Genomic DNA, 56,183 nt, shown 5'->3' on the forward strand with positions numbered 1-56,183 from the left:
GGCCGGGTCCGCGGCGACGGCCGGATCGGTGACGGCCCGCTGCAGATCCGCCGCGAGCGCCGGGTTCTTGAAGGCCGCGGCGATGGTGTCGGGGATCCGCGACCGCCGCCGCCCAGATCGAGGGCGCCGGCCACGAGGGCGGCAAGGAGGACAGCATCTGGGACGCGTTCTCCCGCGTCCCCGGAGCGGTCGCGAAGGGCGACACCCCCGAGGTCGCGGTGGACCACTACCACCGGATGCCCGCGGACGTGCGGCTGATGAAGGAGCTGGGGCTCGGCTCCTACCGCTTCTCGGTCAGCTGGGCGCGCGTCAAGCCGGGCGACCGCGCGGTGAACCCCGAGGGCCTCGACTTCTACTCCCGCCTGGTCGACGAGCTGCTCGGCGCCGGCGTGCTGCCGTGGCTCACCCTCTACCACTGGGACCTCCCGCAGGCCGTCGAGGAGACCGGCGGCTGGGCGAACCGCGACACCGCCGAGCGCTTCCGGGACTACGCCGAGGCCGTCTACGAGAGCCTCGGCGACCGGGTGCAGCACTGGACGACGTTCAACGAGCCGTTCTGCTCGACCCTGCTCTCCTACGGCGCGGGCGTGCACGCCCCCGGCGTGATCTCGCAGCAGAAGGCCCTCGCCGCCGTGCACCACACGCACCTAGCCCACGGGCTGGCCGTCTCGACGCTCCGGCAGCTCGGAGCGCAGAACCTGGGCATCACGCTCAACCTCTCGAACGCCGTCCCCGACGACCCCGAGGACGAGGCCGACCTCGACGCCGCACGCCGCTTCGACGCGCTCCAGAACCGGATCTTCCTCGACCCGCTGCTGCGCGGCGAGTACCCCGAGGACCTGCTCGAGGACGTCGAAGGGCTCGGGCTCGACGAGCTGATCGTCGACGGCGACCTCGACCTCATCTCGCTCCCGCTCGACTTCCTCGGCGTGAACCACTACCACGACGACAACGTCTCGGCGCATCCGCTGCCGGCCGGAGCCGACGACTTCGCCCAGGCGACCGACCGCGAGGTCGGCTCCCCCTGGGTCGGCTCCGAGTTCATCACCTTCCCGTCGCGCGGTCTGCCGCGCACCGCGATGGACTGGGAGGTGAACCCCGACGGGCTGCGCTACCTGCTGACCCGCCTGGGCCTGGAGTACGAGAACCTCCCTCCGCTCTACGTGACCGAGAACGGCGCCGCCTACGACGACGTCGTCGAGGACGGCCGCGTGCACGACGCGGACCGCACGCAGTACGTGCTCGACCACGTCGAGAAGGTCGCCGACGCGATCGACCAGGGCGCCGACGTCCGCGGCTACTTCGTCTGGTCCCTCCTCGACAACTACGAGTGGGCCTGGGGCTACGAGAAGCGCTTCGGCATCGTGCGCGTCGACTACGACACGCAGGAGCGGATCGTGAAGGACTCGGGCCTGGTCTACTCCCGACTGCTCGGCGGCAGCGCCGCGGCGATCCTGGACTGACCCGTGAGCGAGCCGACGGGCGTCCGCGGCGGGGGCCGCTCCCCCACCCTCGAGATGGTCGCGGCGCGGGCCGGAGTCTCGCGCGCGACGGTCTCGCGGGTGGTCAACGGCGCCCCGCAGGTGGCGGCCGAGATCGTGGCCGCCGTGGAGAAGGCGATCGGCGAGCTCGACTACGTGCCCAATCACGCGGCGCGGATGCTCGCCTCGCGGCGCACGCAGTCGATCGCGCTGATCGTGCCGGAGTCGACCGCGCGCGTCTTCGCGGACCCGTTCTTCGCCTCGATCGTGCAGGGCGCCGCGATGCGCCTGGCCGACACGGACTACACGCTCTCGATGCTGATCGCGTCCGAGACGGACGGCGAGAAGACGCGGCGGTACCTGCTCGGCGGCAATGTCGACGGCGCGCTCGTGGTCTCGCACCACTCCGGCGACCACTCCTACGCGGCGCTCTCGGGCACGCTGCCGATCGTCTTCGGCGGCCGGCCGCTCTCGCCGGACGAGCGCGGCTCCTACTTCGTCGACGTGGACAACACGGAGGGGGCGGCCGTCGCCACCGCGCACCTGATCGAGCGCGGCCGGCGCCGGATCGCCACCATCGCGGGCCCCGCCGACATGCCGCCGGGCGTCGACCGCCTGATCGGCTGGCGCGGCGCACTCACCGACGCCGGCCTTGCCGACGACCTCGTCGAGTGGGGAGACTTCTCGCCGGCCAGCGGCACCGAGGCGATGCGCCGCCTCCTCGCCCGCGACCCCGACCTGGACGGCGTCTTCGCCGCGAACGACCAGATGGCGGTCGGCGCCTACGCCGCCCTCCGCGAGGCCGGCCGCCGGATCCCCGAGGACGTGTCCGTCGTGGGCTTCGACGACGATCTCTTCGCGCGGAACGCCGTCCCCGCGCTGACCACGGTGCGCCAGCTCCCCGACGAGCTCGGCGCCCGCATGGTGGAGCTGCTGACCGCCCGCATCGAGGGGCTCCCCGTGGAGCACCGCACGCTGATGCCGACGTCGCTGGTCATCCGCGCCAGCAGCTGACGCCGGCCCGCGAGTACGCAGTAGTCGTCGCAGTCGACGCCGAGTGCGACGACTCCTGGACAGTCGGAGAACTCCGCGTGCTCGATCGGATGCGGACGGGCGAACGGATCCGGACGGTGAGGCGGACGCGGGCGGCGGGGCGGGGATGGACGAGCGGGTCGATCCGTCGACGGGGTGCGTCACGGTCGCCAGCCGTGGGCCACGAGAGCGGCACGGAGCTCGGCGATCGTGCGCGCCCTGCCCCGGGTCAGACCCTCCGCGCGGACGACCACGACGATCCAGCCCGCGAGGTGCAGGGCCAGGAGCCGTTCACGATCGCGTGAGAACTGCGCGTCGTCCGTCCGGTGCTGGCCGCCGTCGTACTCCGCCACCACCTTCCACCGTTCGAAGACCAGATCGCCGACCGCGAGCAGTCGGCCGCCGATCCTGATCTCGGCGTTCACGTCGGGCGCGGGCAGTCCCGCCTCCTCGACGAGAGCGCGGAGCCAGGTCTCCCTCCGCGAGGCGGCTCCGGTCGATGCCAGCCGCAGAGCCTCAGCCAGGCCGCGTCGGCCCCGGCCCCGATGGGAGGCCAGGCGGTCCTGCAGCTCGTGAAGCCGGACATGGGGACGCGGATCGTCCCGGCGCGGGTAGCGCGGCTCGAACAGGAGGTGGTCCGTCGCCGCGAGGAGATCGCGGGCGGACAGCAGTGGGGCGAGCGCGATCCACGTCGACACCGCTCCCGTCACCGGCAGGCCGTGCCGCTCGACCCTGTCCGTCTCCGTGAGGGTGTGGCCGATCACACCCCGGGTCCTGGGGGGCCGGTGCGGCGTCGTCGCCGCCACGTGGATCGGATCGCCCTCCCCAGGTCGCGCCGGCAGCGGCACTCCCCACCCTTCGGCCCCGGTCAGGTGGGAGAAGAGCTGCCAGGGCCGCAGCCGCGGCAGGTAGGCGGCGGCTCGTTCCAGGTGCGTCACGGGCGCCACCCGGGTGCGCACTCCGTGGAAGGGGCTGGCCAGGGCGGGAGTGCGCAGTCGGGCGTCCGTCACCCCTGCGCGGAGTGCCGCTCGCCGGGTGAAGGCTCCGAGGTCGGTGCTGGACATGCCGCGATTCTGGCGGTCCGTGATCCTCGTCCGACTCCCGCGATCCGCATTCTGTGGACGAACCCCTGATCCCGCACCTGGGGAGGCGCGCCTCCCACCACGACTGTCCAGGAGTTGTCGCAGTCGGCGTCGAGTGCGACAACTCCTGGACAGTCGGGGCGATCGATGTCGAGTGCGACACCTTCTGGACAGTGGGAGCGAGCGACCTCGACACGTCTGAGGCGTCGAGAGGGCCCGCGTCAGAGGAAGAGCTGCGCCGGTTCGAGGGCGGCGAAGGGGCGGCGCATGACGGCGACCGCGTCGGCGTGCTCGTCGACGAGGACGAAGCGGCGGCCGAGAGCATGCGCGACGGCACCGGTCGTGCCGGAGCCGGCGAAGAAGTCGAGGACGGCGTCGCCCTCGCGGCTGGACGCCTGCACGATGCGGCGGAGGATCCCCTCCGGCTTCTGCGTCGGGTACCCGGTCTTCTCGCGGCCGGTCGGCGAGACGATCGTGTGCCACCACACGTCGGTCGGCCGCTTGCCGCGCTCGGCCTTCTCGGGGGTCACCAGGCCCGGGGCCATGTACGGCTCGCGGTCCACGGCGGCGGAGTCGAAGTGGTAGCCGCGCGGGTTCTTCACGTAGACGAGGATCGTGTCGTGCTTGGTCGGCCAGCGGCGTGTGGCCTTCGCTCCGTAGTCGTAGGCCCAGATGATCTCGTTGAGGAAGCACTCGCGGCCGAAGAGCGCGTCGAGCAGCACCTTCGCGTAGTGCGCCTCGCGGTAGTCGAGGTGGAGGTAGAGGGTGCCGTCGTCGGCGAGGAGCCGCCACGCCTCGGCCAGACGCGGCTCGAGGAACGACCAGTAGTCGTCGAAGCGGTCGTCGTAGCGGAGCAGGTCGCCGCGGATCCGCTCGTAGCTGCGCCCCTTGAAGCCGGCGATCGTGCCGGTGGTGGAGCGCACCGAGGTGGTCGAGGTGCGCACCTGCGCCCGGCCCGTGTTGAACGGCGGGTCGAGGTAGACGACGGTGAAGGCCCCGTCGGCCAACTGCGGCAGGACCTCGAGGTTGTCGGCGTGGAACACCGCGCTCCGCGACTCCGGGACGCCGTCCGCGATCTGGATCGTCCTGGGCACCCGGCAATTGTGCCAGTGCGCGCGAGCCCGGCGACACGCTCCGCGCCTCGCGCCCGCGCTCGACGGGTGCCGGGAGGCTCCGGCGTAGAGTGGCGCGATGATCTCCGAGGTGCGCCACGACGAGGACTCGTCCCGCTACACGCTCTGGCTCGACGGCGAGACCGTCGGAGTCGCGGACTACGCCGTCCGCGGCCGCGACGTGGTCTTCCTCCACACCGAGATCGCGCCCGAGCACCGCCACGAGGGCCTCGGTGAGACCCTCGTCGAGGCGGCCCTCGACGACGCGCACGAGCGCTTCGGCGGGCGCATCGTCCCGGCCTGCCCGTTCGTCGCCGAGTTCATCGCCGAGCACCCGGACTACCAGGAGCTCCTCGCGAGCTGAGGGGCGCCCACCGGACCGGTCCGCCGCGTTCCGCTCCGGGTCCACGCGCCGGCGACCGCCGCCCCGGACCCGCCGGTCAGGGGACGCGCCGCAGCCACTCCGGAGTCGAGTACTTCGTCCGCACCAGCTCCTCCGCCGCCGCGTACTCCTCCTCGGCCAGCGTCCCCGCCTCGCCGCCGTGCAGCTGCACGAAGGTCGCCTTCATGCGCTCGATGATCTCGGCGCGGCTGAGCCCGGTCTGGCTGCGCAGCGGGTCGACGCGCTTCACGGCGGAGGCGATGCCCTTGTCCGAGAGCTTCTCGCGGCCGATCCGCAGCACCTGCCCCATCCTCTCGGCGTCGATGTCGTAGCTCATGGTCACGTGATGGAGGACGGCGCCGGAGCCCAGGCGCTTCTGCGCGGCGCCGCCGATCTTGCCCGAGGGCGACGTGATGTCGTTGAGCGGCTGGTAGACCGCGTCGATCCCGAGCGACTGCAGCGCGCTGACGGCCCACTCGTCGAGGAAGGCGTAGGAGTCGGCGAAGGTCAGCCCCTGGACGAGGTCGCCGGGGACGTAGAGCGAGTACGTGACGACGCTGCCCGCCTCCATGAACATCGCGCCGCCGCCCGAGATGCGGCGGACCACGTCGACGCCGTACTTCGCCGCGTTGTCGAGGTCGACCTCGTTGCGGAGCGACTGGAAGCTGCCGATGACGACGGCGGGCTGGTCCCACTCCCAGATCCGCAGCGTCGGCTCCCGGCGGCCCTCGCCGCCCGCGGCGGTCAGCACCTCGTCGAGCGCCAGGTGGGTCGCGGGAGGGACGGCCCGGTCGTGCACGATGCGCCAGTCGTAGTCGCGCCAGCTGGTCGCCTTCTGCAGCGAGCGGCGGATCGCGACCGCGACGGCCTCGGGCGTGAAGCCGAGCAGGACCGCGTCGGCCGGGAGCGCCTGCCGGATGGCGGCGGCGATGGACTTCGCGTCCGTCTCGGCCGGCAGGCCCACGACCGCGCGATCGATGTCGTCGAGGGCCGTGTCGGGCTCGAGGAAGAAGTCGCCCGCCAGGCGGAACCCGGCGAACCTCCCGTCGACCACGTCGAGGTCGACGACCACGAGCTTTCCGCCGGGGACCTTGTACTCGCCATGCATGACGCCAGCCTAGGCGCGAGCCGGGGCGGGGAAGCGCTCGCCCAGCCACTCCACGAGATCGGCCGTGACCTCGGCCCGGTTGAGCTCCTGGAACAGCTCGTGCCGCGCCTCCGGGTACACCCGCACCGAGACGTCCGTGTACCCGGCCCGCCGCCGGTAGGCCTGGGCGAGCGCGCGCACCGACCGCTCGCCGCCGAGGGTGTCGTCGGCGCCCACGACCAGCAGCAGGGGCAGCGGATGCTCGGGCCCGCGCTTCGGGCGGCCGACCAGCCGCAGGGTCTCGACCAGCCCGATCCGCTTCGCGAGCGGCGTGGTGAAGGTGAGGGGGTCGTCGTGGAACCGCTGCCAGACCTCCGGGTCGCGGGAGAGCCACTCGAGGCCGAGGCCGCCGGCGACGCGGTGCCGCTTCGCCAGGTCGCCCGCGTTCATGTGCCCGGGGAGGCGGTAGGCCGTGCCGCTCAGCACGAGCGCGGCATAGGCGGCGGAGTGGTGGTCGACGATCCGCTGCGCCATGAGCGACCCCCAGGAGTGGCCGAGCAGCACGATCGGCACTCCCGGGCTCTCCTCCGCGAGCAGCTCCGTCAGCCGGAGGATCGCCGCCTCGGTCGCGCGCAGGCCGCCCGGCCCCAGCAGTCCGAGCCGGGAGGAGTCGCCGCCGTGCTGCTCGAGGCCGGTCCGGCCGTGCCCGCGGTGGTCGTCCGCCGCGACCGCGTACCCGGCGGCGACCAGCGCCTCCGCCAGCTCGACGTAGCGCCCCGAGTGCTCGCCGACCCCGTGGGCCAGCTGCACGATCGCGCGGGGCGAGGGGTGCGGCCACCAGCGGTAGTGGATGACGACGCCGGAGGCGTCCTGGAAGGTCCTGTCGACAGCGGCGCCGGTCATGGTGACCAGTGTGGCGCTCCGGCCGCTGGGCGCGAGGGACGCGCGGAGAACTGAGAAGATACTCACGATCCATCGGCGGGCACCCTGCTCGTCACGGTGCCTCGCTACCTTTTCCCTTGACGAGCGACCCCCGCGACCGTCCCCCGACCCCCCTTCACGAGCGAGGCCAGCCCCTTCATGACCGTATCGCCCCTGATCTGGACCCTGACGATCGTCTTCATCGTCCTGCTCCTGCTCTTCGACTTCTTCTTCCACGTCCGGAAGGCCCACGAGCCCACGCTGAAGGAGTCGTCGATCTGGTCGGCGCTCTACGTCGGCATCGCCGTGCTCTTCGGGCTCGGCGTCCTCGTCTTCGGCGGAGCGACGCCCGGATCGGAGTACTTCGCGGGGTACATCACCGAGAAGGCCCTCTCGGTCGACAACCTGTTCGTCTTCCTCATCATCATGGCGAGCTTCAAGGTGCCCCGCGCCGACCAGCAGAAGGTGCTCCTCTTCGGCATCGTCTTCGCGCTGATCGCCCGCACCGGCTTCATCTTCCTCGGCGCCGCACTGATCAACTCGTTCGCCTGGGTCTTCTACATCTTCGGCCTGATCCTCCTGCTGACCGCGTTCAACCTGGTCAAGCCGGGCGACGACCACTCCAGCGACAACGTGATGGTGCGCCTGGCCAAGCGGATCTTCAAGACGAGCGACCAGTACGACGGCGACAAGTTCTACACGCACATCGACGGCAAGAAGGTCCTCACGCCGATGATCCTCGTCATGGCGGCGATCGGCGGAACGGACATCCTGTTCGCCCTCGACAGCGTGCCGGCGCTCTTCGGCCTCACCAGCGACGTGTACCTCGTCTTCACGGCGACCGCGTTCTCGCTTCTGGGCCTGCGCCAGCTGTACTTCCTCATCGACGGTCTGCTCGACCGCCTCGTCTACCTCAGCATCGGCCTCGCCGCGATCCTCGCCTTCATCGGCGTGAAGCTGATCCTGCACGCGCTCCACGAGAACAACCTGCCGTTCATCAACAACGGCGAGCACGTGGAGGTCTTCGAGATCGGCACCGGACTGTCGCTCTCGGTCATCATCGGCGTCCTCGTGATCACGGTGATCGCCTCCCTCGTCAGCCCCAAGGGCCGTCGCATGGCCGCCGAGGCCGCCGAGCGCCGCCGCGTGGCCGAGGCCGCGGGCGCGGACGTCGACGCGACGCACTGAGTCGTCTCGTGCGCCGCGGGGCGGCGCACCGCGGGCGGCTCTCCTAGGCGGTCGATTTCCCGAGAGCGGGTCCCGACCGCCTAGGACGATCCGCTGACACGCGGATCGCTCGTTCGACGGGCCGTCTCGTGCGCCGCAGGGCGGCGCACCGCAGTCGGCTCCCACGGGCGGTCGGGTTCCCGAGAGCGGGTCCCGACCGCCTAGGAGGATCCGCTGACACGCGGATCCCCCGTTCGGCTCGACCGAGCCCCGCACGCCGGTGCCCCGCAGGCAGCTCCCCTAGGCGCTCAGGTCCCCGAGAGCGGGTCCCGACCGCCGAGAACGTCCCGCCGGCTCGAGCGCGGACTCCGCTCGCGGAGGGTCAGCGGGCGCGGTAGCGGTGCTCCGGGCGGCCGGTGGTGCCGTAGCTGAGGGTCATCTCGACGAGGCCGCGGCCCGCGAGACCCGAGAGGTAGCGCTGGGCGGTGGCGCGCGAGATGCCGGCGCGCTCGGCCACCTCGCGGGCCGACAGCTCCGCGCCCGACTCGGCCAGGCGCGCCAGGACGAGCTGCTCGGTCGCCGAGCGCGAGGGCTGCGCGGCGGTCGCGTCGCCCGAGTGCAGGATGCGCAGCGCCCGCTCCACCGCCTCCTGATCGGCCGCGCGGTCCTCCCGCAGCACGTTCCGGAACCGCACGTACGCGTCGAGGCGCTCGCCGAGCAGGCGCGCCTCGAACGGCTTGATGAGGTACCCGAGCGCTCCCGCGTGCAGCGCGCGCCGCACCGTCGCCCCGTCGGAGGCGGCGCTGACGACGAACGCGTCGGTGTCGAGCTCGCGGAGCAGCGCGATCCCGCTCTGGTCCGGCAGGTGCACGTCGAGCAGCAGGAGATCGGGCGCGTGCTCGGCGACGGCCGCCCGCGCCGCGCGCGCCGTGTGCACCGGAGGAAGGGCCGTCAGCCCCTGCCGCGCCTCGACCAGGTCCGCGTGCAGCTGCGCGACCCGGAAGTCGTCGTCCACCACCAGCACCGTGCGCTCCCGCGCCGTGTCCGCGCTCATGACCTGTCCCCGTCCTGCTCCGGCGGCAGCACCGCTCCGCGGAGGCGCTCGCACAGCACGGCCCCCGACTCCGCTCCGCCGGCGTCCGCCAGCCAGACCTCGCCGCCGCGCCGGGCGGCCACCTCGCGGCAGAGCGGCAGGCCGAAGCCGCGGCCGTGCACGCGACCGTCGTCCTCGACGGGGTCGCCCGCGCCGGCCCGGTCGAACAGCGAGTCCGGATCGAGCACTCCGTCGCCCGAGTCGGCGACCGTCACGAAGAGAGCGTCGCCGTCGTCGAGCAGCTCGACCTCGACGAAGCGCACGTCGCGCCGCCCCTCGACCGCCGCGCGCACCGCGTTGTCCACCAGGTTCCCGACCACCGTGGCGACGTCCTCCGGCTCGACGACGGTGCCGCGTACCAGCGTCTCCTCGCCGAGCGTCAGCAGCACACCGCGCTCGGCCGCCTCGATCCCCTTCGCCCCGACGAGCGCCTGGAGGTACGGCTCCTGCAGCCGGTCGGCGTGCTGCACCGGGTACTTGAGCGGGCCGCGGGTCAGCACCTCGTCGAGGTAGTCGCGCGCCGACGCGGTCCGCCCCGCATCCAGCAGGCCCGCGACCACGTGCAGGCGGTTGGCGAACTCGTGCCGCTGCACCCGGAGCGCGTTGGTCATCGCGCCGACCGCGTCGAGGCGCCGGCTCAGCGCGGCGAGGTCGGTGCGGTCGCGCAGCACCACCACCACGCCCAGGTCGCGGTCGCCGCGGGTCACCCGGCGGATGTCGACGTAGACGATGCGGGAGCGGACGACGAAGCCCTCCTCGCCTCCGGGGCGGGGCGGCTCGACGGAGTGCAGCGCGGCGCCGATCGCGTCGGCCAGCGGAACGGGCAGGTCGAGCTCCGCGAGCGGCCGCCCGTGCAGCGCCCGCCCGGTCGGGTCGTCGGAGCCGAGGATCGCGGCGGCCCGCGCATTGCAGACGCCGACGCGCCCGTCGCGGTCGAGCGCGAGCACGCCCTCGTCGACCCCGTCGAGCACGGCGGCCTGGTCCTGCACGAGCGAGGTGAGCTCCTCCGGGGCGAGGCCGAGCGTCAGGCGCAGTAGGCGGCGGCGGATGAAGACGGAGGCGACGGCGGCGAGCACCAGGCCGGCGAGCGCCGCGGCGAGGACGCCGAGCAGCGCGGTCGGCAGGTCGGTGAAGACGCTGGAGCGCGCGAAGCCGATGCTGACCTCGCCGACGACCCGCTGCTCCCCCTCGGCGAAGACCGGGACCTTCGCCCGTGCCGACTCGCCGAGCGTGCCGGTGCCCCACGAGACGCTCTCGCGCCCGGCGAGCGCCTCGTCGGGGCTGGTCGAGACCCGCTCGCCGAGGCGGTCCTCGTCGGGGTGGGCGAGGCGGATGCCCTGATCGTCGGTGATCACGACGAAGAGCGCGCCGGTGCGCTGCTCGACGGCGGCGGCGACGTCCTCGAGCGGTCCGCCGCGCAGCTCCGAGGCGGCGGGCGCGCCGGGCACGGCGGAGGACGCGGCGACCGCGTCGCGCACGTCGGGATCCTCGGCGACGGTGCGGGCGATGGCGAGCGCCGTGCCCTCCGCCTCGCCGCGCAGCTGCTGGACGCTGAGCGCGGTGACGAGCCCCGCGCAGACCAGCACGGCGGCCGACACCGTGGCGAGCTGCAGGACCAGGACGTGGGTCGCGAAGCGCATCGGGGCCTCCTCGCCGTCGTCGTGCGCAGAATGCGCAGAAGCCACACTATGCGCAGATGTCGCCGTAATGAGCGATACCCCGGCGCCGGACGCGGAGCTGCCTAGGGTTTCCACCATCTCCCGGCCGGCTCTCCCGCCGAGCGCGGGCGGAGGCACTGGACGAAGGAGTCAGCTGTGTTGGTAGTACTCGGTTTCACCATGATCCTGGCCTTCATGGCCCTGATCATGACCAAGCGGCTGACGCCGATGGTCGCCCTGATCGTCGTGCCGACGATCTTCGGCCTCTTCGCGGGCGCCGGCCTCGGCATCGGCGACATGGTCCTCGAGGCGATCGGCAGCCTCGCGCCCACGGCCGCGCTGCTGATGTTCGCGATCATGTACTTCGGGATCATGATCGACGTCGGGCTCTTCGACCCGCTGATCCGCTTCATCGTCCGCGCGCTCGGCGACGACCCGGCGAAGGTCGTGCTCGGCACGGCGCTGCTCGCGGGTGCGGTCTCGCTCGACGGCGACGGCTCGACCACCTTCATCGTCACCACCGCCGCGATGCTCCCGATCTACCTGCGCCTGGGGATGAACCCGGTCGTGCTGACCTGCGTCGCGGGCCTGGCCAACGTCAAGCTCAACATCGTCTCCTGGGGCGGCCCGACGGTGCGCGCCGCCGCGGCCCTCCAGGTCTCGCCGAGCGAGATCTTCGTGCCGATGCTCCCCTCGCTCGCGGTGGGCCTGGCCGTCACGCTCGTCTTCGCCTGGTTCCTCGGGCTCGGCGAGCGCCGCCGCCTCGGCTCGCTCGCGCTGGCCGAGCCGATGCTCGAGCAGGAGCTCGTCGGCGCCGGCCGCGGCTCCTCCTCCCGCTCGGGCGGCGCCCGCACCGGCGGCCTCGCGGCCCTGACCGGGGGCATCCGCACCGTCGCCCGGGAGCGCTTCTCCTTCCTCCGCGGCCCTCAGGCCCTGCGCGGAGCCCAGGTGGCGGTCGCCGCCCGCGTGCAGGCCGACGACGCCGACACCGCGATGGCCGACACGATGCTCGACCCCGAGCGCGAGACGCTGCGCCCGAAGCTGATCTGGGTGAACCTGGTCCTGACCCTCGCGGTGATGACGCTGCTGGTCGCCGACATCCTGCCGCTGCCCTACGTGTTCATGGTCGGCTCCGCGGTCGCCCTCCTGATCAACTTCCCGAAGATGAAGGACCAGGCGGCCGAGATCGTCAAGCACGCGCCGAGCATCGTGGGCGTCGTGTCGATGGTGCTGGCGGCCGGCGTGCTGATCGGCGTCCTCAACGGCACCGGCATGGTCGACGCCATGGCGGAGTGGGTCGTCGCGGTGATCCCGCCGGCGCTCGGCCCGTTCCTCGCCGTGATCACCGGCGTGCTCAGCATCCCGATGACCTTCTTCATGTCGAACGACGCGTTCTACTACGGCATCCTCCCCGTGCTCTCCGAGAGCGCGGCGAACTACGGCATCTCGCCGGTCGAGATGGCGCGCGCCTCCATCACCGGGCAGCCGGTGCACCTCCAGAGCCCGCTGGTCCCGGCGATCCTCCTGCTCGTCTCCCTCGCCGCGGTGAACCTCGGCGACCACCACCGCAAGGTGCTGTGGCGAGCGGTCGTCGTCTCGCTGGTCATGCTCGCCGTCGGCGTACTGGTCGGCTCGATCCCCTTCGTCTGAGGTCGGCGGAGCGGAGCGCCGAGCGATCGGAACGAGGACGGGACCTTCTGCTGCGGCGGGGGTCCCGTCCTCGTTCCGCGGCTCGGTCCCGCAGCCCGCGCTAGCGCAGCAGCGGCGCCAGGTTCTCGGTCCAGACGTCGGAGCCGACCTTGAGGATGAGGGCGCCGACCACGACGAGGAACGCGACCCGGATGAAGCGGCTGCCACGAGCGACGGCCATCCGCGAGCCGAGGTACGCGCCCGCCACGTTGGCGGCGCCCATCAGGAGGCCCAGCAGCCAGATCACGTGCCCGCCCGGCACGAAGTAGAGCAGGGCGCCGAGGTTGGTCGCGACGTTGACGATCTTCGCCTTGGCGCTGGCGAGCAGGAAGTCGTAGCCCAGCGCGGTGATCAGGGCGATGATCAGGAAGGTGCCGGTGCCCGGTCCGATCAGGCCGTCGTAGAAGCCGATCAGGAGTCCCAGCACGGCCGCGGTGACGAGGTGGCGCCGGCCCGCGTGCTTGAGCACCGTGACGCTGCCCAGTGCCGGGCGGGCGATCGTCACGACGGCGACCACGATCAGCGCGACGACGATGATCGGCTTGAACACCGCGGCCGGGAGGAGGCCGGCGAGCGTCGCGCCTCCGTAGCTGCCCGCGAGGGCGACTGCCGCCATCGGCAGTGCGGTGCGCAGATCGGGCTTCGCGCGCCGGTAGTAGGTGATCGCGCTGGTGGTCGTGCCGAAGATCGAGGCCAGCTTGTTCGTGGCGAGCGCCTGCACGGGCGAGATCCCCGGCACGAGGAGCAGGGCGGGGAGCTGGAGGAGTCCGCCGCCGCCCACGACCGCGTCGATCCAGCCGGCCGCGAAGGCGGCGAGGATCATCAGCGCGAGGACGGGGAGTCCGAGATCCTCTGTGAAGGTCAGCATCGGTCGGAAGCGTACGCGAGCACCGCGACCCCCTCGACCTCGGTGGCCGGGCCGCCCTAGGGTCGGCGGCATGCGATTCGGACTCTTCATCCCCCAGGGCTGGCGCCACGACCTCGTCGGCGTCCCGGCCGCCGACCAGTGGCGCACCATGAGCGACCTCGCCCGGCACGCCGACGACGGCGCCTGGGAGTCGATCTGGGTCTACGACCACTTCCACACCGTCCCGCAGGTGACGGAGGAGGCGACGCACGAGGCGTGGTCGCTGATGAGCGCGTTCGGCGCCACCACGTCGCGCGTGCGGCTGGGCCAGATGTGCACCTGCATGGGCTACCGGAATCCTGCCTACCTCGCCAAGGTCGCGACGACCGTCGACATCGTCTCGGGCGGGCGGGTCGAGATGGGCATCGGCGGCGGCTGGTACGAGCACGAGTGGCGCGCGTACGGCTACGGCTTCCCGCCGATCGCCGAGCGGCTGGGCCGGCTCGACGAGGGAGTGCAGATCCTGCAGCAGGCCTGGACGACCGGGTCCGCGACCCTCGACGGCCGCTACTACCAGGTGGACGGCGCGCAGAACCGGCCGCTGCCCCTGCAGGAGGGCGGCATCCCGCTGTGGGTCGCCGGCGGCGGCGAGAAGGTCACGCTGCGGATCGCGGCCCAGTACGCGCAGTACACGAACTTCGCCGGGACCCCGGAGGCGTTCGACCACAAGAGCTCGGTCCTCCGCGGGCACTGCGAGCGCCTGGGCACCGACTTCTCGGCGATCACCCGGAGCTCGAACTACAACGTCGTGATCGGCGAGACGGAGGCGGAGGTCGAGGCGGCGCTGCAGCGTCTCGAGGAGCGCGTGGTCCCGTACCTCGGCGCGGAGGGAGCGGCGTCCTTCGTCGCCGAGTACCGCAGCCCCGACGCGCTCGCGGTCGGCACTCCCGCGCAGATCGTCGACCGCCTCGCCGGCATGCAGTCGCGCGGGATGGACTACGGCATCCTCTACTTCCCGGACGCCGCCTACGACCGGTCCGGCATCGAGCTGTTCGAGCGCGAGGTGCTACCGGCGCTCTCCTGAGCGCGGAGCGGCGGGGGCTCCTACGCCTCCCGCCCCCCGCCCGCAAGTCCTTGGGGCGCCCCGGCCCCGCGCCTACGGTCGGAGCATGGACGCACAGGACATCCGCTGGAACGACGAAGCCCGCGACAAGATCCTCGAGGACTCGGACAGGGTCCTCCGCGAGGCGGTGCTCGACCTCGCGACGAGCCAGAAGGGCGAGCCCTGGGAGGACGTGTTCGCGGAGCTGAACGCGCGCCTCAAGGACCGCTTCATCGACTTCGAGCCCGGCCCGGACCTCCGCAAGTACGCCGAGGCCGTCTCCGCCGGGGAGATCGAGACCGGCTCGTGAGCGAGCACGACCGCGACGCCGCGCTCGAGGACGAGATCACCTCGATCCACGCCCTCGGCGAGGGCCGCGTCGGCGAGACGGCCGACCCGGAGGACGAGGACCACGAGCTCTCGCCCGAGCAGGACGCCCGCATCGAGTCCGAGCTGAAGAGCCGGGGCAGCGAGAGCTGATCCCCCCGGTACGCGGAAGGCCCGCTCCCCCTCGAGGGAGCGGGCCTTCCGCGTGAGTCGCGACTACGCCGAGAGGGGCGCGTAGTCGGTGTAGCCCTCGGCTCCTCCGCCGTAGACCGTCTCCTGGACGACCTCGTTCTCGGGGTGCCCGCCCTGCCAGCGCTCGACCAGGTCGGGGTTGGCGATCGCCGGGCGGCCGACGGCCACGGCGTCGGCGTGGCCCTCGCTGATCAGCTCGGTCGCCTCCTCGCGGCTGGTCGGCGAGCCGAAGCCGCTGTTGGCGATGAAGACGCCGTCGAAGCGCGAGCGGAGGTCCTGGACCAGCTCGCCGGCGGGCTCGGCGTGCAGGACGCTGAGGTAGGCCAGGCCGAGCGGGGCGAGCCCGTCGACGACGGCCTCGTAGGTGGCGCGCACGTCGTCGCCGTCGGTCTCGACGACGTCCTGGATGTTGTGGGCCGGCGAGAGGCGGATGCCGACGCGGCCCGCTCCGACCTCGTCGACGATCGCGCGGGTGACCTCGAGCGGGAACGCGGCGCGCTCGGCCGGGGTCCCGCCGTACTGGTCGGTGCGCACGTTGGAGACGGGCGAGAGGAACTCGTGCAGCAGGTAGCCGTTGGCGCCGTGCACCTCGACTCCGTCGACGCCGGCGTCGGTCGCGCGGCGGGCGGCGGCGACGAACTCGTCGCGGACGGTCGCCAGCTCCTCGGTGGTCAGCGCGTGCGGCACCGGGAAGGGCTTCTTGCCGGAGGGGGTGTGCACCTCTCCGTCGATGGCGACGGCGCTCGGGGCGACGATGCGGTCGGTGCCGGTGATCTCGGTGTGCGAGACGCGGCCCGCGTTCATCAGCTGCATGACGATGCGCCCGCCCGCGGCGTGCACGGCGTCGGCGACGGCGCGCCAGCCCGCGGCCTGCGCGTCGGTCTCGATGCCGGGCTGCCCGGCGTAGCCCTTGGACTCGGCGCTGGGGAAGACGCCCTCGCTGATCAGCAGGCCCATGCTCGCGCGCTGGGCGTAGTACTCGGCGACGATCGCGCCGGGCACGCCCTGCTCGTCGGAGCGCAGTCGCGTCATCGGTGCCAGGACGATGCGGTTGGGGAGGTCGAGGTCGCCGGCGGTGAGGGGGGAGAACGGATCCACGGGATCGCCTTTCTACGGAGCTGTCTCAGGGGGCTGCCCTGAGGGGGGAGGCACGTGCACCTGCGGCGCACTCCGGGCAGCAACCGCGAGCGGAGCACGGTCATTCCTCCTCCCGGCGTTCTCCCATCCCCCGCGCCCCGGGCACGCGGTCGACGGCCTGCCGCCTCCCGACCCCTGCTCGGACACCGGGGCTGTCTACACTCGGGAGGCGACGACGAAGGAGTGTGCGCGATGCCGGCGAGACCCCACCACCCCGTGAGCTTCCGGCTGCTGCCGGCGCTCGCGGCCCTCCTGATCGCCGCGGTCCTCGCGCTGGTCCCCGCGACCGCGGCGACGGCCGAATCGCCCGTCTCCTTCTCCTCCTCCACCGTCCTCGACTCGGTCGGGGTGCTGAGCTCCGGAGAGACCGCCGAGATCGAGCAGGCCTCGCGGGCCCTCTACGACCAGCACCGCGTGCAGCTGTTCGTCGCCTTCGTCGACTCCTTCACCGATCCGTCCGACCGCGCCGCGTGGGCGGACGAGACCGCGACCCGCAACGGACTGGGCACCGACGACGTCCTCCTGGCCGTCGCGGTCGACGCCCGTCAGTACCAGGTGTCGGTCGCGCAGGGCTTCGCCCTCGACGACGCGCAGGTCTCCTCGCTCCAGTCCGACGACATCGAGCCGAGGCTCGCCGACGGCGACTGGGCCGGAGCCGCGGTGGCCGCCGCCGACGGGATCGGGCAGCGCCTCGACGCGCCCAGCGCCGGCGAGTCCCTCGGCTCGGGGCTGCTGATCGCGCTCGGCGTGCTCGCGGCCCTCGTCGTCATCGGCCTCGTGGTGCTGCTGCTCGTCCGCCGCGCGCGGAAGCGCCGCGCCCAGGAGGCGGTGGAGGCCTCGATCGACGAGCTCGCCACCCGTGCCGGGTCGGCCCTCGTCCACGCCGACGACGCCGTCCGCACCAGCGAGCAGGAGGTCGGCTTCGCGGAGGCGCAGTTCGGCGCCGACGCGACCGGCGCGTTCCGCGAGGCGCTCGTCACCGCGAAGCGCCTGCTCGGCGAGGCCTTCAGCCTGCAGCAGCGTCTCGACGACGCCGAGCCGGAGACCGATCAGGAGCGCCGCGACGGCTACCAGCGCATCCTCCAGCTCTGCGCCGACGCCGAGCAGACGCTCGACGAGCGCGCGAGTGCGTTCGAGGAGCTGCGCGACCTCGAGAAGAACGCGCCGCAGGTCGCCGCCGCGCTCACGGTCCGCGCCGCCGAGGTCGGCGACCGCCTCCCCTCGGCCCGCGCCCGCCTCGCCGAGCTCGCCTCCCGCTACGCGCCGACCGCGATCGACGACGTGGGCGACGACGCCGACCAGGCCGAGGACCGCCTCCGCTTCACCCGCGACCAGCTCGCCGGCGCCCAGCAGGCGATACAGGCCGGCGACTCCGGCCGCGCCGCCGTGCTGCTGCGCGCCGGGCAGCAGGCCGCCGAGCAGGCCTCCGGACTCGTCGACGCGGTGGCGACGAGGGGTGACGAGCTGCAGAAGGCGGAGGCGTCGCTCGCCGGCCGCATCGCCGAGATCCGCGCCGACGTGGCGCAGGGACGAGCGCTCGCCGCCTCCCAGGACGCGGAGTCCGCGGCCCAGGCGCAGAACGTCGCCGCGGCGGTCGCCTCGACCGAGGCCGCCCTCGACGACGTCGAGCGCGCCGCCTCCGTGCGGCCGAACGACCCGCTCGCCCTGCTCGAGGCGCTCACCGCCGCCGACGCCACGATCGATGCCGCCGTCGGCGGGTTCCGCGACGCGCAGGCCCAGCGCGAGCGCGAGCGGGCCGCCCTCGGCGCCGAGCTCACCTCCGCCCGCAGCCGCGTCTCGGCCGCCGAGGACTTCATCGCGGCCCGCCGCGGCGCGGTCGGCTCGGAGGCGCGCACCCGCGTCGCCGAGGCCGCCCGCTCGGCCGAGTACGCCGAGCGCATCGCCGCCACCGACCCCCGCGAGGCTCTCGCCTCCGCCCAGCGCGCTTCGCAGCTCGCCCAGCAGGCGCTCGAGCGGGCGCGGGCCGACGCCGGCTCCTACTCCGCCCCGAACGCCGTCGGCAGCCCCTACGGAGGCGACACGACCGGCGCGTTCCTCGGCGGGATCCTGGTCGAGTCGCTCCTGGGAGGCGGACGCCGCAGCGGCTACCGCTCGGGCGGCTTCGGCGGAGGCGGGTTCAGCGGCGGCTTCGGCGGCGGCGGCTCGTCCCGGCGCTCCGGCGGCGGCGGCTTCGGCGGCGGGCGCAGCAGCGGCGGAGGCGGACGCCGTGGAGGCGGCGGTCGCTTCTGAGCGCCCCCGGGCATCCGCGCACGACCGACGACCACCACCTCCCCCACGACTCCGGCACCACCTCCGACATCCGGCACCACCCACGACGCAAGGAGAGACACCCATGGCTCAGAGACAGTCGATCTTCGGCCGCATCGCGCAGCTCGCGAAGGCCAACATCAACGCGCTCCTCGACCAGGCCGAGGACCCGCAGAAGATGCTCGCCCAGATGGTCCGCGACTACACCGACAGCATCCGCGACGCCGAGGCGGCGATCGCCACCACGATCGGCAACCTGCGCCTGCTCGAGGACGACTACCGCGAGGACGTGCAGAACGCCCAGGAGTGGGGCGGCAAGGCCCTCGCCGCGAGCCGCAAGGCCGACGAGCTGCGCACCGGCGGGAGCGCCGGCGACGCCGACAAGTTCGACGCGCTGGCCAAGGTCGCTCTGCAGCGCCAGATCCAGTCCGAGAAGGAGGCGAAGGACGCCGAGCCGACCATCGCCTCGCAGACCGAGGTCGTCGACAAGCTCAAGTCGGGCCTGAACCAGATGCGCGAGAAGCTGCAGCAGCTCTCGAGCAAGCGCGACGAGCTGATCGCACGCTCGAAGACCGTCGAGGCGCAGAGCCAGGTCCAGGACGCCGTGAAGAGCATCGACCTGATGGACCCGACGAGCGAGGTGAGCCGTTTCGAGCAGAAGATCCGCCGCGAGGAGGCGCGCGTCCGTGGCGCGGAGGAGCTCGCCTCCTCGAGCCTGGACGCGCAGTTCGAGTCGCTCGAGGACCTCGGTGAGATGACCGAGGTGGAGGCGCGCCTCGCCGCGCTCAAGTCCGGCCGCCCGCAGGACTCGATCGGCTCCTGAGCCCGTGCGCCTCCGGCGGTCCTGCCGGAGGCGCACTCCCCCTTCCCGACACGCGCGGAGCGAAGGCTGGCAATCGCCATGGTGCGGTGCCGCCGCCGTCCCCGTAGTGTTCACACCAGGTTGCCCTTGACCCCGGTCGCCCTGATGCCGCGTCCGGCCCCTACCGACGCGGTGAACCATGAGCGGACCGCCCCCGTCGGGATCGCTCGCCGAGAGACCGTCGACGCCGACGGTCACCACGAAGAGCGAGGCGCCGATGAGCACCCCCACCACCACGTCCGTCACCGGAGGCGCCCCCCGCGTCGTCCGCACCCGCCCCCGCGCCGACGGCCGCGTCAACCCGACGACCGAGTACTCCGGTCTCCTCAGCACGGTCCGCGACGCGGGGCTCCTCCGCCGCCGCACCGGCTTCTACTACACGATGTTCGGCGCGCTGGTCCTCGCGCTCGGCGGCATCGTCACCGGCTTCGTCCTGCTGGGCGACTCCTGGTTCCAGCTCCTGCTCGCCGCCGCCCTCGGCATCGTGCTGACGCAGTTCGCCTTCCTCGCCCACGAGGCCTCGCACCGCCAGGTGTTCGAGTCCGGCAGGGCCAACGACGTCGCCGGGCGCACCCTCGCGAACCTCTTCGTCGGCATCAGCTACTCCTGGTGGATGACCAAGCACAGCCGCCACCACGCGAACCCGAACGTGCTGGGCAAGGACCCGGACATCGAGCGCGACGTCGTCTCCTTCACCGCCGAGGACGCGGCCCGCTCGCGCGGCCTCTACGCCTGGCTCACCCGCCGCCAGGGCTACGCGTTCTTCCCGCTCCTGCTGCTCGAGGGCCTCAACCTGCACCTGCACGGCTTCCGCACCGTGTTCGGCAAGGGCAAGGTCGACAAGCGCTGGGTCGAGATCACCATGCTCGTCACCCGCGTCGGCCTCTACCTCGCCGTCGTCTTCTGGGCCCTCCCCCTCGGCATGGCGTTCGCCTTCGTCGGCGTGCAGCTGGGCGTCTTCGGCCTCTACATGGGCGCCTCGTTCGCGCCGAACCACAAGGGCATGCCGCTGCTGCCGAAGGAGGCGCGCGTCGACTTCCTCCGCCGCCAGGTCCTCACCTCGCGCAGCATCCGCAGCACCTGGTTCACCGACCTCTACATGGGCGGCCTCAACTACCAGGTGGAGCACCACCTCTTCCCGAACATGCCCCGCCCGGCGCTGCGCCGTGCGCAGGTCATCGCCAAGGAGTACTGCACCACCCACCAGATCCCCTACACCGAGACCTCGTTGATGGAGTCGTACGCGATCGTCGTCCGCTACCTCAACAAGGTCGGCCTGTCGGCCGGCGGCGACCCGTTCGACTGCCCCGCCGCCTCCGCCTACGGACGCTGAGCACTCCCCCTTCGGAGGCCCCTCGCACCTTCCCGGTGCGGGGGGCCTCCGTCGTTCGCGGGAGCGCAAGGGGGTGCCCCCGCGGGCGGTGGAGTCGTAGCGTCGGGACATGAGCAGCTCCGACTACGACATCGAGCCCACCCCCACCGACACGACCGACGGCACCGACACGACCGACGGCGCGCGCACGCCCGACCCCGCCACCGAGACCGGCACCTCCGCGGGCCTCGACGAGGTCGGCGGCGCGGCCTCCCCCCTGGCCGACGGCGTCGGCGCCGACGGCGAGGAGCAGAACCCCCCGCTGCCCGACTGGGGCCCCACCGACGGCGTCCACGGCACCGACGCCGAGACCGACGCCTCGGGCACCGAGCAGCACTGACACGGCTCCGCGAGGGACCTCCCCGGCCGGTCGGCGAACGTTCCGACCGCGTTCCGAGGAGGTCCCTCCGTGTTCGCCGGAGGGTCGGCCGGCGCTCGGTCGGCGCGCCCTACACTGGCGAAATGCAGCCGACCGAACGCGCCCTCCGCGTGATCTCCTACAACCTCCGGGAGCACCGAGCGCACGCCGAGATCGCCCCCCTCGCCGCCCGCCACGACATCGACGTGCTGTGCCTGCAGGAGTGCGACACCACGAAGCTGCCGCAGGAGGTGGGCTCGCTCCGGCTCGCGTCCGTCACAGCCCGCAACCGCCTGGGCCTGGCCGTCTACTACTCGCAGGACCGCTTCGAACTCTCCGGCAGCGCCGCGTTCGAGCTCAGCAAGTCCATGCACGACCGCGTGCTGTCCCCCGCTCACGAGCGCCTGCTGGCCGTCCGCCTCGACGACCGCGACGGCGGATCGATCGCCGTCTCCTCCTTCCACGCCGCCCCGCTCTCGGCCGGCAACGCCCTGCGCCGCAAGCAGATCGACGAGGCGCTGAACCGGCTGCGCGAGTACGCGCCGGACACCCCCTCCCTGATGGTCGGCGACTACAACTACCCGTGGTTCTTCCGCGGACTCGACCGCCGGATGACCCGGAACGGCTACCTGGTCTCGCGGAGCGACTCCCCCACCTACGCGCGCTACCGCTACTTCAGCGGCCACTTCGACTTCGCGATCAGCGACTCCGTGCGGATCGAGCGGGTCTCCACGCTGCCCCAGGGCGTCTCGGACCATCTCCCGGTGATGGTCGACGCGCACTACGGCGTCCCCGCCGCGTGAGCGCGGGGCCCACTGGCCCGCACGGTCGGTAGGCTCAGGGGGTGACGACCCTGATCCTCGCCCGGCACGGAGAGACTGTCTGGCACTCCGAGAACCGCTTCGCGGGCTCCTCCGACATCGCGCTGACCCCCCGGGGCCAGGACCAGGCGGCGACTCTGGCCGCCTGGGCCGTCGACGCCGACCTCGAGGCGGTGTACTCCTCCACCCTGGTCCGGGCCGTGCGCACCGCCGTGCCCGCCGCGCGGGCGGCCCACCTCGAGCTGCAGCCCGACCCGGCGCTGGTCGAGGTCGACTTCGGCCGCGGTGAGGGGCTGACCACCGACGAGATGGAGAAGCGCTTCCCGGACGAGTACCACGCGTGGGTCGCGGCGCCGGCCATCCAGCCGATGCCCGGCGGCGAGTCCGGCCTCGACGCCGTCGCCCGCGCGAACACCTCACTCGCGCGCATCCACCGCGAGCACCCCGACGGCCGGGTGCTCGTCGTCGCGCACGGCACGCTCATCCGCCTCCTGCTGTGCGCCTACCTCGGCATCAACCCGGAGACGTACCGGCACACCTTCCCGGTGGTCGACAACGTCTCGCTGACCACGTTGCGCTGGGACGCGACCGGCGTCGGCCTGCTCGGCTACAACGTCCCGCCCGTCCAGACGCAGCGGCGCTCCAGCTGAGCGCAACGGCCGCTCCGGAGCGGCGCCCGGCGAGCGCGGGCTCGATCGGCCTGGTGCTCGGGTCTGTCGCGAGCGTGCAGCTGGGCGCGTCCTTCGCCGTGCTGCTCTTCCCCGCCGCGGGGCCGATCGGCACCGTCACGCTCCGGCTGGTGTTCTCAGCCGTCGTGCTGCTCCTGGTCTGCCGTCCGCGGCTGCGCGGCCACAGCCGGAGCGACTGGGCCACTGTCGCCGCCTACGGTCTCGCCCTCGGCGGGATGAACGCCTGCTACTACGAGGCCATCGCCCGGATCCCGCAGGGCGCCGCCGTCACCCTCGAGGTGCTCGGGCCGCTGACGCTCTCGGTGATCGCCGGGAGGAGCGTGCTGAGCCTGGTCTGGGCGGTGCTCGCGCTGGCCGGGGTGGTGACCCTGTCGCAGGGCGGTTTCTCGGCGCTGGACCCGGTCGGCGTCGGCTTCGCGCTGGGGGCCGCAGTGCTCTGGGCCGCGTACATCGTCTTCGCCGGCCGCACCGGCGGGCGGTTCCAGGGGATCGACGGGCTCGCGCTGGCGCTGGCGGCCGGCGCGATCGTGTCGCTGCCGTTCGGCCTCGCCTCCGCCGGACCCGCCCTGGTGGTGCCGCCGGTGCTGCTCCTCGGGCTCGCCGTGGCGGTGCTCTCCTCCGCGGTGCCCTACGCGCTGGAGCTGCTGGCGCTGCGGCGCCTGCGCTCCTCCACCTTCTCGATCCTGATGTCGCTCTCCCCCGGGGCGGCCGCGCTCTCGGGCTTCCTCGTGCTCGGCCAGCGCCTCAGCGCCGTCGAGGCCGTCGGGATCGCGCTCGTGGTCGCCGCGAGCATCGGGGCGGTGCGGACCGCGCGGACCTCCGCCTGAGCGGCGGTTCTTTTGTTAGGCTAACTATGTGCCATCGACCGAGACCCTGCAGACCGAGACCCCTCCGACCGACACCCCGCAGACCGATCTCCCGCTGACCTCCCTCGCGGGCGAGGTGCGGGCAGCGGTCGGCCGGCTCGGACGGCGGCTCCGGCAGGAGAAGGCCCAGCACGAGCTCAGCGATCCGCAGTTCAGCGTGCTCGCGCTCCTGCACCGCGAGGGCGCGAAGACCCTCGGCGAGCTGGCCGAGGCGGAGCGGGTCCGCCCGCCCTCGATGACCCGCACGGTCGGCTGCCTGGTCGACGAAGGACTCGCGGAGCGCCTGGCCGACCCCGCCGACGGCCGCGTCACCCGCATCCGCCCCACCGGGGCCGGCACCGCACTGGTGCTCGACGTGCGCCGCAGCCGCGACGCGTGGCTCGTGGCGCGCCTCGAGGAACTCCCTCCCGAGGACCTGCGCCTGCTCCACGACGCGGCGGCGGTCCTGCGCGCGGTGGCCGACCGATGAGCGCGATGTTCCGCTCCCTCGCCGTGCCGAACTACCGCATCTGGTTCGCGGGCGCGATGGTCTCGAACGTCGGCACCTGGATGCAGCGCACGGCCCAGGACTGGATCGTGATCAACGACCTGACCGACCACGACGCGACGGCGCTCGGCGTGACCATGGCGCTGCAGTTCGGACCGCAGCTCGTGATGGTCCCCTTCTCCGGCTTCATCGCCGACCGCTTCGACCGGCGGAAGCTCCTGATGGCCACCCAGGGCGCGATGGGCGCGCTCGGGCTCGGCCTGGGACTCATCGTCGTGACCGGGATCGTCCAGCTCTGGATGGTCTACCTCTTCGCCCTGCTCCTCGGCTTCGCCGCGGCGATCGACGCGCCCGTGCGCCAGACGTTCGTCTCGGCGCTGGTCGAGGAGCGCGACCTCACCAACGCCGTCTCGCTGAACTCGGCCTCCTTCAACTCGGCGCGGATGATCGGACCGGCCCTCGCGGGCGTGCTCATCGCCGCGGTCGGCTCCGGCTGGGTCTTCCTCCTCAACGCCGCGAGCTTCCTCGCCGTCCTGCTCTCGCTGCGCGCACTCCACCGCGACCAGCTCCGCAGCGCCCCGCGCGCCACGCGCGGCCCGGGTGCGCTGCTGGAGGGGTTCCGCTACGTGTCGAAGCGGCCGGACATCCTCGTGGTGCTCGCGATCGTGTTCCTGATCGGCACCTTCGGCCTGAACTTCCCGATCTTCGCCTCGACGATGGCGACGGTCGAGTTCGACATGGGGGCGAGCGAGTTCGGCCTCCTCTCCTCCGCGATCGCCGTCGGCTCGGTGCTGGGGGCGCTCCTCTCGGCTCGCCGCGACCGCCCGAGGCTCCGGCTCATCGTCGGCGCCTCCGCGGCGTTCGGCGTCGCGCTCGCGCTGGCCGGCGTCATGCCGACGGTCTGGGCGTTCGCGATCCTGCTCCCCTTCGTCGGCATCGCGGCGCAGACGCTGATGACCTCGGCCAACGGCTACGTGCAGCTCTCGACCGCCCCCGAGATGCGGGGCCGGGTCATGGCGCTGTACATGGCCATCTTCGTCGGCGGCACCCCGATCGGCGCACCGCTGATCGGCTGGGTCGCGAACGCCTACGGTCCGCGCCAGGCGATGCTGGTCGGCGCCGCCTCCGGGATCGCGGCGGCCGCCATCGGACTCGCCTTCCACCTCCGCCTGCGCCGCGCCGCCCGGCTCGCGGCCCCCGGACCGGAGGCTCTGCCCGCCACCGGCGGAGTCCCCCTGCTGCGCCCGCGCGCCTAGGCTCCGTCGGCCGGTCCGCACGCCGGGCGGATCCGCGGACCGCCCACTCGACGGGTCGCCCCCGACGCGGGGCGCGACCGCCGCCCGCCCTCAGGCCTCGCGGGTGATCTCGACGCGGACGAAGAGCTTCGACGAGCGGGGCCCGGCGAACACCCCGCCCAGCGGCGCGATGTCGTTGTAGTCGCGGCCGCGGCCGACGGTGACGTGGCGGCCGCCGATCCCGATCAGGTTCGTCGGGTCGTAGCCGCGCCCCGCTCCTCCGCAGAACCACTCGACCCAGGCGTGCGACTCCCCCACCACGGTCTCGCCGATCTCGGCGTGCGGCTTGGGGTGCAGGTAGCCCGAGACGTAGCGCGCCGGGATGCCCACCGAGCGCAGCGCCCCGAGGACGATGTGCGTGATGTCCTGGCAGACGCCCTCGCGCGCGGTCCACGACTCCGTCGCGGTGGAGTGCACGCCGGTGACGCCCTGCCGGTAGGTCATCGCCCGGCCGATCGTCTCGGCGATCGTGAGCGCGGCCTCGCACGGTCCGGCCGCCTCGTCCGCGAGCGAGCGCGCCATCGCCGAGAGGCCCTCCGGCGGCGCGGTGCGGGGGGTCCGCTTCGACTGCTCCACGTACTCGGTGCGCGTCTCGACCTGCTCGGACAGCTGATCCCACCCGGTCGGCTGGTCGGGGTGCTGCTCCGGCCGGCTCTCGACGAGCGAGGTCGCCGTCAGCGAGAGCTCGCGGTGGGCGTCGAGCACGTCGAACGACGAGACGCGGGTGCCCCAGTAGTCGGTGTAGGCGTGCACCGAGGTCACCGGCCGGATGTCGAGGTTCGAGAACAGCACCAGCTGCCCGTCCGAGGAGGCGGGGAGCATCCGCGCCTCGTTGTAGGACGCGACCACGTCCCCCGCGTAGGTGAAGCCCGTGGTGTGCCTGATGCGCAGCCTGCTCACAGCGCCTCCCCGATCCAGCTCGGCATGACGTTGGTGGGGAAGTACCGCTGGCGGATCGCCTCGGAAGCGGCCGAGGTCGCCTCCTGCACGCTGTCCATGTGCCGCGGCAGGTCCTCGAGGATGTCGGTGATCGGCCGGAACTCCAGCTCGCTGCGGATCCGCCCGAGGACGCGCTGCGCGTCGCCGGAGTGGCCGATGCGGCCGGTGCGCGGCTCGATGTCGCGCATGCACGCCTCCGCCCGCGAGACCGAGAAGAGGATCGAGCGCGGGAACAGCCGGTCCAGGAGGAGGAACTCGGCCGCGTTCCGCGCGCTCGGCACGCCCCGGTAGGTGCGCAGGTACGCCTCGTAGGCGCCGCAGGAGCGGAGGATCGTGGTCCAGGAGGGGCCGCTCGCCTCGGTCAGCGAGCGGGTGGCGAGCAGGCGGGCGGTCATGTCGGCGCGCTCGATCGAGCGGCCGAGCGTGAAGAACTGCCAGGCCTCGTCGCGCGAGGTCGCCGACTCGATGATGCCGACGGCGAGGGCGGAGCGCTCCCTCACCCAGCTGAAGAACTCCGACACCCGCTCGCCCGAGACGCGGCGCGGCATCCGGGTGCGCGTGGTGTTGAGGCACTCCCAGAGCTCGGTCGAGACGATCTCGCGCGCCCGGCGGGCGTTCTCGCGGGCCGCGCCGAGCGAGTAGGCGATCGAGGCGGGGTTCGTGCGGTCGATCGCGAGGATCGCCAGCACGTCGGCGCGGGTGATCTCGCGCATGTCGTCGGGCGGGGTCGAGCCCATCACCGACAGGAGCGAGCGGCAGGCCGTGTCCTCGTCGATCCACGGGTCCTCGAGCAGGAGCTGGAGGTGGACGTCGAGGATGCGGGCGGTGCCGTCGGACCGCTCGATGTAGCGGCCGATCCAGAACAGCGACTCGGCGATCCGGGAGAGCATCAGTCGTCCTCCCCCGCCGCGAGCGTCTGCTGCTGCTGCTGGTCCTGGTCGGTGTTCGGTGCGTCCTGCGGCGAGTGGTCGGGCGTGTGGTTGAGCGGGTAGACGATCGGGATTGAGCTGGTGACAGCGGCCTGCTCGGCGACGAGCGCCTGGATGTCGCGCGCCTCGGGCTCGGCGCTGCGCGCCTCCTCGAGGCCGACCACCCAGGTGTCCTTCGATCCGCCGCCCTGCGACGAGTTGACGACGAGCTGCCCCTCCGGGAGCGCGACGCGGGTCAGGCCGCCGGGCAGCACCCAGACGTCGGTGCCGTCGTTCACGGCGAAGGGCCGCAGGTCGGCGTGCCGGGGACGCATCCCGTCGTCGACGAGGGTGGGGATGGTGGAGAGCTGCACGACCGGCTGCGCGATCCAGCCGCGCGGGTCGGCCTGGAGGCGGGAGCGCAGCTCCGCGAGCCCCTTCCCCGAGGAGGCCGACCCCACGACCAGGCCCTGGCCGCCGGAGCCGTCGACCGGCTTACCGACGAGCTCGTCGAGGCGGTCGAGCACCTCCTCGAGCGCTCCCGGGTCCTCGAGCCGCCACGTGTCGACGTTCTTGATCACCGGCTCCTCCGAGAGGTAGTAGCGGATGAGGTCGGGCAGGTAGGTGTAGACGAGCTTGTCGTCGGCGACGCCGTTGCCGACCGCGTTGGCGATCGTGACGTTCCCGAGCCGGGCCGCGAGCATCAGCCCGGGCGAGCCGAGCATCGAGTCGGCGCGGAACTGCAGCGGATCGAGGAACTCGTCGTCCACGCGGCGGTAGATCACGTCGACCCGGGTCGGGCCGGAGGTGGTGCGCATGAACACCTTGCCGCCCGTGCAGAACAGGTCGCGGCCCTCGACCAGCTCCACGCCCATGAGGCGGGCGAGGAGGGTGTGCTCGAAGTAGGCGGAGTTGTAGACGCCCGGGGTGAGCACGACCACGGTCGGGTCGTCGACGCCCTCGGGGGCGGAGGCGCGGAGGGCCTGCAGCAGCTTGTTCGGGTAGTCGCCGACCGGGCGCACCCGCATCGAGACGAACAGCTCGGGCAGCGTCTGCGCCATCACCCGGCGGTTCGAGATGACGTAGGAGACGCCGGAGGGCACGCGGACGTTGTCCTCGAGGACCCGCCAGCCGCCCTTCTCATCGCGGATCAGGTCGATCCCGGACACCTGGATCCGCACGCCGTTCGCGGGGACGATGCCCGCGGCCTGCCGGTGGAAGTGGCTGGAGCTCGAGATGAGCCCGGCGGGGATGACGCCGTCGGCCACGGCGTTCTGCGGGCCGTAGACGTCGGCGAGGAACGCCTCGAGAGCACGGACCCGCTGCTTGATGCCGGTCTGCACCTCGTTCCACTCGGCGCGCTCGATCACCCGGGGGACGGCGTCGAGCGGGAACGGCCGCTCCTCCCCCGCGAAGTCGAAGGTGACGCCCTGCGCGAGGTAGGAGGAGGCGAGCGCGTCGGTGCGGCCGCGCAGCTCCTCCTGGGTCATCCGCGCGAGCGAGGAGTAGATGTCGCGATAGGCGCCGCGGACCCCGTCGGGGCCTCCGGTCGACGCCACGTCGGCGAACATCTCGTCCCAGGGGGTGGCGCCCGTGTCGGGCCGCTCGACCTTCTGGGACCCGTATCCGTCGAAGAGGTCACCCATGGCACGACTCTAGTGCGGGGCGTATTGCGGGGATGTTTCGGGCGGCCGCGGGGCGAGCGGGGCGGGTCGGCGACGTCCGGGCACGGCACCGGCGCCGTCCTCCGACAGGCCGGCGGAGGCCCGGGGATCCACGGGAATAGATCCGGCCGCACGTGGTTGAATGAGGATGTACATGCAAACGCATGGACCAGGCCCCACCGGGCCGGAGGACAGAAGGAGCGCCTGATGCAGTTCGGCATCTTCACGGTCAGCGACATCACGACCGACCCCACGACCGGACGGACCCCGTCCGAGTCCGAGAAGATCCAGGCGACCCTCGCGATCGCGCTGAAGGCGGAGGAGATCGGCCTCGACGTCTTCGCCCTGGGCGAGCACCACAATCCGCCGTTCTGGTCCTCCTCCCCCACCACCACGCTCGGCTACCTCGCGGCGAAGACCGAGAGGATCACGCTCTCCACCGCGATGGCCCTCATCACCACGAACGACCCCGTGAAGCTCGCCGAGGACTACGCGATGCTCCAGCACCTCGCCGGCGGCCGCGTCGACCTCATGCTCGGCCGCGGCAACACCGGCCCCGTCTACCCGTGGTTCGGCAAGGACATCCGCCGCGGCATCGAGCTGACGATCGAGAACTACGACCTGCTGCACCGCCTGTGGACCGAGGACTTCGTCGACTGGGAGGGCCAGTTCCGCACTCCCCTCCAGGGCTTCCAGTCGACCCCGCGCCCCCTCGACGGTGTCGCGCCGTTCGTGTGGCACGGATCGATCCGCTCCCCGCAGATCGCCGAGCAGGCCGCCTACTACGGCGACGGCTTCTTCGCGAACCACATCTTCTGGCCCGCCTCGCACACCCAGAAGATGGTGCAGCTCTACCGCCAGCGCTTCGAGCACTACGGCCACGGGACCGCCGATCAGGCGATCGTCGGGCTCGGCGGGCAGATCTTCCTGGCGAAGAACTCGCAGGACGCGGTCTCGCAGTTCCGCCCCTACTTCGACAACGCCCCCGTCTACGGCCACGGCCCCTCGCTCGAGGACTTCACGGAGCAGACCCCGCTCACCGTCGGCTCCCCGCAGCAGATCATCGACCGCACTCTCGGCTTCCGCGAGTACGTCGGCGACTACCAGCGCCAGCTCTTCCTGATGGACCACGCGGGACTCCCGCTGAAGACCGTCCTGGAGCAGATGGACATGCTCGGCGAGATCCTCCCCGCTCTCCGCGCCGGCTTCGCCGAGGGCCGCCCCGCGCACGTGCCCGACGCCCCCACCCATGCCTCCCTCGTGGCCGCGCGCGACGCGCAGCCCGCGGCCGAGCCCGTCACCGTCTAGTCAGGAGCTCTCCATGGACACCCGCAGGATCACCGTCCTCTCGGCCGGCCTCAGCCAGCCGTCCTCGACCCGGCTGCTCGCCGACCGCCTGGCCGACGCCGCCGAGTCCTCCCTCACCGAGCAGGGCTTCGCCGTCGAGCGGAGCGTCGTGGAGCTGCGCGACCTCGCGCACGACGTCACGAACAACCTCCTCACCGGCTTCGCGAGCCCCGCTCTGCAGACCGCGCTCGACGCGGTCGCCGGCGCCGACGGCCTGATCGCCGTGACGCCGATCTTCACCACCAGCTACAGCGGGCTCTTCAAGTCGTTCGTCGACGTGCTCGACACGGAGGCGCTGCGCGGCCTGCCCGTGCTGCTGGCGGCCACGGGCGGGTCCCCCCGCCACTCCCTGGCCGTCGACTACGCGATGCGCCCGCTCTTCACCTACCTGCACGCGGCGCCCCTCGCGACCACCGTGTTCGCGGCGACGGACGACTGGGGCGGCGCGACCGAGGACGGACGGGCGCTGCCCTCGCGCATCGAGCGCGCCGGACGCGAGCTGGCCGATCAAGCCGCCCGCTCCTCCCGCTCGGGCTCCACGCCCGACCCGTGGGCGCTCGACGGCTCGTTCGAGGGGATGCTCGGCCGCCGCGGCTGAACGCCCGCCGCGCGGATCGGCCGCTCCTCTCATGGATCGGCCGATCCGTCCAGCCGCGATTCCCGCGGCCCTGCCGGAATAGCCTGCCCCCGGGAGCCTGCCGCTGGCCCCCGGAAGGAGGCCGTCATGGGCCTGACCAGCAAGGGGCTCCCCGCGGGGGCTCTCGACCTCTCGCAGCTCGGACGCGCGGTCCTCGACCGCCGCCGCTTCCTCGGAGCGCTCGGCGTCGCCGCCTCCGTCCCGGCCCTCTCCGCCTGCGGCTTCGCCCCCGCGGGCCCCGCGGCGAGCGCCGGCCGCGACACCCTCACCTTCACCACCTGGGGCACCGACGCCGAGCTGGCCGGCTTCCAGCGCGCGATCGACGCGTTCCAGACGGCGAACGCCGGCGCCACCGTGACCCTCAACGCGGTCCCGTACGAGCAGATGTTCACCAACATCGACGCGCAGCTGCAGGCGGGCAACCCGCCGGACGTCTTCCGGGTCCCGTACTACACGTTCGGCAGCTACGCCGGCCGCGACCAGCTCCTGGACCTGTCGGGCTTCCTCGACTCCGACGTCGCCGAGCGGTTCACCGATCCGGCCTGGGCCGCGGTGCAGAGCGGCGGGAGCCCCTTCGGCGTCCCCCACCACACCGACACCTCGCTGATCCTCTACAACACCCAGGTGCTGGCCGACGCGGGCGTCACCTCCTTCCCCTCCTCGCCCGAGGAGGCGTGGACCTGGGAGGAGTTCACCGAGGTCGGGCGGAAGCTGCGCGCCTCGCTCCCCGCCGAGCGCTACCCCTTCGCCTACAACTGGCAGGGCAACGGCGTCACGCGCTGGCTGAGCCTGCTGTTCCAGGCCGACGGCCGCTTCCTCACCGAGGACCTGTCCGGGCCCGCGATCGACTCCGCCGCCGGCCGCGCCGCGATCGACTTCAGCCGCAGCTTCTTCACCGACGGCCTCGTGCCGCCGAGCAGCTCCGTGCAGGCGACCACCTACGCCAGCGACCTCTGGTACTCGCAGACCACCGCGATGACCTTCGCCGGCGCGTTCCTCATCCCCGACGCCGACTCCACCCTCGACTTCGAGTGGGGCGCCACCTACTCCCCGCGCAACGTGCGCGGAGGCGGCGACTTCGGCGGCAACGCCCTCGTCGCGACCAAGGCCGCGAAGAACCCGGAGCTGGCCGCCTCCTTCCTCGCGTTCGTGACGGAGGAGGAGGCGATGCGCGACTTCTGCGCCGGCGCCTCGCTCCTCCCCACTCGCCGCGACCTCACGGAGTCGGGCATCGAGTTCGCCGTGCGCCCCGAGCTCGCCGAGGTGTTCCTCGGCCAGGCGGGCACCGTCCAGGCGTCCGACTCGGCGCAGGTCGCCTCGCCCGACATGGCCGCGATCATCACGGTGCTCAAGGAGCAGCTGGAGCAGGCCTTCGTCGGCGGGCGCAGCACCGAGGACACCATCGCCGGCCTCACCTCCGGCATCGCGGCCGCGACGCAGTGAGCCGGTCGGTCCTCGCGCCGGAGGCGGTGACCGCCCGCCCCCGGCGCACCTCCCGCGCCCCCGCCCGCGAGACGGCGGCCGCCTACGCGTTCCTCGCGCCGAACCTGCTGATGCTCGGCCTGTTCGTGTTCGTCCCCCTGGGCGGCGCGTTCCTGATCGGCTTCCAGCGCACGAACGGCTTCGGCGACGGCGTCTTCGTCGGGCTCGACAACTACGCGCGGCTGCTCGGCGACGGCCTCTTCTGGCGCTCGACGCTGAACACGGCGTTGTTCACCCTGATCGTGACCCCGCTCTCGATGGCGCTGGGCCTCGGCGCGGCGGTGCTGATGAACTCGGTGCTGCCCGCGCGTCCGGTGTTCCGCAGCATCCTCATCCTGCCGATGGCGGTCTCCGGCGTGGCGACGGCGCTGATGGGCGTGCTGATCTTCGACGAGAACAGCGGCGTGCTCGACGGCATGCTCCAGACGATCGGCCTCCCCCGCATCGCCTGGCAGTCCGGCGGAGCGGCCGCCTTCGCCTCCGTGGTGCTCGTCACCCTGTGGTGGCGCACCGGCTTCAACATGCTGATCTACCTGGCGGGGCTGCAGGGGGTGAACCCGGCGCTCTACGAGGCGGCCCGGCTCGACGGAGCGAACGCGTGGCAGCAGTTCCGCCACGTGACGCTGCCGCTGGTCGGCCCGTCGTCGTTCTTCCTGCTCATCCTCAACGTCATCTACTCGTTCCAGGTGTTCGACATCGTCTTCGTGCTCACCGGCGGCGGACCCCAGAACGCGACCTCGGTGCTCGTGACCTACGCCTACGACACCGGGTTCGTCACCCGCGACCAGGGCTACGCCGCGGCCATCGGCATCGTGCTGCTGATACTGACCATGATCTTCACCGCGGTGCAGTGGCGCACCAACCGCTCGAGGGACCTCGTCGAATGATCCGCACGTCGCGCACCTCGCGCCTGCTCCGCCTCGCCCTCGCCCTCGCCGTCTCGGTGGTCATCGTCTTCCCGCTGTACTGGATGGTCGTCGTCGCGTTCTCCTCGCGGTCCGAGCTGCTCGGCGGCACCCTCCGCCTCTGGCCGCGCGAGCTGACGCTGGTGAACTTCGAGCGCGTGTTCTCGTCGTTCCCCGTGGCGACCTGGTTCGGCAACTCCCTCGCGATCAGCCTGGTCACCGCGCTGATCACCGTGACGATCAACCTGCTCGGCGGCTACGCCTTCGCGCAGCTGCGGTTCCGCGGATCCGGAGTGCTCTTCCTCCTGGCCCTGTCGACGCTCACCCTGCCCGTGCAGGTGATCATGGTGGCGCTGTTCCGGCTCGTCACCGACCTCGGCCTCTACGGAAGCTACTGGGCGGTGATCCTGCCGACGGCGGCATCGGCGTTCGGGCTGTTCCTGGCGCGGCAGTTCATCCTCGCGATCCCGCGGGACCTGATCGAGGCGGCCCGGATCGACGGCGCCGGGCACTTCCGCGTGTTCACGGCCATCGTCCTCCCCCTCTCGAAGCCGCTCATCGCCGTGCTCTTCTTCATGTCGCTGCTCGGCTCCTGGAACGACTTCGCCTGGCCGCTCATCGCCCTGAAGGAGAACGCGCTGTTCACGCTCCCGATCGGGCTGCTCTTCCTCCAGGGGCAGTTCGGCAGCGACTACGGAGCGACCATGGCGTTCGCCCTGGTGAACGTCGTGCCGATGGTGGTGCTGTTCCTGGTGTTCCAGCGCTACTTCGTGCAGGGCTTCGCGCGCAGCGGCCTCCGCTGACCCCGCGGCGGGGGGTGCGGATCGGTGCGCTGAGCGGCCATTCGTCCCCCCGTCCGGGGCCGGGAGTGTCAATCCCCCCGTTCCGCCGACCCGGCCGGCGCCGCCCCGCGGTACCGTCGTCGCAGGCGCCCACCTCGTGCGCTCCGGAGCGCACCGTTCGAGCGGAAGGCGGGATCGCCATGAGTACCGTCGCCGCGAACGCCGCCCAGCAGAAGGTGGCCGGCCGCTACTACCTGATCGAGCGCATCGGCTCCGGCGGGATGGGCTCGGTCTACCGGGCCCGCGACGAGACCGTGCAGCGCGAGGTCGCCGTGAAGGTGTTCCGCGCGGAGGCCTCGAACCCCGAGGACGTGGCCCGCCAGGAGCGCGAAGTGCGGATGCTGAGCTCCTTCGCCCACCCGGGCATCGTCAACCTCTTCGACGCGGGGCTGCACAACTTCGGCGGCGAGGTCCGCCGCTACGTCGTGATGGAGCTCGTCGCCGACCCCACGATGGAGGCGCGGCTCGAGTCCGGCCCCCTCCCGGCGGCGGAGGTCGCGGCGATCGGCACGCAGCTCGCCGAGGCCCTCGCCTACCTGCACGAGCGCGGCGTCGTGCACCGCGACGTGAAGCCCGCGAACATCCTGGTCAGCGAGGTCGCCTCCAGCGGCTACACCCGCACCGCCAAGCTCACCGACTTCGGCGTGGCCCACTTCATGGACGGCTCCCGCCTCACCAGCGACGGCGTCGTGATCGGCACCGCGAGCTTCGTCAGCCCGGAGCAGGTCGCGGGCGAGCCGATCAGCGGAGCGAGCGACGTCTTCTCCCTCGGCCTGGTCCTCCTCGAGGCGATCACCGGTCACCGCGAGTACTCGGGCACCGTCCTCGAGGCGGCCATCGCCCGCCTCCACCGCAGCCCCTCCGTGCCCGACACCCTGCCGGCGGAGTGGCGGGCGCTGCTGACCTCGATGACGCAGCGGGACCCGGAGAAGCGGCCGACCGCCGACGAGGTCGCGCACCGGCTCCGCGGCGGGATGACGACGGGCACGGCGGCGGCCGCGCCGACCGCCTCGGACTCGCGCGCGGCACGGATCCGGCGCTCCGTGATCATCGGCTCGAGCGTGGTCGGCGTCGGCGCGATCGCGGCGCTGTCGTGGATGCTCGGAGCGCTCGCCGGTCGCTGACCGACCGGGCGCGGGGCCCTAGGCCTCGCCGGGGAACGCGGGACGGAGCACGATCCGCGTCCAGGCGCCCACGTAGATCCGATCGCCCTCCTCGACCTCGCGGCGCTGACCGGCGGCGATCGGCGACTGCGGGAGCGCAGCCCCGGCCGGGGCGAGGTACGTGCCGTTCGCCGACTGCAGATCCTCGACCCACCAGCGGTAGCCGTCGGTGCTCAGCTGGCAGTGGCGCCGCGAGACACCGGAGTCGGAGCCGCAGTCCACCTGCGGCGAGACGCCGCGGGAGACGGACGGGCGGCCGACGAGCAGGGTGCGCTCGCGGAGGACGACGGTCGCGGGCGGGCCGGGCGAGGGCATGGGGTCGTCGGCGCGCTGCTCGGCGTACCACTCCGGGTCGACCCAGAGCTCGGCGATCCACGGGCGGTCCGGGTCCGCGGAGGCGGCGGCGGGGCGGGCGGAGCCGGTGGCCGGCGCGGACGCGGCCTCCTCCTCCGACACTGAGGCCTCGGGTGCCGCGTCGGGGGCTGCGGCCTCGGGTGCAGGGGCCTCCGGGATCACCTCGGTCGGCGGAGCGGCGGGCGGCGCGGTCGCGACGGGGGTGTCGAAGCCGGCCTCCTGCTCCGGGACCAGCTCGGTCGGAGCCGCGGGATCGGCCTGCGGCGCGGGCGCCTCGCCCAGGTGCTGGGCCGGGTCCCCCGACGGCGTCGCGGAGCCGCCGACCTCGCCCGGAGCGCGGACGGCGCCGGAGGAGGTGAACGGATCGGCCTCGGGGAGGGAGCCGGTCGTGAAGTCGTAGCCGCAGTTCTCGCAGAACAGGGCGCCGGGCTCGTTCGGGAACGAGCAGTGCGGGCAGACCGAGGGGCCGGTCGGGATCGCGGTGGTCGGTGCGGCGGGAGCGGGCGACGGGGCCGCAGCGGCACCGATGGGCGCTCCGCAGACGTCGCAGTAGTCGCCGGACTGCGAGGTGTGCCCCTCGGGGCAGCGGAAGCTCACTTGCGCACCCGCGTGGTCTTGGTCGACGCGGTGTCCAGCGCCATCTCGTCGAGGCGGTCCACGCCGCGCTTGAGCCGCACGGTGCCCTCGTTCGGGTTGTCGATCTCGACGACCTTCCGCAGCTTCGCGGTCGCCTCGTCGTTCCCGGTGACGGAAGCGAGCTGCACCGCCCGCCCGAGCTTGACCGTGGCGGTCGCCTCGTCGCCCCGCGCCTTGGCCGCGAGCCCGTCCTGGATCGCGGAGGCGAGCTCGGTCTGGCCGGTGTAGTGGGCGACGGCGGGGTCGATGCGGGCGGTCAGGGCGGAGTCGTCCGTCCAGCGCGCCTTCACCAGGGCGGAGGCGACCACCTCGTCGCGCACGCTGAGCTGCACCCGCGCGGCGAGCTGCTCCGAGCCGACCGGCTTCGACGCGACCCGGACCGCCACGTGGTACTCCCGCGACTCGTCGCCCCAGGCGCCGGTCGGGTAGACGCCGGTGAGCGGGTTCACGGCGTTCCGCCGGGAGCTGAGGTCCTCGAGGTTCGGCGCGACCTGGCGGACGAAGAGCAGCTGCGCGCCCTGCGGAGTCCAGACGCGGAGCTCGCCGTTGGCGACTCCCCGGCCCATCGACGCCCGCATCAGCGACTCGAAGTCGGCCGCCATGTCGGCCGGGTTCGCGATCAGGCCCACGGTGCCCAGCAGGGCGCTCGCGATGGTGCGCGCCTCCTCGACGATCCAGCGGGAGCCGACGCCGCGCACGTCGCACTGGAAGTCGCCCGACGCCGCGCGGATCGCCGCGTCCAGCTGCATCCGCGACTCGTGCTCGTTCTTGCCGTCGGTGAGGATGATCGCGTGCCTCTGCGTCGCCTCCGCCACGGTCGCGAACAGCTGGCGGGCGAGGGTCAGCCAGGTGCCCATCGCGGTGCCGCCGTCGGCCTGGAGGTAGCCGATCGCCTCCTTCGCCGCGGCCCGCGCCCCCGGCTCCATCCGCACCATCGAGACGGTGGCATTGGGGTAGGGGAAGGCGCGGTCGGCGCGCTCGGATCCGGCCACGACGGCGAAGAAGGTGCCGTCCAGGATCTGGTCGACGGCCACGGCGGCGGCGCGCTTCGCGGCCGTCATGTTCTCGCCGGTCATCGATCCGGAGCAGTCGACGATGATGATCTCGGCCGCGGCCCCGTCGGACCCGGCGACCCCCGTGCCGGACGCGGTCACCGTGACGATGGCGTGCACGTCGGTGGCGCCGCCCGAGAGGAACTCGTTCTGGAAAACACTCGCGCTGAACTCCGCCATTCCGGCAGTTTACGGGGACGCCCGGCCCGAGCGGCCCTCCATCGCCGAGGATCGGCCGGGCATCGCGGCCCGACGCCTGCACGACAGCTGTCGGGGCGGGCGGAGGCGGGTCGAGCGCCGACGGAGCGCCCCCGTCAAGCCCGCCGCGACCGCACGCCGCCGATGCCAGGGTGGAGCCGTGCCTCCCTGGACCCTCGCCCTCGCCAGCGGCGCCATCGGCGGCGCCACCCTCCTGATCGGCGCCGCGCTCGCCTGGTTCGTGCGCGTGCCCCCGAAGCTCACCGCCGCGATCTCCGCCTTCGGAGCAGGGGTGCTGATCTCGGCGCTCGCCTACGAGCTCGTGCAGGAGGCGGCGGACGACGGAGGACTGCTCCCGACGATCCTCGGCACGCTCGCGGGAGCCGTCGTCTTCGTCGGCGCGGACGCGCTGCTCACCCGCGCCGGCGCGGGGAACCGCAAGAGCGCGAAGGGGTCGGGCGGAGGAGGAGGCGCGGCCATCGCGGCCGGCGCCCTGATCGACGGGGTCCCCGAATCGATCGTGCTCGGCCTCTCGGTCGCCCAGGGCGGAGCGGGAGCGGCGATCAGCGTGCCCATCGTCGCCGCGGTCGCGATCTCGAACCTCCCCGAGGGACTGTCCTCGACGGTCGGCATGAAAGCCGACGGCCGCTCCGCCCGCTACGTCTTCACCGTCTGGGGCGGGATCGCCGCGATCTCGGCCGCCGCAGCGCTGGTCGGCTTCCTGGTCTTCGCCGCCGCACCGGGCGCGGTCGTGGCCTTCGTGACGACCGTCGCCGCCGGCGCGATCCTCGCCATGATCTCGAACACGATGATCCCCGAGGCGTTCGACCGCGACGACGTGCTCACCGGGCTGTATGCGGTGCTCGGGTTCGTGACGGCGTTCGCCTTGCACAGTGCTGGTTAGGACGCCGCTCCCCGCGCGGCGTCCCGCAGTCGGCTCCAGCGCATGGCCGGGTCCCGAGGAGCGGGATGCGCACGGCGACGCGGATCCGCTGGAACGCGGATCCCCGGATACGCCTCGCGACGCGGATCCGCTGGTTAGGACGCCGCTCCCCGCGCGGCGTCCCGCAGTCGGCTCGAGCGCATGGCCGGGTCCCGAGGAGCGGGTCGCGCACGGCGACGCGGATCCGCTGGAACGCGGATCCCCGGATACGCCTCGCGACGCGGATCCGCTGGTTAGGACGCCGCTCCCCGCGCGGCGTCCCGCAGTCGGCTCGAGCGCATGGCCGGGTCCCGAGGAGCGGGTCGCGCACGGCGACGCGGATCTGCTGGAACGCGGATCCCCGGATACGCCTCGCGACGCGGATCCGCTGGTTAGGACGCCGCTCCCCGCGCGGCATCCCGCAGTCGGCTCCAGCGCGGGGCCGGGTCCCGAGGAGCGGGACGCGCACGGCGACGCGGATCCGCTGGAACGCGGATCCCCGGATACGCCCCGCGAGGACGCCGCTCCCCGCGGAACGGAGTGCGGTCAGCCGCTGAAGGCGGTGAGGGCGTCGTCGAGGATGCCGAGGCCGCGGGCGACCTCGGCGGAAGTGATGACGGCCGGCGGGACCACGTGGATCCGGTTGTCGGCGGTGAAGGGCAGGAGACCGCGGGACAGCAGGTCGGCCTTGAGGCGGGCGACGGAGGCCGCCGGCAGCGGGGTGCGCGCGTCCCGGTCGGTGACCAGCTCCAGGGCCCAGAACACTCCGGAGCCCCGGACCTCGCCGATCAGGTCGTGCTTCGCCTCGAGCGCCGCCAGGCCGGGGGCCAGGTGCTCCGAGCCGATGGTGCGCGCGTTGTCGACGATCCCCTCCTCCTCCATCGCCTCGAGCGTCGCGACGACGCTGGCAGCGGCGAGCGGGTGGCCCGAGTAGGTGAGACCGCCGGGGAAGACGCGCTCGTCGAAGTGGTGGGCGATCGGATCCGAGATGACGACGCCGCCGATCGGGACGTAGCCGGAGTTCACGCCCTTCGCGAAGGTGATCAGATCGGGGCGCACGTCGAAGGCGTCGAAGGCGAACCACTCCCCCGTGCGGCCGAAGCCCGCCATGACCTCGTCGAGGATCAGCTGGATGCCGTACCGGTCGGCGATCTCGCGGACACCCGCGAGGTAGCCGGGCGGCGGGGTGAGCACGCCGGCGGTGCCGGGGATGGTCTCGAGGAGGAACGCGGCGATCGACTCCGGCCCCTCCGCCTGCACGACGCGCTCGAGGTGGTGGAGGGCGCGCTCGCACTCCTGCTCGACGGTCTCGGCCCAGAACTCGCTGCGGTACAGGTAGGGCCCGAAGGCGTGCACGTGCCCGCGGGAGTACTCGTTCGGGATGCGGCGCCAGTCGCCGGTCGAGACGATCGCCGCTCCCGTGTTGCCGTGGTACGAGCGGTACAGCGAGACGACCTTGTCGCGGCCGGTGAACAGCCGCGCCATGCGGATCGCGTTCTCGTTCGCGTCCGCACCGCCGTTGGTGAAGAAGACCTTCTCCATGCCCTCGGGCGCCCGCTCGGTGATCAGGCGGGCCGCCTCGGCGCGGGTCTCGTTCGCGTAGGCGGGGCCGACCGTGGTGAGGACGCCCGCCTGCTCCTGGATCGCGGCGACGACCTTCGGGTGCTGGTAGCCGATGGTGACGTTCACGAGCTGGCTCGAGAAGTAGAGGTAGCGGGTGCCGTCGACGTCCCAGGCCTCGGCGCCGAGAACGCCTGCGTTCGGCAGTTGGGTCAGCGCGCCCTGCGCCGACCAGGAGTGGAACACGCGGGACCGGTCGGCGGCGGTGACCGAGGCGTTGTCGCGGACGGTGGGGGCGGTCGAGGACGTCATGGTCTCCATCGTGCCGCGCGCGCCTCGAGAGCGGCCGTGCGGATCCGTCGATCCGCGGACCCTACGATGGACGGAACGTCGAAGGGAGCCGCGCATGCCCGCGACCGTCCGCGATCTGCTGGCCGAACCGGCCTTCCGCCTGCGCGTGCTCGCCGGCGTCCACGACGAGGCCGACCTCGACGCCCCTCTGGTGTGGGCGCACTCCTCGGACCTCGTCGATCCGACGCCCTGGCTCGAGTCGGGCCAGCTGCTGCTGACCGACGGCGTCCACTTCACCGGGCACGACAGCGCCGAGTTCTCGGAGGAGTACGTCGCCCGGCTGCGCGGCCGCGGCATCCGCGCGCTCGGCTTCGCCACCCGCATCGTGCACGACGAGGTGCCCGCCGCTCTCGTCACGGCGTGCGAGCGCCAGGGCCTGCCGCTGCTGGAGGTGGCGGACCTGACTCCGTTCATGGGGATCATCCGCTTCGTCGCCGACGTGATCTCGCGGGAGCAGCGTGAGCGGCTGGAGTGGTCGCTCGAGGCGCAGCGGCGGGTGGGCCGCGCGGCGCTGGGGCCGGACGGGCTCGCGGCGATCCTCACCGAGCTGGAGCGGCAGCTGGACTGCTGGGTCGCCCTCTACGACGCCGCCGGGCAGAGGGTGCACCTGCCCACCCGGCTCGACGTGCCGGCGGAGGAGGCGGTCGCCGCGGCCGCGAGGCACGCCCTGACCCGCGGCAGCCGAGCGGGACTCCGACTCGACGACGGCGGCGGAGTGACGCTGCAGACGATCGGGCGCCGCGACCACCTGCGCGGGGTGCTCGCCGTGGGCACCGGCACGCCCCTGGACCCGGCGGGCAGCGACCTCGTCGCGAGCGTCATCGCCCTGGCGAGCATCGCGCTGGAGCAGCGGCGCGCGTTGGACTCCTCCCGCCGGCAGCTGCGCTCCGGACTGCTCGAGCTGCTGGCCGCGGGAGCCTTCGACGTCGCCGAGAGCACCGCACGGCGCCTGGGGAGCCCGCTGCCCGCCGAGCCCGTGCGGGTGGTCGTGCTGAGCGCGCCCGTGCACGGCGACTCGCTCCTCGACGAGCTGGAGGTCGTGGCGGAGGAGGACGGCGCGCGCCTGTTCTTCGCCGAGAGGGACGGCTCGCTCGTCGCCGTCGCCGCCGCCGACGGACTCGAGCCGCTGACCGCCGTGCTGGAGCGGCACGGCGAGAGCGCCGGCGCCTCCGCCCTGATCGCCTGGTCGGACCTGGACCGGGGCCTCGAGGAGGCGCGGCGCGCCGCCGAGCGGACAGGAGACGGGACGGTGGTCCGCTTCGAGGACGTCGCCGCCGAGGGGATGATCGGGCTCCTCGCCGCCGCCGGAGCAGCACCGCTCGCCCGCCGGATGCTCTCACCGCTGCTGACCCCCGAGGGAGCCGTGCTGCTCGAGAGCGCCCGCGTCTGGCTCCGCCGCAACGGCGCCTGGGAGCCCGCCGCCCGCGACCTCGGCGTGCACCGTCACACCCTCCGCAACCGCATCACCGCCGTCGAGCGCGCCCTCGGCCTCGACCTCGACGACGTCTCCGCCCGCACCGAGCTCTGGACGGCGCTGCGGCTGCACTCATAGCCGATCTCCTCCTGCGTCGTCGATCGGCCGCGGTCGGCCTCAGGAGGTGGGGACGATGGGAAGAGCGGGTCGCGTACCGCGCACGACGATCCGCTCCCACGCGGATCGCCGGTTGCGCTCAGCCGTGCTCAGGAGCCTCTCTCGTCCTGCGTCGTCGATCGGCCGCGGTCGGCCGGGGAGGGTGGTCGCGCTGGGAAGAGCGGGTCGCGTACCGCGCACGACGATCCGCTCACACGCGGATCGACGGTTGCGCGGTGCTCAAGAGCCTCTCTCCTCCTGCGTCGTCGATCGGCCGCGGTCGGCCGGGGAGGGTGGTCGCGCTGGGAAGAGCGGGTCGCGTACCGCGCACGACGATCCGCTCCCACGCGGATCGCCGGTTGCGCTCAGCGGTGCTGGTGAGCCTCTCCGGTCGACCCAGCGCCTCCCGCCGGCGCGGAGCGCAACCGGTGATCCGCGTCTCAGCGGATCGACGTGCGCGGAACGCGACCCGCTCTTCCCAGCGCGACCACCCTCCCCGGCCGACCGCGGCCGATCGACGACGCAGGAGGAGAGAGGCTCTTGAGCACCGCGCAACCGTCGATCCGCGTGTGAGCGGATCGTCGTGCGCGGTACGCGACCCGCTCTTCCCAGCGCGACCACCCTCCCCGGCCGACCGCGGCCGATCGACGACGCAGGACGAGAGAGGCTCCTGAGCACGGCTGAGCGCAACCGGCGATCGGCGTGGGAGCGGATCGTCGTGCGCGGTACGCGACCCGCTCTTCCCATCGTCCCCACCTCCTGAGGCCGACCGCGGCCGATCGACGACGCAGGAGGAGATCGGCTATGAGTGCAGCCGCAGCGCCGTCCAGAGCTCGGTGCGGGCGGAGACGTCGTCGAGGTCGAGGCCGAGGGCGCGCTCGACGGCGGTGATGCGGTTGCGGAGGGTGTGACGGTGCACGCCGAGGTCGCGGGCGGCGGGCTCCCAGGCGCCGTTGCGGCGGAGCCAGACGCGGGCGCTCTCGAGCAGCACGGCTCCCTCGGGGGTCAGCAGCGGTGAGAGCATCCGGCGGGCGAGCGGTGCTGCTCCGGCGGCGGCGAGGAGCCCGATCATCCCCTCGGCGGCGACGTCCTCGAAGCGGACCACCGTCCCGTCTCCTGTCCGCTCGGCGGCGCGCCGCGCCTCCTCGAGGCCCCGGTCCAGGTCCGACCAGCCGATCGGGGCGGAGGCGCCGGCGCTCGCGCCGTGCCGCTCCAGCACGGCGGTCAGCGGCTCGAGTCCGTCGGCGGCGGCGACGGCGACGAGCGAGCCGTCCCTCTCGGCGAAGAACAGGCGCGCGCCGTCCTCCTCCGCCACGACCTCCAGCTCGTCGAGGAGCGAGTCGCCGTGCACGGGCGCGCTCAGCACGACCACCCGCACGGGCTCGGCGGGCAGCGGGCTCCCCAGGCGCCGTGCGGTGCTCTCGGCGACGTCGAAGGCTCCCGCGGCCAGCAGCTCGAGCAGTCCGGAGCGCAGCTGCCGGCGGGAGGAGTCCAACGCGCGCCGCTGCTCCAGCGCGATGCTCGCCAGGGCGATGACGCTCGCGACGAGGTCGCTGCCCGCCGGGTCCAGGGGCGTGCCGGTGCCCACGGCGAGCACCCCGCGCAGGTGGTCGCGGCGCCCGATCGTCTGCAGCGTCACTCCGCCGCCGTCGTCGAGTCGGAGTCCCGCTCGGCTGCCGCGGGTCAGGGCGTGCCTCGCGGCCGCGGCGACCGCCTCCTCCGCCGGCACGTCGAGCCGGGTGGGCAGGTGCACCCTCTGCCCGGCGGCGTCGTAGAGGGCGACCCAGCAGTCCAGCTGCCGCTCCAGCTCGGTGAGGATCGCCGCGAGCCCGTCCGGCCGCAGCGCCGCGCGGGCGACCCGCCGCTGCGCCTCGAGCGACCACTCCAGCCGCTCACGCTGCTCCCGCGAGATCACGTCGGCGACGAAGCGGATGATCCCCATGAACGGAGTCAGGTCCGCCACCTCCAGCAGCGGCAGGCCCTGGCGCTCGCACGCCGTGACGAGAGCGGCGGGCACCTCGTCGTGCACGATGCGGGTGGCGAAGCCGAGCGCGCGGATGCCGCGGCCGCGCAGCCGGGCGACGTACTCCTCCGAGAACTCGGCGCTGTCGTGCCCGGTGAAGTGGACGCCGTCGGTCAGCAGCAGCTGGCCCGACTCGAGCCAGGGCGTCGGATCGACGAGGTCCGAGGAGTGCGCCCACACCAGAGGGGCGTCGAGGTCGGCCTCGTCGTGGACGCCGGCGAGCACGCGCAGGCGGAAGGCCGGTTCGGCCAGCAGATCGCGGACGGTCGCGGGCATGCGCGGCTCCCTTCGACGTTCCGTCCATCGTAGGGTCCGCGGATCGACGGATCCGCACGGCCGCTCTCGAGGCGCGCGCGGCACGATGGAGACCATGACGTCCTCGACCGCCCCCACCGTCCGCGACAACGCCTCGGTCACCGCCGCCGACCGGTCCCGCGTGTTCCACTCCTGGTCGGCGCAGGGCGCGCTGAACCCGCTGCCGATCGCAGGCGGTCTCGGCGCCGAGGCCTGGGACGTCGACGGCACCCGCTACCTCGACTTCTCGAGCCAGCTCGTGAACGTCACCATCGGCTACCAGCACCCGAAGGTCGTCGCCGCGATCCAGGAGCAGGCGGGCGTCCTCACCACGGTCGGCCCCGCCTACGCGAACGAGACCCGCGCCGAGGCGGCCCGCCTGATCACCGAGCGGGCGCCCGAGGGCATGGAGAAGGTCTTCTTCACCAACGGCGGTGCGGACGCGAACGAGAACGCGATCCGCATGGCGCGGCTGTTCACCGGCCGCGACAAGGTCGTCTCGCTGTACCGCTCGTACCACGGCAACACGGGAGCGGCGATCGTCTCGACCGGCGACTGGCGCCGCATCCCGAACGAGTACTCCCGCGGGCACGTGCACGCCTTCGGGCCCTACCTGTACCGCAGCGAGTTCTGGGCCGAGACCGTCGAGCAGGAGTGCGAGCGCGCCCTCCACCACCTCGAGCGCGTCGTGCAGGCGGAGGGGCCGGAGTCGATCGCCGCGTTCCTCCTCGAGACCATCCCCGGCACCGCCGGCGTGCTCACCCCGCCGCCCGGCTACCTCGCGGGTGTCCGCGAGATCGCCGACCGGTACGGCATCCAGCTGATCCTCGACGAGGTCATGGCGGGCTTCGGCCGCACGGGGGAGTGGTTCGCCTTCGACGCCTTCGACGTGCGCCCCGATCTGATCACCTTCGCGAAGGGCGTGAACTCCGGCTACGTCCCGCTCGGCGGCGTCGTCATCTCGGATCCGATCGCCCACCACTTCGACGAGCGCGTCTTCCCCGGCGGTCTCACCTACTCGGGCCACCCGCTCGCCGCTGCCAGCGTCGTCGCGACGCTCGAGGCGATGGAGGAGGAGGGGATCGTCGACAACGCGCGCACCATCGGCTCGGAGCACCTGGCCCCCGGCCTGGCGGCGCTCGAGGCGAAGCACGACCTGATCGGCGAGGTCCGGGGCTCCGGAGTGTTCTGGGCCCTGGAGCTGGTCACCGACCGGGACGCGCGCGCCCCGCTGCCGGCGGCCTCCGTCGCCCGCCTCAAGGCCGACCTGCTGTCCCGCGGTCTCCTGCCCTTCACCGCCGACAACCGGATCCACGTGGTCCCGCCGGCCGTCATCACTTCCGCCGAGGTCGCCCGCGGCCTCGGCATCCTCGACGACGCCCTCACCGCCTTCAGCGGCTGACCGCACTCCGTTCCGCGGCGAGCGGCGTCCTCGCGCGGCGTATCCGGGGATCCGCGTTCCAGCGGATCCGCGTCGCCGTGCGCGTCCCGCTCCTCGGGACCCGGCCCCGCGCTGGAGCCGACTGCGGGATGCCGCGCGGGGAGCGGCGTCCTAACCAGCGGATCCGCGTCGCGAGGCGTATCCGGGGATCCGCGTTCCAGCAGATCCGCGTCGCCGTGCGCGACCCGCTCCTCGGGACCCGGCCATGCGCTCGAGCCGACTGCGGGACGCCGCGCGGGGAGCGGCGTCCTAACCAGCGGATCCGCGTCGCGAGGCGTATCCGGGGATCCGCGTTCCAGCGGATCCGCGTCGCCGTGCGCGACCCGCTCCTCGGGACCCGGCCATGCGCTCGAGCCGACTGCGGGACGCCGCGCGGGGAGCGGCGTCCTAACCAGCGGATCCGCGTCGCGAGGCGTATCCGGGGATCCGCGTTCCAGCGGATCCGCGTCGCCGTGCGCATCCCGCTCCTCGGGACCCGGCCATGCGCTGGAGCCGACTGCGGGACGCCGCGCGGGGAGCGGCGTCCTAACCAGCACTGTGCAAGGCGAACGCCGTCACGAACCCGAGCACCGCATACAGCCCGGTGAGCACGTCGTCGCGGTCGAACGCCTCGGGGATCATCGTGTTCGAGATCATGGCGAGGATCGCGCCGGCGGCGACGGTCGTCACGAAGGCCACGACCGCGCCCGGTGCGGCGGCGAAGACCAGGAAGCCGACCAGCGCTGCGGCGGCCGAGATCGCGGCGATCCCGCCCCAGACGGTGAAGACGTAGCGGGCGGAGCGGCCGTCGGCTTTCATGCCGACCGTCGAGGACAGTCCCTCGGGGAGGTTCGAGATCGCGACCGCGGCGACGATGGGCACGCTGATCGCCGCTCCCGCTCCGCCCTGGGCGACCGAGAGGCCGAGCACGATCGATTCGGGGACCCCGTCGATCAGGGCGCCGGCCGCGATGGCCGCGCCTCCTCCTCCGCCCGACCCCTTCGCGCTCTTGCGGTTCCCCGCGCCGGCGCGGGTGAGCAGCGCGTCCGCGCCGACGAAGACGACGGCTCCCGCGAGCGTGCCGAGGATCGTCGGGAGCAGTCCTCCGTCGTCCGCCGCCTCCTGCACGAGCTCGTAGGCGAGCGCCGAGATCAGCACCCCTGCTCCGAAGGCGGAGATCGCGGCGGTGAGCTTCGGGGGCACGCGCACGAACCAGGCGAGCGCGGCGCCGATCAGGAGGGTGGCGCCGCCGATGGCGCCGCTGGCGAGGGCGAGGGTCCAGGGAGGCACGGCTCCACCCTGGCATCGGCGGCGTCCGGTCGCGGCGGGCTTGACGGGGGCGCTCCGGCGGCGCTCGACCCGCCTCCGCCCGCCCCGACAGCTGTCGTGCAGGCGTCGGGCCGCGATGCCCGGCCGATCCTCGGCGATGGAGGGCCGCTCGGGCCGGGCGTCCCCGTAAACTGCCGGAATGGCGGAGTTCAGCGCGAGTGTTTTCCAGAACGAGTTCCTCTCGGGCGGCGCCACCGACGTGCACGCCATCGTCACGGTGACCGCGTCCGGCACGGGGGTCGCCGGGTCCGACGGGGCCGCGGCCGAGATCATCATCGTCGACTGCTCCGGATCGATGACCGGCGAGAACATGACGGCCGCGAAGCGCGCCGCCGCCGTGGCCGTCGACCAGATCCTGGACGGCACCTTCTTCGCCGTCGTGGCCGGATCCGAGCGCGCCGACCGCGCCTTCCCCTACCCCAATGCCACCGTCTCGATGGTGCGGATGGAGCCGGGGGCGCGGGCCGCGGCGAAGGAGGCGATCGGCTACCTCCAGGCCGACGGCGGCACCGCGATGGGCACCTGGCTGACCCTCGCCCGCCAGCTGTTCGCGACCGTGGCGGAGGCGACGCAGAGGCACGCGATCCTCCTCACCGACGGCAAGAACGAGCACGAGTCGCGGATGCAGCTGGACGCGGCGATCCGCGCGGCGTCGGGCGACTTCCAGTGCGACGTGCGCGGCGTCGGCTCCCGCTGGATCGTCGAGGAGGCGCGCACCATCGCGAGCGCCCTGCTGGGCACCGTGGGCCTGATCGCGAACCCGGCCGACATGGCGGCCGACTTCGAGTCGCTGATGCGGGCGTCGATGGGCCGGGGAGTCGCCAACGGCGAGCTCCGCGTCTGGACTCCGCAGGGCGCGCAGCTGCTCTTCGTCCGCCAGGTCGCGCCGAACCTCGAGGACCTCAGCTCCCGGCGGAACGCCGTGAACCCGCTCACCGGCGTCTACCCGACCGGCGCCTGGGGCGACGAGTCGCGGGAGTACCACGTGGCGGTCCGGGTCGCGTCGAAGCCGGTCGGCTCGGAGCAGCTCGCCGCGCGGGTGCAGCTCAGCGTGCGCGACGAGGTGGTCGCCTCCGCCCTGGTGAAGGCGCGCTGGACGGACGACTCCGCCCTGACCGCCCGCATCGACCCCGCCGTCGCCCACTACACCGGCCAGACCGAGCTCGCCTCCGCGATCCAGGACGGGCTCGCGGCAAAGGCGCGGGGCGACGAGGCGACCGCCACGGTCAAGCTCGGGCGGGCGGTGCAGCTCGCTTCCGTCACCGGGAACGACGAGGCGACCGCGAAGCTGCGGAAGGTCGTCGAGATCGACAACCCGAACGAGGGCACCGTGCGGCTCAAGCGCGGCGTGGACCGCCTCGACGAGATGGCGCTGGACACCGCGTCGACCAAGACCACGCGGGTGCGCAAGTGAGCTTCCGCTGCCCCGAGGGGCACACCTCGCAGTCCGGCGAATACTGCGACGTCTGCGGAGCGCCCATCGGTGCCGCTGCGGCCCCGTCGCCCGCTCCCGCCGCACCGACCACCGCGATCCCGACCGGCCCCTCGGTCTGCCCGCACTGCTCGTTCCCGAACGAGCCCGGCGCCCTGTTCTGCGAGAACTGCGGCTACGACTTCACGATCGGCTCCCTCCCCGAGGCCGATCCGTTCACCTCCTCCGGCGCCGTCCGCGCTCCGGGCGAGGTCGGCGGCTCCGCGACGCCGTCGGGGGACCCGGCCCAGCACCTGGGCGAGGCGCCCGCGCCGCAGGCCGATCCCGCGGCTCCGACCGAGCTGGTCCCGGAGCAGGAGGCCGGCTTCGACACCCCCGTCGCGACCGCGCCGCCCGCCGCTCCGCCGACCGAGGTGATCCCGGAGGCCCCTGCACCCGAGGCCGCAGCCCCCGACGCGGCACCCGAGGCCTCAGTGTCGGAGGAGGAGGCCGCGTCCGCGCCGGCCACCGGCTCCGCCCGCCCCGCCGCCGCCTCCGCGGACCCGGACCGCCCGTGGATCGCCGAGCTCTGGGTCGACCCGGAGTGGTACGCCGAGCAGCGCGCCGACGACCCCATGCCCTCGCCCGGCCCGCCCGCGACCGTCGTCCTCCGCGAGCGCACCCTGCTCGTCGGCCGCCCGTCCGTCTCCCGCGGCGTCTCGCCGCAGGTGGACTGCGGCTCCGACTCCGGTGTCTCGCGGCGCCACTGCCAGCTGAGCACCGACGGCTACCGCTGGTGGGTCGAGGATCTGCAGTCGGCGAACGGCACGTACCTCGCCCCGGCCGGGGCTGCGCTCCCGCAGTCGCCGATCGCCGCCGGTCAGCGCCGCGAGGTCGAGGAGGGCGATCGGATCTACGTGGGCGCCTGGACGCGGATCGTGCTCCGTCCCGCGTTCCCCGGCGAGGCCTAGGGCCCCGCGCCCGGTCGGTCAGCGACCGGCGAGCGCTCCGAGCATCCACGACAGCGCCGCGATCGCGCCGACGCCGACCACGCTCGAGCCGATGATCACGGAGCGCCGGATCCGTGCCGCGCGCGAGTCCGAGGCGGTCGGCGCGGCCGCCGCCGTGCCCGTCGTCATCCCGCCGCGGAGCCGGTGCGCGACCTCGTCGGCGGTCGGCCGCTTCTCCGGGTCCCGCTGCGTCATCGAGGTCAGCAGCGCCCGCCACTCCGCCGGCAGGGTGTCGGGCACGGAGGGGCTGCGGTGGAGGCGGGCGATGGCCGCCTCGAGGACGGTGCCCGAGTACTCGCGGTGACCGGTGATCGCCTCGAGGAGGACCAGGCCGAGGGAGAAGACGTCGCTCGCTCCGCTGATCGGCTCGCCCGCGACCTGCTCCGGGCTGACGAAGCTCGCGGTGCCGATCACGACGCCGTCGCTGGTGAGGCGGGAGCCGTCCATGAAGTGGGCCACGCCGAAGTCGGTGAGCTTGGCGGTGCGGGTGTAGCCGCTGGAGGCGACCTCGCTGACCAGGATGTTCGCGGGCTTCACGTCGCGGTGCACGACGCCGCGCTCGTGCAGGTAGGCGAGGGCCTCGGCGAGCTGCGTGCCGATCGCCGCGACCTCCGCCGCCGGGAGGGGGCCGGACTCGAGCCGCGCCTCCATCGTGGGGTCGGCGACGAGCTCCATCACGACGTAGCGGCGGACCTCGCCGCCGAAGTTGTGCAGCCCCGCGTCGAAGAGGTTGACGATGCCCGGGTGGGCGAAGGAGCTCAGCATCCGCACTTCGCGCTCCTGGCGGGCCACGTCCTCGGGGTTCGAGGCCTCCGCGCGGAACACCTTCACGGCGACCTCGCGCTGCACGGTCTCGTCGCGGGCCCGGTAGACCGAGCCCATCCCGCCGGAGCCGATGCGCTCGATCAGGTAGTAGCGGCCGGCCACCTTCTGCTGGGCGGCGTTCGCGGCGACGGTACTCATGGCGATCCCGCCTTCCGCTCGAACGGTGCGCTCCGGAGCGCACGAGGTGGGCGCCTGCGACGACGGTACCGCGGGGCGGCGCCGGCCGGGTCGGCGGAACGGGGGGATTGACACTCCCGGCCCCGGACGGGGGGACGAATGGCCGCTCAGCGCACCGATCCGCACCCCCCGCCGCGGGGTCAGCGGAGGCCGCTGCGCGCGAAGCCCTGCACGAAGTAGGGCTGGAACACCAGGAACAGCACCACCATCGGCACGACGTTCACCAGGGCGAACGCCATGGTCGCTCCGTAGTCGCTGCCGAACTGCCCCTGGAGGAAGAGCAGCCCGATCGGGAGCGTGAACAGCGCGTTCTCCTTCAGGGCGATGAGCGGCCAGGCGAAGTCGTTCCAGGAGCCGAGCAGCGACATGAAGAAGAGCACGGCGATGAGCGGCTTCGAGAGGGGGAGGACGATGGCCGTGAACACGCGGAAGTGCCCGGCGCCGTCGATCCGGGCCGCCTCGATCAGGTCCCGCGGGATCGCGAGGATGAACTGCCGCGCCAGGAACAGCCCGAACGCCGATGCCGCCGTCGGCAGGATCACCGCCCAGTAGCTTCCGTAGAGGCCGAGGTCGGTGACGAGCCGGAACAGCGCCACCATGATCACCTGCACGGGCAGGGTGAGCGTCGACAGGGCCAGGAGGAAGAGCACTCCGGATCCGCGGAACCGCAGCTGCGCGAAGGCGTAGCCGCCGAGCAGGTTGATCGTCACGGTGATCAGCGCGGTGACCAGGCTGATCGCGAGGGAGTTGCCGAACCAGGTCGCCACGGGGAACGACGAGAACACGCGCTCGAAGTTCACCAGCGTCAGCTCGCGCGGCCAGAGGCGGAGGGTGCCGCCGAGCAGCTCGGACCGCGAGGAGAACGCGACGACGACCATCCAGTACAGCGGGAAGACGATGACCACCGAGACGGCGAGGGCGAGGGCGAGGCGGAGCAGGCGCGAGGTGCGCGACGTGCGGATCATTCGACGAGGTCCCTCGAGCGGTTGGTGCGCCACTGCACCGCGGTGAAGATCATGGTCAGTATCAGCAGCACGATGCCGATGGCCGCGGCGCAGCCTTGGTCGCGCGTGACGAACCCTCTGTCGTAGGCGTATGTCACGAGCACCGAGGTCGCGTTCCGGGATCCGCCGCCGGTGAGCACGAAGACGATGTCGAACACCTGGAACGAGTAGATGACGTTGAGGATGAGCAGGAAGAACGACGACGGGCCGACCAGCGGCAGCGTCACGTGGCGGAACTGCTGCCACGCGTTCGCTCCGTCGAGCCGGGCCGCCTCGTAGAGCGCCGGGTTCACCCCCTGCAGCCCCGCCAGGTAGATCAGCATGTTGAAGCCGGTGCGCCACCACAGGGTGACGAGCACCACGGAGGCGAAGGCGGCCGCTCCGCCGGACTGCCAGGCGATGCGGGGGAGGCCGATCGTCTGGAGCATGCCGTCGAGCACGCCGCTGTTCTCGTCGAAGATCAGCACGCCCATCAGCGCCGTCGCCACGCCGGAGACCGCCATCGGCAGGATGAGGATGCTGCGGAACACCGGACGCGCGGGCAGCACCGAGTTCATCAGCACCGCCGCGCCGAGGCCCAGCGCCATCGAGAGCGGGGTCACGATCAGGGTGAACAACGCCGTGTTCAGCGTCGAGCGCCAGAAGAGGCCGTCGCCGAGCAGCCGCGCGTAGTTGTCGAGCCCGACGAAGACGCCGTCGCCGAAGCCGTTCGTGCGCTGGAAGCCGATCAGGAACGCGCCGCCCAGGGGGACGAACACGAACAGGCCGAGCATCAGCAGGTTCGGCGCGAGGAACGCGTAGGCGGCCGCCGTCTCGCGGGCGGGGGCGCGGGAGGTGCGCCGGGGGCGGGCGGTCACCGCCTCCGGCGCGAGGACCGACCGGCTCACTGCGTCGCGGCCGCGATGCCGGAGGTGAGGCCGGCGATGGTGTCCTCGGTGCTGCGCCCGCCGACGAAGGCCTGCTCCAGCTGCTCCTTGAGCACCGTGATGATCGCGGCCATGTCGGGCGAGGCGACCTGCGCCGAGTCGGACGCCTGGACGGTGCCCGCCTGGCCGAGGAACACCTCGGCGAGCTCGGGGCGCACGGCGAACTCGATGCCCGACTCCGTGAGGTCGCGGCGAGTGGGGAGGAGCGAGGCGCCGGCGCAGAAGTCGCGCATCGCCTCCTCCTCCGTCACGAACGCGAGGAAGGAGGCGGCCAGCTCCGGGTTCTTCGCGGCCTTGGTCGCGACGAGGGCGTTGCCGCCGAAGTCGCCGCCTCCGCGCACGTTGCGCGGGGAGTAGGTGGCGCCCCACTCGAAGTCGAGGGTGGAGTCGGCGTCGGGGATGAGGAACGCGCCGGCGAAGGTCATCGCGGTGGTCTGCGAGTACCAGAGGTCGCTGGCGTAGGTGGTCGCCTGCACGGCGCTGCTCGGCGGCACGAGGCCGTCGGTGAAGAAGCTGCGGCTGAAGTCGATCGCGGCGCGGACGGCGGCGCAGGCGATCGCGGGCCCGGACAGGTCCTCGGTGAGGCAGCGGCCGTCGGCCTGGAACAGCAGGCTCAGCCAGCGCGTGACGCCGTTGCCCTGCCAGTTGTAGGCGAAGGGGTAGCGCTCGGCGGGGAGCGAGGCGCGCAGCTTCCGCCCGACCTCGGTGAACTCCTCCCAGGTCCACGCCTCCTCGGGCGAGGAGGGGAAGGAGGTGACGCCCGCGTCGGCCAGCACCTGGGTGTTGTAGAGGATCAGCGAGGTGTCGGTGTGGTGGGGGACGCCGAAGGGGCTCCCGCCGCTCTGCACCGCGGCCCAGGCCGGATCGGTGAACCGCTCGGCGACGTCGGAGTCGAGGAAGCCCGACAGGTCCAGGAGCTGGTCGCGGCCGGCGTAGCTGCCGAACGTGTAGTACGGGACCCGGAAGACGTCCGGCGGGTTGCCCGCCTGCAGCTGCGCGTCGATGTTGGTGAACATCTGCTCGTACGGGACCGCGTTGAGGGTCACGGTGGCGCCGGCGTTCGCCGTCTGGAACGCGTCGATCGCGCGCTGGAAGCCGGCCAGCTCGGCGTCGGTGCCCCAGGTGGTGAAGGTGAGGGTGTCGCTGCCGGCGCTCGCCGCGGGGCCCGCGGGGGCGAAGCCGCAGCCGGAGAGGACCGGGACGGAGGCGGCGACGCCGAGCGCTCCGAGGAAGCGGCGGCGGTCGAGGACCGCGCGTCCGAGCTGCGAGAGGTCGAGAGCCCCCGCGGGGAGCCCCTTGCTGGTCAGGCCCATGACGGCCTCCTTCCGGGGGCCAGCGGCAGGCTCCCGGGGGCAGGCTATTCCGGCAGGGCCGCGGGAATCGCGGCTGGACGGATCGGCCGATCCATGAGAGGAGCGGCCGATCCGCGCGGCGGGCGTTCAGCCGCGGCGGCCGAGCATCCCCTCGAACGAGCCGTCGAGCGCCCACGGGTCGGGCGTGGAGCCCGAGCGGGAGGAGCGGGCGGCTTGATCGGCCAGCTCGCGTCCGGCGCGCTCGATGCGCGAGGGCAGCGCCCGTCCGTCCTCGGTCGCGCCGCCCCAGTCGTCCGTCGCCGCGAACACGGTGGTCGCGAGGGGCGCCGCGTGCAGGTAGGTGAAGAGCGGGCGCATCGCGTAGTCGACGGCCAGGGAGTGGCGGGGGGACCCGCCCGTGGCCGCCAGCAGCACGGGCAGGCCGCGCAGCGCCTCCGTGTCGAGCACGTCGACGAACGACTTGAAGAGCCCGCTGTAGCTGGTGGTGAAGATCGGCGTCACGGCGATCAGGCCGTCGGCGCCGGCGACCGCGTCGAGCGCGGTCTGCAGAGCGGGGCTCGCGAAGCCGGTGAGGAGGTTGTTCGTGACGTCGTGCGCGAGGTCGCGCAGCTCCACGACGCTCCGCTCGACGGCGAAGCCCTGCTCGGTGAGGGAGGACTCGGCGGCGTCGGCCAGGCGGTCGGCGAGCAGCCGGGTCGAGGACGGCTGGCTGAGGCCGGCCGAGAGGACGGTGATCCTGCGGGTGTCCATGGAGAGCTCCTGACTAGACGGTGACGGGCTCGGCCGCGGGCTGCGCGTCGCGCGCGGCCACGAGGGAGGCATGGGTGGGGGCGTCGGGCACGTGCGCGGGGCGGCCCTCGGCGAAGCCGGCGCGGAGAGCGGGGAGGATCTCGCCGAGCATGTCCATCTGCTCCAGGACGGTCTTCAGCGGGAGTCCCGCGTGGTCCATCAGGAAGAGCTGGCGCTGGTAGTCGCCGACGTACTCGCGGAAGCCGAGAGTGCGGTCGATGATCTGCTGCGGGGAGCCGACGGTGAGCGGGGTCTGCTCCGTGAAGTCCTCGAGCGAGGGGCCGTGGCCGTAGACGGGGGCGTTGTCGAAGTAGGGGCGGAACTGCGAGACCGCGTCCTGCGAGTTCTTCGCCAGGAAGATCTGCCCGCCGAGCCCGACGATCGCCTGATCGGCGGTCCCGTGGCCGTAGTGCTCGAAGCGCTGGCGGTAGAGCTGCACCATCTTCTGGGTGTGCGAGGCGGGCCAGAAGATGTGGTTCGCGAAGAAGCCGTCGCCGTAGTAGGCGGCCTGCTCGGCGATCTGCGGGGAGCGGATCGATCCGTGCCACACGAACGGCGCGACACCGTCGAGGGGGCGCGGGGTCGACTGGAAGCCCTGGAGGGGAGTGCGGAACTGGCCCTCCCAGTCGACGAAGTCCTCGGTCCACAGGCGGTGCAGCAGGTCGTAGTTCTCGATCGTCAGCTCGATGCCGCGGCGGATGTCCTTGCCGAACCACGGGTAGACGGGGCCGGTGTTGCCGCGGCCGAGCATGAGGTCGACGCGGCCGCCGGCGAGGTGCTGGAGCATCGCGTAGTCCTCGGCGAGCTTCACGGGGTCGTTCGTGGTGATGAGGGCCATCGCGGTGGAGAGCGTGATCCTCTCGGTCTTCGCCGCGAGGTAGCCGAGCGTGGTGGTGGGGGAGGAGGACCAGAACGGCGGATTGTGGTGCTCGCCCAGGGCGAAGACGTCGAGGCCGATCTCCTCCGCCTTCAGCGCGATCGCGAGGGTCGCCTGGATCTTCTCGGACTCGGACGGGGTCCGTCCGGTCGTGGGGTCGGTCGTGATGTCGCTGACCGTGAAGATGCCGAACTGCATCAGGCGCTCCTTCTGTCCTCCGGCCCGGTGGGGCCTGGTCCATGCGTTTGCATGTACATCCTCATTCAACCACGTGCGGCCGGATCTATTCCCGTGGATCCCCGGGCCTCCGCCGGCCTGTCGGAGGACGGCGCCGGTGCCGTGCCCGGACGTCGCCGACCCGCCCCGCTCGCCCCGCGGCCGCCCGAAACATCCCCGCAATACGCCCCGCACTAGAGTCGTGCCATGGGTGACCTCTTCGACGGATACGGGTCCCAGAAGGTCGAGCGGCCCGACACGGGCGCCACCCCCTGGGACGAGATGTTCGCCGACGTGGCGTCGACCGGAGGCCCCGACGGGGTCCGCGGCGCCTATCGCGACATCTACTCCTCGCTCGCGCGGATGACCCAGGAGGAGCTGCGCGGCCGCACCGACGCGCTCGCCTCCTCCTACCTCGCGCAGGGCGTCACCTTCGACTTCGCGGGGGAGGAGCGGCCGTTCCCGCTCGACGCCGTCCCCCGGGTGATCGAGCGCGCCGAGTGGAACGAGGTGCAGACCGGCATCAAGCAGCGGGTCCGTGCTCTCGAGGCGTTCCTCGCCGACGTCTACGGCCCGCAGAACGCCGTGGCCGACGGCGTCATCCCCGCCGGGCTCATCTCGAGCTCCAGCCACTTCCACCGGCAGGCCGCGGGCATCGTCCCCGCGAACGGCGTGCGGATCCAGGTGTCCGGGATCGACCTGATCCGCGATG

At 72.9% G+C, this 56,183-nt stretch carries 50 protein-coding genes and 1 pseudogene (1 of these 51 running past the window's edge); 29 read left to right on the forward strand and 22 right to left on the reverse strand.

What is annotated here, in order from left to right; all coding sequences use genetic code 11:
• Positions 1-89: 89 nt before the first annotated feature.
• Together C5C82_RS04130 and C5C82_RS04135 are read left to right on the forward strand one after the other, a co-directional pair.
• Positions 90-1,463, forward strand: a pseudogene (locus C5C82_RS04130) (GH1 family beta-glucosidase); the annotation flags it as partial.
• A 54-nt stretch (positions 1,464-1,517) separates the two neighbouring features.
• Positions 1,518-2,495, forward strand: a complete 978-nt coding sequence (locus C5C82_RS04135; protein WP_104233173.1) for a LacI family DNA-binding transcriptional regulator — start codon at positions 1,518-1,520, stop codon at positions 2,493-2,495.
• Positions 2,496-2,674: 179 nt separating this feature from the next.
• On the opposite strand, the gene C5C82_RS04140 is transcribed toward C5C82_RS04135, so the two are convergent.
• Complete coding sequence (locus C5C82_RS04140) at positions 2,675-3,577, reverse strand: hypothetical protein (protein ID WP_104354651.1); 903 nt, start codon at positions 3,575-3,577, stop codon at positions 2,675-2,677.
• 239 nt (positions 3,578-3,816) lie between these two features.
• On the reverse strand, positions 3,817-4,689 hold the full coding sequence (locus C5C82_RS04145) for a site-specific DNA-methyltransferase (protein ID WP_104354652.1): 873 nt from the start codon (positions 4,687-4,689) through the stop codon (positions 3,817-3,819).
• Between the two features lie 97 nt (positions 4,690-4,786).
• On the opposite strand from C5C82_RS04145, the gene C5C82_RS04150 reads away from it, so the two are divergent.
• The gene (locus tag C5C82_RS04150; RefSeq protein ID WP_104233160.1) at positions 4,787-5,071 is read left to right on the forward strand and encodes a GNAT family N-acetyltransferase; all 285 of its coding nucleotides are present in this window, start codon (positions 4,787-4,789) and stop codon (positions 5,069-5,071) included.
• A 76-nt stretch (positions 5,072-5,147) separates the two neighbouring features.
• On the opposite strand, the gene C5C82_RS04155 is transcribed toward C5C82_RS04150, so the two are convergent.
• Both C5C82_RS04155 and C5C82_RS04160 read right to left on the reverse strand, forming a co-directional pair.
• Positions 5,148-6,197 carry a biotin/lipoate A/B protein ligase family protein gene (locus C5C82_RS04155; RefSeq protein ID WP_104354653.1) on the reverse strand — a complete coding sequence of 350 codons (1,050 nt, stop codon included), beginning with the start codon at positions 6,195-6,197 and terminating at the stop codon, positions 5,148-5,150.
• A gap of 9 nt (positions 6,198-6,206) precedes the next feature.
• Complete coding sequence (locus C5C82_RS04160) at positions 6,207-7,079, reverse strand: alpha/beta fold hydrolase (RefSeq protein ID WP_104296072.1); 873 nt, start codon at positions 7,077-7,079, stop codon at positions 6,207-6,209.
• 177 nt (positions 7,080-7,256) lie between these two features.
• Between C5C82_RS04160 and C5C82_RS04165 the strand changes: the two genes are divergently transcribed.
• Positions 7,257-8,285 carry a TerC family protein gene (locus tag C5C82_RS04165; RefSeq protein ID WP_104354654.1) on the forward strand — a complete coding sequence of 343 codons (1,029 nt, stop codon included), beginning with the start codon at positions 7,257-7,259 and terminating at the stop codon, positions 8,283-8,285.
• A 361-nt stretch (positions 8,286-8,646) separates the two neighbouring features.
• Here the strand turns inward: C5C82_RS04165 and C5C82_RS04170 are convergent, their stop codons facing one another.
• Both C5C82_RS04170 and C5C82_RS04175 read right to left on the reverse strand, forming a co-directional pair.
• Positions 8,647-9,318 carry a response regulator gene (locus C5C82_RS04170; protein ID WP_104354655.1) on the reverse strand — a complete coding sequence of 224 codons (672 nt, stop codon included), beginning with the start codon at positions 9,316-9,318 and terminating at the stop codon, positions 8,647-8,649.
• Positions 9,315-10,997, reverse strand: a complete 1,683-nt coding sequence (locus tag C5C82_RS04175; protein ID WP_104354656.1) for a sensor histidine kinase — start codon at positions 10,995-10,997, stop codon at positions 9,315-9,317. Before C5C82_RS04175 ends, C5C82_RS04170 begins: the two co-directional genes overlap by 4 nt.
• 198 nt (positions 10,998-11,195) lie before the next feature.
• On the opposite strand from C5C82_RS04175, the gene C5C82_RS04180 reads away from it, so the two are divergent.
• The gene (locus C5C82_RS04180; RefSeq protein WP_104354657.1) at positions 11,196-12,665 is read left to right on the forward strand and encodes a CitMHS family transporter; all 1,470 of its coding nucleotides are present in this window, start codon (positions 11,196-11,198) and stop codon (positions 12,663-12,665) included.
• Between the two features lie 100 nt (positions 12,666-12,765).
• On the opposite strand, the gene C5C82_RS04185 is transcribed toward C5C82_RS04180, so the two are convergent.
• Positions 12,766-13,572, reverse strand: coding sequence for a TSUP family transporter (locus C5C82_RS04185; RefSeq protein WP_104223862.1), 807 nt, complete (start codon positions 13,570-13,572; stop codon positions 12,766-12,768).
• A gap of 70 nt (positions 13,573-13,642) precedes the next feature.
• On the opposite strand from C5C82_RS04185, the gene C5C82_RS04190 reads away from it, so the two are divergent.
• From C5C82_RS04190 to C5C82_RS17425, 3 genes are all read left to right on the forward strand, one after another.
• Positions 13,643-14,635: an LLM class F420-dependent oxidoreductase gene (locus tag C5C82_RS04190; RefSeq protein ID WP_104246861.1), complete on the forward strand. Its 993-nt coding sequence runs from the start codon at positions 13,643-13,645 to the stop codon at positions 14,633-14,635.
• Positions 14,636-14,720: 85 nt separating this feature from the next.
• Entirely contained in the window at positions 14,721-14,963 is a 243-nt protein-coding gene (locus C5C82_RS04195; RefSeq protein WP_104354658.1) for a hypothetical protein, read from the forward strand.
• Entirely contained in the window at positions 14,960-15,133 is a 174-nt protein-coding gene (locus tag C5C82_RS17425; protein ID WP_181068063.1) for a hypothetical protein, read from the forward strand. Before C5C82_RS04195 ends, C5C82_RS17425 begins: the two co-directional genes overlap by 4 nt.
• A gap of 63 nt (positions 15,134-15,196) precedes the next feature.
• Here C5C82_RS17425 and C5C82_RS04200 read toward each other — a convergent pair whose 3' ends face one another.
• On the reverse strand, positions 15,197-16,270 hold the full coding sequence (locus C5C82_RS04200; protein ID WP_104354659.1) for an alkene reductase: 1,074 nt from the start codon (positions 16,268-16,270) through the stop codon (positions 15,197-15,199).
• A gap of 231 nt (positions 16,271-16,501) precedes the next feature.
• Between C5C82_RS04200 and C5C82_RS04205 the strand changes: the two genes are divergently transcribed.
• The 9 genes from C5C82_RS04205 to C5C82_RS04245 all read left to right on the forward strand — a co-directional run bounded on the left by C5C82_RS04205 (position 16,502) and on the right by C5C82_RS04245 (position 25,288).
• Positions 16,502-18,559: a TPM domain-containing protein gene (locus tag C5C82_RS04205; protein WP_104354660.1), complete on the forward strand. Its 2,058-nt coding sequence runs from the start codon at positions 16,502-16,504 to the stop codon at positions 18,557-18,559.
• Between the two features lie 103 nt (positions 18,560-18,662).
• Positions 18,663-19,400, forward strand: coding sequence for a PspA/IM30 family protein (locus C5C82_RS04210; protein ID WP_104354661.1), 738 nt, complete (start codon positions 18,663-18,665; stop codon positions 19,398-19,400).
• Between the two features lie 256 nt (positions 19,401-19,656).
• Entirely contained in the window at positions 19,657-20,772 is a 1,116-nt protein-coding gene (locus C5C82_RS04215; RefSeq protein WP_104261457.1) for an acyl-CoA desaturase, read from the forward strand.
• 109 nt (positions 20,773-20,881) lie between these two features.
• The gene (locus C5C82_RS04220; RefSeq protein WP_104226203.1) at positions 20,882-21,151 is read left to right on the forward strand and encodes a hypothetical protein; all 270 of its coding nucleotides are present in this window, start codon (positions 20,882-20,884) and stop codon (positions 21,149-21,151) included.
• Between the two features lie 122 nt (positions 21,152-21,273).
• Positions 21,274-21,972: an endonuclease/exonuclease/phosphatase family protein gene (locus C5C82_RS04225; protein WP_104354662.1), complete on the forward strand. Its 699-nt coding sequence runs from the start codon at positions 21,274-21,276 to the stop codon at positions 21,970-21,972.
• Positions 21,973-22,013: 41 nt separating this feature from the next.
• On the forward strand, positions 22,014-22,640 hold the full coding sequence (locus tag C5C82_RS04230; RefSeq protein ID WP_104223854.1) for a histidine phosphatase family protein: 627 nt from the start codon (positions 22,014-22,016) through the stop codon (positions 22,638-22,640).
• 53 nt (positions 22,641-22,693) lie between these two features.
• Positions 22,694-23,506: a DMT family transporter gene (locus tag C5C82_RS04235; RefSeq protein WP_244229480.1), complete on the forward strand. Its 813-nt coding sequence runs from the start codon at positions 22,694-22,696 to the stop codon at positions 23,504-23,506.
• Positions 23,507-23,534: 28 nt separating this feature from the next.
• Complete coding sequence (locus tag C5C82_RS04240) at positions 23,535-24,014, forward strand: MarR family winged helix-turn-helix transcriptional regulator (protein ID WP_258062951.1); 480 nt, start codon at positions 23,535-23,537, stop codon at positions 24,012-24,014.
• Positions 24,011-25,288: an MFS transporter gene (locus C5C82_RS04245; RefSeq protein ID WP_104296076.1), complete on the forward strand. Its 1,278-nt coding sequence runs from the start codon at positions 24,011-24,013 to the stop codon at positions 25,286-25,288. Before C5C82_RS04240 ends, C5C82_RS04245 begins: the two co-directional genes overlap by 4 nt.
• Before the next feature lie 90 nt (positions 25,289-25,378).
• Here C5C82_RS04245 and C5C82_RS04250 read toward each other — a convergent pair whose 3' ends face one another.
• The 3 genes from C5C82_RS04250 to C5C82_RS04260 are packed head-to-tail and all read right to left on the reverse strand — an operon-like array spanning position 25,379 to position 28,820.
• A complete protein-coding gene (locus C5C82_RS04250) occupies positions 25,379-26,227 on the reverse strand; it encodes a transglutaminase family protein (RefSeq protein WP_104354663.1) in 849 nt (282 codons plus the stop codon).
• Positions 26,224-27,156, reverse strand: coding sequence for an alpha-E domain-containing protein (locus C5C82_RS04255; RefSeq protein WP_104223851.1), 933 nt, complete (start codon positions 27,154-27,156; stop codon positions 26,224-26,226). The genes C5C82_RS04250 and C5C82_RS04255 overlap by 4 nt, the downstream gene beginning before the upstream one ends.
• Complete coding sequence (locus C5C82_RS04260; RefSeq protein WP_104354664.1) at positions 27,156-28,820, reverse strand: circularly permuted type 2 ATP-grasp protein; 1,665 nt, start codon at positions 28,818-28,820, stop codon at positions 27,156-27,158. The genes C5C82_RS04255 and C5C82_RS04260 overlap by 1 nt, the downstream gene beginning before the upstream one ends.
• A 225-nt stretch (positions 28,821-29,045) precedes the next feature.
• On the opposite strand from C5C82_RS04260, the gene C5C82_RS04265 reads away from it, so the two are divergent.
• The 6 genes from C5C82_RS04265 (at position 29,046) to C5C82_RS04290 (ending at position 35,175) form a co-directional block, all read left to right on the forward strand.
• A complete protein-coding gene (locus C5C82_RS04265) occupies positions 29,046-30,146 on the forward strand; it encodes an LLM class flavin-dependent oxidoreductase (RefSeq protein ID WP_104226200.1) in 1,101 nt (366 codons plus the stop codon).
• A gap of 13 nt (positions 30,147-30,159) precedes the next feature.
• Complete coding sequence (locus C5C82_RS04270) at positions 30,160-30,783, forward strand: FMN reductase (RefSeq protein ID WP_104249848.1); 624 nt, start codon at positions 30,160-30,162, stop codon at positions 30,781-30,783.
• Positions 30,784-30,909: 126 nt separating this feature from the next.
• Positions 30,910-32,265 carry a sugar ABC transporter substrate-binding protein gene (locus C5C82_RS04275; RefSeq protein WP_104354665.1) on the forward strand — a complete coding sequence of 452 codons (1,356 nt, stop codon included), beginning with the start codon at positions 30,910-30,912 and terminating at the stop codon, positions 32,263-32,265.
• Between the two features lie 26 nt (positions 32,266-32,291).
• Positions 32,292-33,191 carry a carbohydrate ABC transporter permease gene (locus C5C82_RS04280; protein WP_244229482.1) on the forward strand — a complete coding sequence of 300 codons (900 nt, stop codon included), beginning with the start codon at positions 32,292-32,294 and terminating at the stop codon, positions 33,189-33,191.
• A complete protein-coding gene (locus C5C82_RS04285) occupies positions 33,188-34,012 on the forward strand; it encodes a carbohydrate ABC transporter permease (RefSeq protein ID WP_104233145.1) in 825 nt (274 codons plus the stop codon). Before C5C82_RS04280 ends, C5C82_RS04285 begins: the two co-directional genes overlap by 4 nt.
• Before the next feature lie 179 nt (positions 34,013-34,191).
• On the forward strand, positions 34,192-35,175 hold the full coding sequence (locus C5C82_RS04290; protein ID WP_104295296.1) for a serine/threonine-protein kinase: 984 nt from the start codon (positions 34,192-34,194) through the stop codon (positions 35,173-35,175).
• 18 nt (positions 35,176-35,193) lie between these two features.
• Here the strand turns inward: C5C82_RS04290 and C5C82_RS04295 are convergent, their stop codons facing one another.
• A complete protein-coding gene (locus C5C82_RS04295; protein ID WP_104354666.1) occupies positions 35,194-36,165 on the reverse strand; it encodes an FHA domain-containing protein in 972 nt (323 codons plus the stop codon).
• Positions 36,162-37,436: a VWA domain-containing protein gene (locus C5C82_RS04300; protein WP_104354667.1), complete on the reverse strand. Its 1,275-nt coding sequence runs from the start codon at positions 37,434-37,436 to the stop codon at positions 36,162-36,164. Before C5C82_RS04300 ends, C5C82_RS04295 begins: the two co-directional genes overlap by 4 nt.
• A 178-nt stretch (positions 37,437-37,614) precedes the next feature.
• Here C5C82_RS04300 and C5C82_RS04305 point away from each other — a divergent pair, with 178 nt between their 5' ends.
• Positions 37,615-38,358 (forward strand): ZIP family metal transporter, encoded by a 744-nt coding sequence (locus C5C82_RS04305; protein WP_104233141.1) that lies wholly within the window; start codon positions 37,615-37,617, stop codon positions 38,356-38,358.
• A 564-nt stretch (positions 38,359-38,922) separates the two neighbouring features.
• Here the strand turns inward: C5C82_RS04305 and C5C82_RS04310 are convergent.
• Positions 38,923-40,248, reverse strand: coding sequence for an aspartate aminotransferase family protein (locus C5C82_RS04310; RefSeq protein ID WP_104354668.1), 1,326 nt, complete (start codon positions 40,246-40,248; stop codon positions 38,923-38,925).
• Positions 40,249-40,342: 94 nt separating this feature from the next.
• Here C5C82_RS04310 and C5C82_RS04315 point away from each other — a divergent pair, with 94 nt between their 5' ends.
• A complete protein-coding gene (locus C5C82_RS04315; protein ID WP_181134397.1) occupies positions 40,343-41,839 on the forward strand; it encodes a PucR family transcriptional regulator in 1,497 nt (498 codons plus the stop codon).
• An 820-nt stretch (positions 41,840-42,659) separates the two neighbouring features.
• Here the strand turns inward: C5C82_RS04315 and C5C82_RS04320 are convergent.
• Positions 42,660-44,156: a PucR family transcriptional regulator gene (locus C5C82_RS04320; protein ID WP_181072766.1), complete on the reverse strand. Its 1,497-nt coding sequence runs from the start codon at positions 44,154-44,156 to the stop codon at positions 42,660-42,662.
• A 94-nt stretch (positions 44,157-44,250) separates the two neighbouring features.
• On the opposite strand from C5C82_RS04320, the gene C5C82_RS04325 reads away from it, so the two are divergent.
• Positions 44,251-45,576: an aspartate aminotransferase family protein gene (locus C5C82_RS04325; protein ID WP_104354670.1), complete on the forward strand. Its 1,326-nt coding sequence runs from the start codon at positions 44,251-44,253 to the stop codon at positions 45,574-45,576.
• Positions 45,577-46,140: 564 nt separating this feature from the next.
• On the opposite strand, the gene C5C82_RS04330 is transcribed toward C5C82_RS04325, so the two are convergent.
• A complete protein-coding gene (locus C5C82_RS04330) occupies positions 46,141-46,884 on the reverse strand; it encodes a ZIP family metal transporter (RefSeq protein WP_104233141.1) in 744 nt (247 codons plus the stop codon).
• 178 nt (positions 46,885-47,062) lie between these two features.
• Between C5C82_RS04330 and C5C82_RS04335 the strand changes: the two genes are divergently transcribed.
• Complete coding sequence (locus tag C5C82_RS04335; protein WP_104354671.1) at positions 47,063-48,337, forward strand: VWA domain-containing protein; 1,275 nt, start codon at positions 47,063-47,065, stop codon at positions 48,335-48,337.
• Positions 48,334-49,305 carry an FHA domain-containing protein gene (locus C5C82_RS04340; RefSeq protein WP_104354672.1) on the forward strand — a complete coding sequence of 324 codons (972 nt, stop codon included), beginning with the start codon at positions 48,334-48,336 and terminating at the stop codon, positions 49,303-49,305. The genes C5C82_RS04335 and C5C82_RS04340 overlap by 4 nt, the downstream gene beginning before the upstream one ends.
• Positions 49,306-49,323: 18 nt before the next feature.
• On the opposite strand, the gene C5C82_RS04345 is transcribed toward C5C82_RS04340, so the two are convergent.
• The 6 genes from C5C82_RS04345 to C5C82_RS04370 form a co-directional block, all read right to left on the reverse strand.
• On the reverse strand, positions 49,324-50,307 hold the full coding sequence (locus tag C5C82_RS04345; RefSeq protein WP_104295296.1) for a serine/threonine-protein kinase: 984 nt from the start codon (positions 50,305-50,307) through the stop codon (positions 49,324-49,326).
• A gap of 179 nt (positions 50,308-50,486) precedes the next feature.
• Positions 50,487-51,311 (reverse strand): carbohydrate ABC transporter permease, encoded by an 825-nt coding sequence (locus C5C82_RS04350; protein ID WP_104354673.1) that lies wholly within the window; start codon positions 51,309-51,311, stop codon positions 50,487-50,489.
• Positions 51,308-52,207 (reverse strand): carbohydrate ABC transporter permease, encoded by a 900-nt coding sequence (locus C5C82_RS04355; protein ID WP_258065936.1) that lies wholly within the window; start codon positions 52,205-52,207, stop codon positions 51,308-51,310. Before C5C82_RS04355 ends, C5C82_RS04350 begins: the two co-directional genes overlap by 4 nt.
• A gap of 26 nt (positions 52,208-52,233) precedes the next feature.
• Entirely contained in the window at positions 52,234-53,589 is a 1,356-nt protein-coding gene (locus C5C82_RS04360; protein ID WP_104354674.1) for an ABC transporter substrate-binding protein, read from the reverse strand.
• 126 nt (positions 53,590-53,715) lie between these two features.
• Positions 53,716-54,339 (reverse strand): FMN reductase, encoded by a 624-nt coding sequence (locus tag C5C82_RS04365; RefSeq protein WP_104249848.1) that lies wholly within the window; start codon positions 54,337-54,339, stop codon positions 53,716-53,718.
• A 13-nt stretch (positions 54,340-54,352) separates the two neighbouring features.
• The gene (locus C5C82_RS04370) at positions 54,353-55,453 is read right to left on the reverse strand and encodes an LLM class flavin-dependent oxidoreductase (protein WP_104226200.1); all 1,101 of its coding nucleotides are present in this window, start codon (positions 55,451-55,453) and stop codon (positions 54,353-54,355) included.
• A gap of 225 nt (positions 55,454-55,678) precedes the next feature.
• Between C5C82_RS04370 and C5C82_RS04375 the strand changes: the two genes are divergently transcribed.
• On the forward strand, positions 55,679-56,183 hold the 5' end (the start) of the coding sequence (locus C5C82_RS04375; protein ID WP_104226201.1) for a circularly permuted type 2 ATP-grasp protein. The gene runs 1,160 nt beyond the window's last position; only the first 505 of its 1,665 coding nucleotides appear in the window; its start codon is at positions 55,679-55,681; its stop codon lies off the right edge, out of view.

Origin of the sequence: Rathayibacter sp. AY1D5, from assembly GCF_002932515.1 — a bacterium.
In the GTDB taxonomy this organism is placed as follows: Bacteria; Actinomycetota; Actinomycetes; order Actinomycetales; family Microbacteriaceae; genus Rathayibacter.

What these genes read in the sequence shown, in the direction of transcription:
- C5C82_RS04135 (WP_104233173.1), top strand. Translation starts at nt 1,518, where the DNA reads ATGGTCGCGGCGCGGGCCGGAGTCTCGCGCGCGACGGTCTCGCGGGTG.
- C5C82_RS04140 (WP_104354651.1), bottom strand. Translation starts at nt 3,577, where the DNA reads ATGTCCAGCACCGACCTCGGAGCCTTCACCCGGCGAGCGGCACTCCGC.
- C5C82_RS04150 (WP_104233160.1), top strand. Translation starts at nt 4,787, where the DNA reads ATGATCTCCGAGGTGCGCCACGACGAGGACTCGTCCCGCTACACGCTC.
- C5C82_RS04155 (WP_104354653.1), bottom strand. Translation starts at nt 6,197, where the DNA reads ATGCATGGCGAGTACAAGGTCCCCGGCGGAAAGCTCGTGGTCGTCGAC.
- C5C82_RS04160 (WP_104296072.1), bottom strand. Translation starts at nt 7,079, where the DNA reads ATGACCGGCGCCGCTGTCGACAGGACCTTCCAGGACGCCTCCGGCGTC.
- C5C82_RS04165 (WP_104354654.1), top strand. Translation starts at nt 7,257, where the DNA reads ATGACCGTATCGCCCCTGATCTGGACCCTGACGATCGTCTTCATCGTC.
- C5C82_RS04170 (WP_104354655.1), bottom strand. Translation starts at nt 9,318, where the DNA reads ATGAGCGCGGACACGGCGCGGGAGCGCACGGTGCTGGTGGTGGACGAC.
- C5C82_RS04175 (WP_104354656.1), bottom strand. Translation starts at nt 10,997, where the DNA reads ATGCGCTTCGCGACCCACGTCCTGGTCCTGCAGCTCGCCACGGTGTCG.
- C5C82_RS04180 (WP_104354657.1), top strand. Translation starts at nt 11,196, where the DNA reads ATGATCCTGGCCTTCATGGCCCTGATCATGACCAAGCGGCTGACGCCG.
- C5C82_RS04185 (WP_104223862.1), bottom strand. Translation starts at nt 13,572, where the DNA reads ATGCTGACCTTCACAGAGGATCTCGGACTCCCCGTCCTCGCGCTGATG.
- C5C82_RS04190 (WP_104246861.1), top strand. Translation starts at nt 13,643, where the DNA reads ATGCGATTCGGACTCTTCATCCCCCAGGGCTGGCGCCACGACCTCGTC.
- C5C82_RS04195 (WP_104354658.1), top strand. Translation starts at nt 14,721, where the DNA reads ATGGACGCACAGGACATCCGCTGGAACGACGAAGCCCGCGACAAGATC.
- C5C82_RS04205 (WP_104354660.1), top strand. Translation starts at nt 16,502, where the DNA reads ATGCCGGCGAGACCCCACCACCCCGTGAGCTTCCGGCTGCTGCCGGCG.
- C5C82_RS04210 (WP_104354661.1), top strand. Translation starts at nt 18,663, where the DNA reads ATGGCTCAGAGACAGTCGATCTTCGGCCGCATCGCGCAGCTCGCGAAG.
- C5C82_RS04215 (WP_104261457.1), top strand. Translation starts at nt 19,657, where the DNA reads ATGAGCACCCCCACCACCACGTCCGTCACCGGAGGCGCCCCCCGCGTC.
- C5C82_RS04220 (WP_104226203.1), top strand. Translation starts at nt 20,882, where the DNA reads ATGAGCAGCTCCGACTACGACATCGAGCCCACCCCCACCGACACGACC.
- C5C82_RS04225 (WP_104354662.1), top strand. Translation starts at nt 21,274, where the DNA reads ATGCAGCCGACCGAACGCGCCCTCCGCGTGATCTCCTACAACCTCCGG.
- C5C82_RS04245 (WP_104296076.1), top strand. Translation starts at nt 24,011, where the DNA reads ATGAGCGCGATGTTCCGCTCCCTCGCCGTGCCGAACTACCGCATCTGG.
- C5C82_RS04255 (WP_104223851.1), bottom strand. Translation starts at nt 27,156, where the DNA reads ATGCTCTCCCGGATCGCCGAGTCGCTGTTCTGGATCGGCCGCTACATC.
- C5C82_RS04260 (WP_104354664.1), bottom strand. Translation starts at nt 28,820, where the DNA reads ATGGGTGACCTCTTCGACGGATACGGGTCCCAGAAGGTCGAGCGGCCC.
- C5C82_RS04265 (WP_104226200.1), top strand. Translation starts at nt 29,046, where the DNA reads ATGCAGTTCGGCATCTTCACGGTCAGCGACATCACGACCGACCCCACG.
- C5C82_RS04270 (WP_104249848.1), top strand. Translation starts at nt 30,160, where the DNA reads ATGGACACCCGCAGGATCACCGTCCTCTCGGCCGGCCTCAGCCAGCCG.
- C5C82_RS04275 (WP_104354665.1), top strand. Translation starts at nt 30,910, where the DNA reads ATGGGCCTGACCAGCAAGGGGCTCCCCGCGGGGGCTCTCGACCTCTCG.
- C5C82_RS04285 (WP_104233145.1), top strand. Translation starts at nt 33,188, where the DNA reads ATGATCCGCACGTCGCGCACCTCGCGCCTGCTCCGCCTCGCCCTCGCC.
- C5C82_RS04290 (WP_104295296.1), top strand. Translation starts at nt 34,192, where the DNA reads ATGAGTACCGTCGCCGCGAACGCCGCCCAGCAGAAGGTGGCCGGCCGC.
- C5C82_RS04300 (WP_104354667.1), bottom strand. Translation starts at nt 37,436, where the DNA reads ATGGCGGAGTTCAGCGCGAGTGTTTTCCAGAACGAGTTCCTCTCGGGC.
- C5C82_RS04310 (WP_104354668.1), bottom strand. Translation starts at nt 40,248, where the DNA reads ATGACGTCCTCGACCGCCCCCACCGTCCGCGACAACGCCTCGGTCACC.
- C5C82_RS04315 (WP_181134397.1), top strand. Translation starts at nt 40,343, where the DNA reads ATGCCCGCGACCGTCCGCGATCTGCTGGCCGAACCGGCCTTCCGCCTG.
- C5C82_RS04320 (WP_181072766.1), bottom strand. Translation starts at nt 44,156, where the DNA reads ATGCCCGCGACCGTCCGCGATCTGCTGGCCGAACCGGCCTTCCGCCTG.
- C5C82_RS04325 (WP_104354670.1), top strand. Translation starts at nt 44,251, where the DNA reads ATGACGTCCTCGACCGCCCCCACCGTCCGCGACAACGCCTCGGTCACC.
- C5C82_RS04335 (WP_104354671.1), top strand. Translation starts at nt 47,063, where the DNA reads ATGGCGGAGTTCAGCGCGAGTGTTTTCCAGAACGAGTTCCTCTCGGGC.
- C5C82_RS04345 (WP_104295296.1), bottom strand. Translation starts at nt 50,307, where the DNA reads ATGAGTACCGTCGCCGCGAACGCCGCCCAGCAGAAGGTGGCCGGCCGC.
- C5C82_RS04350 (WP_104354673.1), bottom strand. Translation starts at nt 51,311, where the DNA reads ATGATCCGCACGTCGCGCACCTCGCGCCTGCTCCGCCTCGCCCTCGCC.
- C5C82_RS04360 (WP_104354674.1), bottom strand. Translation starts at nt 53,589, where the DNA reads ATGGGCCTGACCAGCAAGGGGCTCCCCGCGGGGGCTCTCGACCTCTCG.
- C5C82_RS04365 (WP_104249848.1), bottom strand. Translation starts at nt 54,339, where the DNA reads ATGGACACCCGCAGGATCACCGTCCTCTCGGCCGGCCTCAGCCAGCCG.
- C5C82_RS04370 (WP_104226200.1), bottom strand. Translation starts at nt 55,453, where the DNA reads ATGCAGTTCGGCATCTTCACGGTCAGCGACATCACGACCGACCCCACG.